Source organism: Anaerotignum lactatifermentans DSM 14214 (assembly GCF_900142265.1).
GTDB lineage: Bacteria > Bacillota > Clostridia > Lachnospirales > Anaerotignaceae > Anaerotignum > Anaerotignum lactatifermentans.
Genome location: NZ_FRAH01000005.1, coordinates 57,672 through 109,033 on the forward strand (window position 1 = coordinate 57,672; position 51,362 = coordinate 109,033).

Below are 51,362 nucleotides of genomic sequence, written 5' to 3' on the forward strand. Positions count from 1 at the left end.
ACCAGGTGTATCCAAGAAGTTGATCTTTGTATCCTGCCATTCTACAGGCAGTACGGATGTACTGATAGATACCTTACGGCGAATTTCTTCTGGATCGTAGTCACTAACGGTATTGCCTTCGTCCACTTTCCCGAATCTCTTTGTTGCTCCGGAATAGAACAGCGCTGCTTCGGCATAAGTGGTTTTCCCGGAACCGCTGTGACCCAATAGTACTACGTTTCTCACCTTATCTGCTGCGTAACTTTTCATACTGATACCTCCCTTGGTATTGAATAATCGGACAAGTCGCCCGTCAGTTTTCATGTATACAGTATTATATAGCATTTACACAATATACATATCAATATAAATACGGCACTTGTTACGATTTCCCTTTATTTTTTATAAAAAAACTTTCTCTTTGGAGGATAGCATAAAACAGCTATTGTAATTCGTGATAGACATTGTATAATTTTTCAGAAATATTTATACCTGCGGCTGACGAAAGGGCACACCGAAATAATCCGCAATGGATTTTGCCAGCGCTTTGGCAATCTGATCAATATTCTCTTTGATCCACTGCGCATCCTCTATATTATCGTGATACCCTACTTCCACCAGCACTGCCGGCGCATTGGTACGGCGCAATTCCCGCAGGGTTGCCGTTGCCACAGACTGTACTTTTTCTCCATCTGGATAAACCTGCTTCATATTTTCCGTAACAATATCCGCCATTTCTCCGCCATAAGGGCTATTGTAAAAATAATACGCATCCACCCCCTGCAATTTCCCTGCCAGACTTTCCGGCGCTGCATTGGAATGAATGGCAAAATGCAGGTCATAATTTCCTTCATTGGAAGCGGCAATGGCTTCCCCCAGACTCATTTCCGGTCGATTTCTCGTAAATTCAATGCCAGATGCCAGCAAATAAGGCTCCATGGCATCGGCAATGAGATTGGTGATCTCCTCCTCTGTTCCACCGTTTACATACAAATTATACTCCTGCAAAGAAGGACTCAGATAAACACGCGGCATTCTCATTCCGCCTTTCTTTCTGTTCTCTTTTCTTATGTATTCAGTTTTTCGTTGATTTGTGCCTGTATACATCAAAAAAGCCCTTTGCCATGTTTTCACACAGCAAAAGGCTTTTTCTCGTTTTTATTAAACAACGGGCATGATTGCTTCGTCGTGATAATTCTTTTCTACTCTGTTTTCGTTCAATACTACCTGTGCAATGTTCATTGCATGGTCGGAAACACGTTCCAGATTGCCCAGCATTTCCAGGAAATGGATACCAGAGTTTACATTACATTCCGCATTGGACAGACGGTCGATATGGCTTGCACGAAGTTTCTTTTCCAGTGCGTCCACCTGTTCTTCCAGTACAGCGGTTTTCATAGCGTAGGTAATGTCGTTGTTTTCCAATGCTTTCAGCGCATTTTCGTAACTTGCCAATGTTACCTTTGTCATTTCACTCAATTCATCCAAAGCCATGTTGGAGAATGTGATTTCTTCTCTTTCCATTTCTTCTGCCAGTTCTGCAATGTTTTCCGCATGGTCACCCACACGTTCCATATCACTGATGGTATTGAGCAAGGATGTTACTGTCTGATTGTCTTTTTCACTGATCTGCAAAGTACACAGTTTGATCAGATATTCAGAAATGCTGTCACAAACCTTATCCACAACATTTTCGCGCTGTTTTACTTCTTCGATCTTATCATGGTCTTTCTTAATCAGTGCATCAAAAGAGCTCTGCAGGTTTTCCAGTGCAATACGACCCAGACGCAGTGTTTCCAGTTTTGCGCCTTCTACTGCCAGGCTGGGTGTTTCCAGAATACGTTTGTCCAGATGAACCAGCTGACTTTCGTCTTTGCGTTCGATTTCCTGTACATGGTTGATTCTCTTTGCAATTTTGATGATGATATTAGACAAGGGAATTACCATCAGAGTTGTACCAATGTTGAAGATTGTGTGGATGGCACTGATCTGTGTCTGAGTAATGATCTCGCTGCCCATAGCAGGATTGAGAACAGTAAAGTACACGATCGCTACGATACTGAATACGATGGTACCGGTAATATTAAACATCAGGTGCATGTAACCAACACATTTTGCTGTTTTTGTAGCGCCAATACCACTGATCAGAGCGGTTACACAAGTACCGATATTCTGACCCATGATGATATATACTGCCGCATTGAAAGGCACCAGACCGGAAGCCGCCAAGGACAGCAGAATACCCTGAGATGCAGAGGAGCTCTGGATAATGGCTGTTACAAAAGTACCAGCAAAAATACCCAGCAGAGGGTTTTTGCCCAGTGTTACAAACATGGAACGGAAAGCTTCGGAATCACGCAGAGGTTCTACGGAAGATGACATGCTTTCGATACCAATAAACAACACACCAAAACCAATTACAATAGAAGCAATTTCTTTCCGGCGGGCATTTTTACCGCTCATCATCAAGATGACACCCAGCATAACCGCCAGAGGTGCAATGGTTGCGGGGCTGAACATCTTTGCCCATTCGGAACTGGATACCAGCCAGCCTGTTACAGTTGTACCAATGTTGGCACCCATGATAACACTCATGGCCTGTGTCAGGTTCATCAAACCAGCATTTACAAAACCAACGACCATAACGGTTGTTGCGGAGGAACTCTGTACAATGGCTGTTACCAATGCACCCAGAGCAATCCCCATCAATTTGTTCTGTGTCAGTGCTTCCAAAATGCTCTTCATTTTGGAGCCGGCGGCGTTCTGAAGACCCTGCGCCATGATGTTCATGCCGTAGATAAACAAAGCCAGACCGCCAATAAACGGAATAATCATTTGTGCGTAATTCATCGCTGCCTCCCTATAAATTTTTCTTATAGAACATAACCCTTGTTTATATACCATCAAACATGATACCACAAACAATGGTTCCATGCAATTACAAAATGCGACAAATAGCAGTTTTTGAAAATATATACAAAATCTTTATTCAGCTTCGTTCTTTCTTTGATGAATTGGCAGTTTTGCTCCTAAAATGGTACCGCCGCCAGCCACATATTCCCCGTCATAAAGCACCAAAGCCTGTCCCGGTGTAATGGCTCTCTGAGGCTCATCAAAGGTACATTCCAGCAAGTCCTCTCCTACCATACGTACGGTACAGTCTGCCATCTTGTGGCTGTAACGGATTTTTCCGCGGAAACGCATGCCGTCTGTAAATTCCGGCACAGACATGCAGTTAATCTGGTTTGCATATACAGTTCTGGAGAAAAGGGTTTCGTTATCACAAAGGATAACTTCGTTCTTATCCACATCCAAACCATATACATACATAGGTTTACCAAAAGCAATCCCTAAGCCTTTTCGCTGTCCAACGGTATAGTAAATCAAGCCTTTATGCTGTCCAAGTACGTTGCCTTCCATGTCTACAAAATTTCCCGGGCAATGATTTTTGCCTCTTTCCCGTTCCAAAAAGGCACCATAATCTCCGTCAGGAATGAAGCAAATATCCTGACTGTCGCTTTTCTTCGCAATGAAATCATCAATATTGGCAGCGATTTTACGGATTTCATCCTTTTCATAGAAGCCCACAGGCATCAATGTTCTTTCCAGCTGTTCCTGCGTCAGGCGATACAAGGCATAGGTCTGGTCTTTTGCCGCTGTAACAGACGCTTTGATGGAGTATCTGCCTGTAACAGGATGTTTTTCAATGCGGGCATAATGTCCTGTTGCAATATAATCTGCCCCAATTTTGTTGGCATAATCCAACAGAGCTGCCCATTTTACATGACGGTTGCAGGCAATACAAGGATTGGGGGTCATGCCTCTTTCATAGCTATTAATGAAGTAATCCACGACATTTTCACGAAATTCTTTCCGAAAGTCCAAAACATGGAATTCGATTCCCAACTTTTCCGCTACACGGGAAGCATCTTTCACAGCAGAAAGATTGCCGCAGCCTTCTGTTTCTCCCGGCTCCTGCCACATACCCATGGTGACGCCGATCACTTCATACCCTTCTTCTTTTAATAAATAAGCAGCCGTAGAACTGTCTACGCCGCCAGACATTCCGATAATTACTTTTCCTTTTGACAATGGTTTCACCGACCTTATATTATTTTCGTTTTTCGTTTCTCATGGTACCATATTCCCCATTGGGAAACAAGGCTTTCCTTCTCTTTCCAAATACAGAAAAAGTCCGATGCTCCCGAAAGAGAATCGGACTTTTTGATTTCATTTATTCTTCTGTATGATGATGGAGTTCATCAATGTCATTGACAGGTTTTTTCAGACCTTCGATGACAATGTGATTTTTTTCTGCATAATCCCAAAGTGCTGCGTGGAGCGCTTCTTCTGCCAAGCAGGAACAGTGTACCTTTACAGGAGGCAGCCCATCCAGCGCTTCCATAACCGCTTTGTTTGTTACTTCCAGCGCCTGCTGAATGGTTTTGCCTTTCACCAGTTCTGTTGCCATAGAGCTGGTAGCTACGGCTGCGCCACAGCCAAATGTTTTGAATTTTGCATCCTGAATGATGCCGTCTTCAATCTGCAAATATACCTTCATAATATCGCCGCATTTTGCGTTACCAACGGTACCAACACCGCTGGCATCTTCAATTTCGCCTACGTTTCTGGGATTCATAAAGTGATCCATTACTTTTGCGCTGTATTCCATAAATCATTCCTCCTGAGTATTCAAACAATCAATTTGTAACCTTCTCTTTGTATTTATAATTATTTTGCCTGTTTGCTGACTTCTTCATAAAGGGGAGACATTTCCCGCAGTCTTGCCACAATCTGAGGCAGTTTTTCCAAAATAAAATCAATTTCTTCCTCTGTATTGTCTGTATCCAGTGTCAGTCTTAAAGAACCATGGGCTTTTTCATGAGGCAGCCCGATGGCCAGAAGCACATGAGAAGGATCCAGAGAACCGGATGTGCAAGCGGAACCACTGGATGCCGCTACGCCCAAAGCGTCTAACAACAGCAGCATGGATTCGCCTTCAATAAATTCAAAGGAAATATTGCAGTTGCCCGGCAGACGGTCTGTAGGATGACCATTCAGTTTGCTGTAAGGAATGGCTTCCAAAATGCCGTGGATCAGTCTGTCACGCATTTTTTCCAGCGTTGCTCTTGTTTCTGGCAGTTCTGCGGCAGCCAGTTCCACTGCCTTGCCCAGACCTACAATACCGGGGATGTTTTCTGTGCCTGCACGCATTTTCTTTTCCTGTGCACCGCCGAAAATCAAAGGTGTGATGCGTACGCCTTTACGGATATAAATAGCGCCGATGCCTTTTGGTGCACCCAGTTTGTGACCACTGATAGACAGCAGGTCAATGTGCATTTCTTCCACATCAATGGGAACATGACCCATTGCCTGTACAGCGTCTGTGTGGAGGTAGATGCCTTTTTCATGTGCCAGTTTCCCGATTTCCGCGATTGGTTCGATGGTACCGATTTCATTGTTGGCAAACATCACGGAAATGAGAATGGTTTCTGGACAGATAGCCGCTTCCAGATCTTCCAATCTGACTTTGCCGTCTGCGTCTACATCCAGATATGTCACACGGAAACCATGTTTTTCCAGATATTCACAAGTATGCAAAATCGCATGATGTTCAATTTTTGTGGTAATAATATGATTGCCCTTATCTTTCAGTGCTTCTGCCACACCCCGCAGTGCCATATTGTCACTTTCGGAGCCACCTGCTGTAAAATAGATTTCAGAAGGCTGTGCATTGATGGCTGCTGCCACCTGTTCTCTTGCTTTTTCCATTGCCTTTTTACTCTCTTTGGCAATGCCGTAAATGCCGGATGCATTTCCGTAATACTCTGTAAAATAAGGAAGCATTGCTTCCAGAACTTCTTTTCTGACAGGAGTTGTTGCTGCATGATCCATATAAATTTTTGTTGCCATAGTCTTGTCCTCCTCTAAAACAAATTATCATTTTATATATCATAGTATTCTTATATGCTTTGTGTGAATTAAATGTACCATACTTTTCATAGTTTGTCAATAGGAATTAAAAAAATAGTGCAAAATCCGATACGCCATTAATTTTTTGCAATTTGCAAACATTAGTAAAAATATTTTTCTATCTGTGACAATGCCTTTTCTCGGTTCTGTATTAACCATATAATAAAATATGTATTTGCAACAGTTATAGTGAATTATGCGAAAGAAAAAATGAAAAATGAGGTGAGCAGATTGCAGGAATTTAAAGATCGACTGAAAATGCTGCGAAAAGAAAAAAAACTGACACAGGTAAAATTGGGAGAAATGTTAAACTATGGTTATACCGCCATTGCTAACTACGAATCCGGACGCAATCAGCCCTCTATCCCTGATTTGAAAAAAATCGCATCTATTTTTGATGTTTCTTTAGACTATCTTCTGGGGGTCAATGACATCCGCCATCCTTATATGGTAGATGATGATTCCATAGAATTTAACCGATTCCAGACCTATTATGCACAACTGAGTAAAAACAGCAGAGAAGAACTGCTTATGTATATGCAGTGGTTATTGGATCGCGATGCTATGCGAAAAGAAGAAAACGCAACGGAAAAATCTTCTTTGCTGCGTGTTGCACAGACTGAAAAAGAATATCGTAAAGATTAATCATGTAAAAAACCCTTTTGCTGCGGAAAGATTGCTTTCCACAGCAAAAGGGTTTTTTTATTTTTTCCCAATCATTCTTCTATCTTCATAAAACGCACGCAAATGATCCAGAACTTTGATACCAACAATAATGCAAATGAGCATCTGCACCCAACACATCCACTCCAACTCATAGCGATGCAGGAAAAGTATCATAAACAGCAGCCCTTCCCCCAGAGCCAGCCACAAATGCTTGTTTTTCATCTTCTTCCATCCTCCTTGCCATATTTCTTTATAGCATAGCAGAAAATCATTCGGTTTTTGTTATGGTTTTGTTATGATTTTCTTACAAAATTCCAACGGTTTTTCGATGGAGATACCGCAGGAAAAACAGGCAAATCACCAGAGAAACAAAGGTTGCCAAAGGGGAAGCCAACCCCATGACATACAGCGATTCTCCTGCATAACGGCTCAAAAAAGCCGTAGCCGGAATACGCACACCAAAGGTTGCCAGCATGCTGTGGGCAAAAGCAATCACCGATTTCCCATAACCGCTGAAATAGGAATTCATACAGAAAATAAAGGCAACCAAAATGCAGTCAATGGAATAGGACCGCAGGTAATCTGCCGCTGCGCTGACCACCTCTGTCTCTTTGGAAAATATCCCCGTGATGCTTTCCGGGTTCCACTGACAGTATATGCAAAACAGCACACCAAAGACCAATGCATATCCAATGCCAAACCACAGTGTTTTTCGTGCCCGGTCCGCCTTTCCTGCTCCCAGATTCTGGGCTGTCATAGCAGCAACAGCCGAAGCAAAAGACGTAGGCGGCAGCATTGCGAAAATGATAATTTTTTCCACAACACCTACTGCTGCCGAAGGAACCAGCCCTAATGTATTCACAATGGCTGTGATAACCAAAAAAGAAATATTGACCAATGCATCCTGCAATGCCAGAGGCAGCCCCACTTTCCAGATACGCAGCGCCGACTCTGGGTCTGGAATAAAGTCCTTTTTATATACAGGAAAGGAAAAACCTTTCTTTCTAATATATATCAGTGCAGCAAGAAAACTGATTGCCTGTGCAGCAACCGTCGCAATGGCAGCACCTTCGGCACCCATGCCAAAACCGCCTACCAGCAAAAAGTCCACACCAATATTGACAATGCAGGCAATCAATATAAAATACACAGGTGTTTTGGAGTCACCCAGTCCACGGAAAATACCGCTAACTGCATTATATCCAATGATAAAAGGAATCCCTGCGGAACAGGTAAAAATATATGCTTTAGCTGCCTCTGCCGCTTCCTGAGGCGTTTCCATAGCTGTTACAATGGATTCTGTCAAGAACAGCATCAGTGGCGTTAAAATCACTGCCAGAAGCAAAAAAGATGACGCAATGGTACCCACTGCTTTTGCTGCGCCTCTTGGATTTCCTTCACCAATGCATCTGCCCAGCAAAACCGTACCGCCGGTAGAAATACCCAGTATGATGCCTGTAATGGTCTGCATGACCTGACTGCCAATGGCAACAGCCGATACGCCAGCAGCCGTATCAAAACGCCCCACCACATACAAATCCGCTGCACCATATAACGCCTGCAGAAAACTGGCAAGCAAAAAGGGCACTGCAAACCGCAGCAATGTAGTACTGATCTTTCCTTCTGTCAAAGAAAATTCCTGTGTCATACGCTTCTCCTTTCATAAAAAAAGCCGGATAAGAAGCAGGACTTTCACCTGCCATCTTATCCGGCTGTAATCTCTTTTGTATTACGCACCCTCCGATGAACAAACTCATTGTAGCAATGTATGTTTTACTTGTCAAGAGGGTTTTCCTCAAGGTTTTTCCCGCCGCAGTTCTCTTGCTGCCGCCATGGTGGTTTCTGTGATTTCCTCACCGCCCATAAGCCGCGCAATTTCTCGACAGGAAGCGTTCTCATCTAATGTTTCTACGGTTGTGGTGGTTCGCCCTTCCGCCACATGTTTTTCTATGCGAAAATGATTATCTGCCATAGCCGCAATCTGAGGCAAATGGGTAATACACAGGATCTGCCGCTTTTTCCCCAGCAGACTCATTTTTTCCCCAACTTTTCTGGCAGTCTTACCGCTGACACCTGTGTCGATTTCGTCAAAAATAAAGGTTCCAATTTCGTCTGCATCCACCAGCACTGTTTTCAATGCCAGCATCACGCGGGACATTTCCCCGCCGGATGCGATTTTTGCCAGAGGCTTCAAGTCCTCCCCCGCGTTGGCAGAAATCAGAAATTCCACTTTATCCAGACCGTCTGCGGCAAAATTTTCCCGTTTTTCTACGGAAATATAGAATCTTGCCTGTGCCATTTCCATATCATGCAGTGCCTGTTCCACCTGTGTCTGCACCTGCAAAGCTGTATTTTTCCGAATAGCTGTGATTTCTCCAGCCAAGGCTGTCATATGTTCATGAACTGCCTGCAACGCCTGTTCCAGTTCCGCCGCGCGTTCCTCACTGTTTAGGAGAAAATCCAGTTCTTCCACTGCTTTCTGATAAAAATCCAGAACTGCTTCCACACTGCCGCCATATTTTCTTTTCAGACGGTAAATGGTCTGCAAACGTTCTTCGATATTTTCCAGTGCGTCCGGGTCTGCTTCCAGCAAATGGGTGTACTTCTTCCATTCCCTTGCGCCGTCTTCCAGCTGCGCATACACATTGTCCATACGCTCGCAAAGTTCTGACAGACTGTTATCCAGTGCTGCCGCTTCCTGCAAACACCGCAACGCCTCTCCCAGATTATCACAGGCAGAAGCCATACCTTCTCTGCCATCATAAAGCAATTCTACGCCTTCCACAGACAAACGCATAAGCTTTTCTACACTGCCCAGACGTTTTTTCTGCTCCAGCAGTTCTTCTTCCTCGCCGGCACGCAGAGAGGCACCTTCAATTTCTTCTTTCTGAAATTGGAGGATATCCAATCGCTGGGCACGGCTGCTTTCTTCCCCACAGAGCATTTCCAGCTGTTTTTTCAGTTCTTTTTCTCTGCTGAATTCCTTGCGGTATTCCGCCAGTTTTTCTTCCAATGCCTCGCCGCAAAAACGGTCCAGCAAATGAATATGCCGACTGGGATTCAGCAATGACTGATGTTCATGCTGTCCATAAATATCCAGCAATTCTCCTGCCAATTCCTTCAGCATACCGGCTGTGACCGTGCTGCCATTGACACGGGCAACGGTTTTTCCTGATGCCTGCATGGTGCGGGCAATGAGCAATGTACCATCTTCCTCTACTGGAATACCGTTTTCCTCCAAAAAAGCAGAAACCTTCGGGTTCTCTGCGGAAAACAAGGCTTCCACCACTGCCGACTGTTCTTCCTTTCGCAGAAAATCACGGTTTACCCGACCGCCCAGTGCAAAATGCAGGGAATCTATAATCATGGATTTCCCGGCGCCTGTTTCCCCTGTGAGGATATTCAAGCCCTTTTCAAAATGCAGTTCACTTTCTGCAATCAGTGCTACGTTTTTGATATGCAAATGTTCCAGCATTTTTACATTCCCCGTTTCTTAGGCACTATGAATGATACGATACAGCTTTTCAATAATCACCGCTGCCTGATTGTGTGTTCTGACTACGCAGAATACGGTATCATCCCCGGCAATGGTTCCCAGGATTTCCGGGTTCTGCATGTTATCCAGCGCAACTGCCACTGCCATGCCCATACCTTCCAATGTCTTGATGACAATCATATTCTGTGCATAGTCCATTTTTACAACTGCTTCTTTGAATACACGTGTCAAACGTTCTGTAATTTCCGTATCATTGCCGGTAATGACAGAATATTTCTGTTTTCCCCGCTCAGTGGCGATTTTTGTCAGCTTCATTTCCCGGATGTCCCTGGAAACAGTTGCCTGTGTAACCATAAAGCCTTCTTCACACAGTTTCTGCGCCAATTCGTCCTGGGTTTCAATATCGTATTTTTCGATCAGTTCCAATATTTTCGCATGTCTGGCAATTTTCAAACTCGTCACAACCTTTCTATTCTCTATCTGCTGAGTTTCTGACGCAATACATCATAAAAACTCTGCGGATTTGTTTTGATAATGGAAGCATATTCCTTTGCTCTTTTCACCTGCACAACTTTTTTACCTGTCAGTGTCCAAGCATCCTGCCCATCAGCACTGACGGTAAAATCCGCCTCTTCTCTGGGATTGATTTCCACTGTCACCACATCGTCAGCCGAAACCACAATGGAACGGCTAGTAAGGGTATGCGCGGAGATTGGCGTAATGGCAATAATCTGCGCATCTGCTTTCAGAACGGGACCACCAGCAGACAGATTATACGCCGTGGAGCCTGTAGGTGTGCAAATGATAACACCATCCGCCCGAAGGGTATCCACATATTCCTCATTGACGTAAATATTAAACTCCAGAATTTTGTAGAGCAAACCTCTGGTAATACAAATATCATTCAGGGCAAGAATCCCCTCGATTCGTTCCATATCTGTGGCAATGGTCGCCTGCAGCATCATGCGTTTTTCCATTTTATAATCGCCTGCCAGCACTTTATCAATGGCATACTCTGCATGATTTTTTTCTTCCGCTGTCAAAAATCCCAGCGTCCCTAAATTGATGCCCAAAATCGGCGTACCATAGGGCGCTGACTTTCTGCCGACACCGAGAAGGGTACCGTCGCCGCCCAAAGAAATCAGAAAATCCGAATCCCGATACAGTTCTTCTTCTAAGCAGCCATATTCCTCCAATCCGGCAAGCTTTGCTGCCTTCATAGATAGACATGGCTGACACTCTTTCAATTTCAAATATTGCAGCAGCCGATTGGTTACCGCAAAATCCTTATCTTTCTCCAAATTTGGAAGTATTCCTACTTTTTTCATACCTTCGCCCCCATGCAGCGTCATAAAACTTCATGTGATTTTGCTGCGATTTCTTCTACCCATGTATGAACTTCTTCTTTTGTCGCACCTGGCTGCTTTTTATCCAAGTAAATCAAGTATTCAATGTTGCCTTTAGGTCCTTTGATGGGAGAGAAATCCAGTCCCATCACACCCAGACCATTTGCCATAGCATAATCCGCAATCATGAGGATGACTTCTTTATGTACAGCAATGTCTTTGACAACACCATTCTTCCCTACTTTTTCTCTCCCCGCTTCAAACTGAGGTTTAATGAGGCAGACCAACTGTCCATCCTCTTTCATAACACCCAATACGGCAGGCAGAACTTTTGTCAGGGAAATAAAAGATACGTCAATGGACGCAAAATCCGCCGCATCAGGCACCTGTTCCTGCGTTACATAGCGCACATTGGTTTTTTCCAGACAAACGACTCTGGGGTCATTGCGCAGTTTCCAGGCAAACTGACCATAGCCAACGTCGATGGAATATACCTTTGCAGCGCCGTTTTGCAGCATACAGTCTGTGAAACCGCCGGTGGAAGCGCCAATATCCAGACAGATTTTATCTGTCAGTGTAATTGGAAAAACTTCCATGGCTTTTTCCAATTTATAGCCGCCGCGGCTGACATATTTCATGGCTGCATCCCGCACTTCGATTTCCGCAGTTACAGGAATCTTTGTGCCGGCTTTATCTTCTTTCATGCCGTCCACATAGACATTGCCTGCCATAATATATGCTTTCGCCTGATCTCTGCCCGGTGCCAGCCCACGCTGTACCAGCAGTACATCTAGCCGTTCCTTTTCCACTTTTTCTGCCATAACTTACTCTCCCAACGTTTTTTTGATGGATTGATAAATTCCTTCTGCATCCAGACCATATTTTGCAAACAGCTGCGCCTGTGTCCCCTGTTCGATGTATACATCAGGGAACGCCAAGTTTTTCACATTGGCTGCAATATCATGATCACTGTAAAATTCCAGCACTGCGGAACCAAAGCCACCATCACGGACATTATCTTCCACTGTGAAAATATGGCTGCAATCTTCTGCCACCGCCCGCAAAATTTCTCCATCCAGAGGACGGATGAAACGGATATTTACAAGAGAAGGATTCTTTCCTTCTGCCCTCAAACGTTCCACTGCGCCATAAGCTGCATCCAGCATATGACCTTCTGCCAAAATGGCAATGTCTTCGCCTTTTGCGATCCATTCCGCCTTGCCATATTCAATGGGCAGACGCTGCATTTCAAAGTTTTCTGATGCTGTCCCTCTGGGATAACGCACTGCCACAGGACCTTTGCAGACATTAACCGCATAGTCCAGCATTGCTTCCAGTTCCCATCCATTCTTGGGTGAAAGCACTGTCATATTAGGGATATGACGCAGGAAAGAAAGGTCAAATACCCCCTGATGGGTTTCCCCGTCGGCACCAACAATCCCTGCACGGTCAATGGCAAATACCACATGGAGATTTTCCATGCAAACATCATGGATGATCTGGTCATAAGCACGCTGCAGAAAAGAGGAATATACGGCAAAAACAGGAATCATCCCCTGACTTGCCAGCCCTGCCGCAAAGGTTGTCCCATGCTGCTCCGCAATGGCAACGTCAAAGAAACGCTTCGGAAATTCTTTGCGGAATTTCTGGAATCCTGTACCGCTGCACATGGCAGCTGTGATACCCACAACTTTGGGATTATGCTTTCCAATTTCCACAATTTTCTTACCAAACACAGCAGACCAACTTGGTTTATTGCTCTTGGAAAGGGGGTCCCCTGTCCGCAGATCAAAGGGGCTGACACCATGGTAATCCCATGGACGTTCTTCCGCATAAGGATATCCCCGCCCCTTTTCTGTTTTCACATGAATCAAAATAGGTCCATACATCTGCTGTACATTTTTGAACAGTTCAATCAATTCCGGCAAATCATGCCCATCTACAGGACCAATGTATTTAAAGCCCATGCCTTCAAACACAGCCCCTTCCAAGAGCAGCAACTTTGCGCTGTCTCTTACCTTTTCCAGTACGGAATAGGCAGGTTTGCCAATAACAGGCACCATATCACGGAATTGTTTGAAATTATCTTTAAACGCCTGATACCGGTTGCTGGTACGCAAGGAGTTCAAATGCTTGCTGATAGCACCAACATTGGTATCGATGGACATCTGGTTATCATTCAAAACAACAATCAGGTCCGTATTTTCTCTGCCTGCATTATTCAGCGCTTCATAAGCCAAACCGCCTGTCATGGAACCATCACCGATGACAGCAATCACATGGTTTTTTCTGCCCTGCAAATCTCTTGCCTTAGCAATCCCCAAAGCCGCTGAAATAGATGTAGAACTATGACCTGCCGCAAAAGCGTCACAAGGGCTTTCATGGGGTTTCGGAAACCCGCTGAGCCCATCCAGCTGACGCAAAGCGGAAAATCCTTCCTTACGCCCTGTCAGCATTTTATGGATATATGCCTGATGACCTACATCCCATACGATTTTATCTTGAGGCAGTCTGAAACAGTATTCCAGCGCCACCGTCAGCTCTACCACACCCAGATTGGATGCCAGGTGACCGCCGGTTTTCGAAACTGCCCTCAGAAGGAAGCGGCGCAGTTCTTTACAAAGCTGCTCCATTTCCTGTAAATTCAACTTTTTCAAGTCTTCCGGAGATTGGATACGGTCCAATATTCCGCCCACACAAATCACCTGCTCTCCTTATCTTAAAACAACAATCCTACAACAATCCCCAAAATCGCTCCCACAAATACCTCCAATGGCGTATGCCCCAGCAGTTCCTTTACTTTCTGCAGTTCCGGCAGTTTATGATGCTCAATCATATAGTTGATGATCTCCGCCTGTTTGCCGGCCGCACGCCGGATGCCTGCCGCATCGTACATGACTACAAAGGAAAAAATCAGCGAAATGGCAAACAATGCCGAATCAAAGCCGTTATACTTCCCCACACTAGTAGTCAGTGCCATAACCAGAGATGAATGGGAACTGGGCATACCGCCTGTCCCAGTCAATCTGCTGGCATCAAATCTTCGTTCCGTCACAATGGGACGGATGGTCTTGAATCCCTGTGCCAATGCCCAGGAAAGGATTGCCGCCCAAAAAGGTTTATTCCATAAAAACGATTCAAATCCCATAGAATCATCTTCTTTCTTTTGCTCAATATGTTCTTTGCAGCAAATAGTTTGTCAATGTCTGTAAGAAATCACAGGATTCGCCCAATTCTTTCCAGATTGCCACTGCTTCATCGGAAAGTTTTGCGGCGATTTTTCTGGATTCTTCAATGCCGTACAAAGTCACATAAGTTGTCTTTTCATTTTTCTCATCGCTGTGGATAGGTTTTCCCAGTTCTTCCATGGTACTGGTCACATCCAGAATATCGTCCAGAATCTGGAACGCCACCCCGATTTTTTCGCCTGCCAGACCGAATTTTTCCACCACTTCTTCAGAAGCGCCGCCAACTCTTGCGCCCGCTTCCAGTGCGCCGCGGATCATTGCCGCTGTTTTATGGATGTGGATAAAATCCAGTGTTTCTTTATCAATGGGTTTGCCTTCAAAATAAACGTCTACCACCTGACCGGTAAGCATCCCATGGATACCAGCGCCTTTGGCAATGGCAAGCATGGCGCCGGTGGTTTCCTTGCAGGGATTTTCATAGCAAGCCTGCGCCATGGTTTCCATAGCATGATGGAGCAGACCATCCCCTGCCAGAATTGCCATATCTTCGCCATATACTTTATGACTGGTCAGTCTGCCGCGACGATAATCGTCATTATCCATGGCAGGCAGGTCGTCATGAATCAAAGAATATGTATGAATCATTTCCAAAGCACAGGCAAAAGGCATTGCCATTTCTTTTTTGCCGCCTACGGCTTCACATGCTGCCAGCACCATCATGGGGCGCAGACGTTTGCCGCCAGCAAAAAGGCTGTAGCCCATTGCTTCAAAAATCACGGGAGGAAATGCCTCCTGTTTGGGTATATATGTCTGCAAAGCAGCCTCGATTTCCTGAATGCGTGCCTGCATATCACTTTTGAAGTCCATTTTCCATATCCTCCTCTGCAAAAGGTGTTTCTTCCCATAAGCCTGCTTCTTTGCGCAGCGTCACAATGCTTCCCTCTGCTGCTGCCAGTTTTTCCTTGCAGACTGCTGAAAGACTCAAGCCTTCCTGATAAAGCTTTACTGCTTCTTCCAAAGGAACTTCTTCCCTTTCCAGCCGGTCAACGATCTCTTCCAACCGTGTCATAGCTTCTTCAAAGGTGACTTTCTTCTTCGCCATGGGTAAACACCTCCTTTTCCTGAATATTCGTTTCTATTTTGCCATCCTGCAGATGCAGAGTGACTCTATCCCCCACTTCCGCCTGTTTGACGGAAGTCAGTAATTTTCCTGATGATGCGACAGCCATCACATATCCCCGTGACATGACTGCCAGCGGTGACGCAGCTTCCAGACGATTGGTCAGGTACTGCCACCGTTCTGCCCGCTGCATCAGACGATTTGTCATTTCTTTATCCAGCCGCTGCTGGGTTTCTTCCACGTCCATCATAGTGCGGTAAATCCGCTCCAAAGGTCTTTCCATGACAGGACGGGATTTCAGCAAATCCAGCCGTCTGCGGCAGGATGTCAAGAGTGCACTCACATCTCTTTCCAGACGCAGTTCCAGACGATGAAAGGCTTCCCGCCGTTCAGTCAAAGGCGTTGTCGCCAGTTCTGCCGCCGCGGAAGGTGTAGGCGCCCGCATATCCGCCACAAAATCCGTGATGGTAAAGTCCGTTTCATGACCTACAGCAGAAATCACAGGAATCTCTGACGCAAAAACGGCTCTTGCCACATTTTCGTCATTGAAGCACCACAAATCCTCCATGGAACCGCCGCCACGTCCCAAAATGATGACATCTGCCTTTCCCCATTCATTGACCAGTTTCAGAGAATGGACAATATCTACCGCTGCCTGTTCTCCCTGTACCAATGTGGGAAAAATCGCCACTTTCACATTTGGGTCTCGACGCTTGACAATTTGCAGGATATCCCGCACCGCCGCTCCCGTGGGAGAAGTAATGACTGCGATACAGGAGGGATTTTTCGGAATTTCTCTTTTGAAATCCCCATCAAATAATCCTTCTGCCGCCAGTTTTTCTTTCAACTGCTCAAAAGCAACCTGTAAGGTTCCAATGCCTAAAGGCTCCAAAAATTCCGCATAAAGCTGGTACTGTCCCGTTTTTTCATAAAGAGAAACGTGACCGTATACCACCACTTGCATGCCATTTTCTGGTTCAAAGGGCAGTCCTGCCGCATCCTGCCGGAACATGGCGCAGGACAGGGCACCGGATGCATCTTTCAACGTAAAATACAAATGCCCAGAGCTATGGGCTTTGAAATTGGAGATTTCCCCTTTCACCAAAAGGCTGCTCAATATAAAATCGTTTTCCAGTAAATTGCGAATATAACGGTTGATCTGTCCAACCGTAAAAATTTTCGGTTCAATCATACCGGTTCATTTCCCTTCAGGCAGAAGCGATTTTCCCCAGCACGCCATTGATAAAGGCAGGCGCTTCGTCAGAGCTGTATTTTTTCGCCAGTTCCACCGCTTCATTGATAACAACGCCCACAGGCGCGTCTTTGCTGTATTTCAGTTCATATACTGCCAGTCGCAGAATCGCCAGATCTACACGGTTCATTCTCTGGGTATTCCAGCCTTTTGCAAAGCTATCAATGACAGCGTCAATGGCTTCCAGATTCGCTCTGGTGCCTTCCACTGCTGCCATAGTGTAAGCCTTATCTTCTTCTGTTACCACTTCGTCCTGTTCCGCAAAAAACAGATCTGTCATCTGTTCCTGTTCTTCCGCTGCGTTGAATTCCATCTGGAACAACAGTACAAAGGCATTTTTTCTCGCATTTCTTCGGCTCATAATCTTCCTCCGCTTTTCTCATTACAATTAGGGACAAATACCACTCCCATACAGGAGTGGTATAATTCCGTTTTTTTATTCTTCTTCGTCCGCTTTTGCGGTTTTTTCCTTCACAATGCCTGCCACTGCCACATTGACAACAGGCACAGAAAGTCCTGTCATGGTTTCCACGGCATTTTTGACTCTCTTCTGCACTTCTTCAGCAACAACCTGAACTTTGGTACCAAAGTTCACGATGATTTCCATATCCAGTACCACTTCGTCGCCATCACTGTCTACTTTGGCACATTTTGTCTGGCTTTTCTTGCCAAAAAACTCTACAAACCCTTTGCCACTTCCAGCGCCTTCTGTCACGCCGTCAACTTCCAGTGCCGCTGTTACAGCAATCACGCCAATAACTTCATCTGCGATCTGAATCTGCCCGTTTGTGATTTTGTCTTCAGACATATTTCCGACCTCCTGTCTTGTCTTACAAAACAGCATCTCCACTGCGCGCAGTGGTATCAAATTCTGCAATGCTATTTCTCTGTCTTTCATATCAGTATACCAGAAAATATACCTCAATGCAAATAAATATACAACAAAACATGTATAAATTCACATTATACGTTTGCCGCCAGACATACTTTTTCCTTCTGCAAAATCTCCTGCGTCAATTCCAGCGCCCGCAGGATGGCGCCGTCCATATTGTAATAGCGGTATTCTGCCAGTCTGCCGCACAGATACAGGTTGTCCCACTGCTGTAATGCCTTCTGGTACATTTCATAAAGGCTTCTGTTCTGTTTGTTTTCAATGGGATAATAGGCTTCCTGCCCTGCATTTGCCGTAAATGCCATGGGATACTCCCGAAGGATCGTGGTAACTCCTGTCTTTTGCTGTCCTGTCAATTTTTTAAATTCCGTGATTCTGGTAAAGTCCTCGCTGTTTGGATAATTGACAACACTTGCAGACTGAAAATCATTCTGCTGCAATGTTTCAAATTCCAGACGCAAAGAACGATAAGGTAAAAATCCGAAGCAGTTTTGCAGCAAAGTATCTGGCATGCCTGTATAAATAAATATACCATCAAACACCTCTCCGTCAAAACGCATGGTGCCGTCTGGCTGCAGCGTCAGCAGGTCCATCACATCCACACCCGTTTGACAGACAATATTCTTGTGTTGCAGCAAATTTTCAAATATCTTGGTATATCCTTCTGCCGGCATCAGTTGATAACGGTCGCCAAAATAACGGTCATCCTTACCCAATACCACAGGCACGCGGCTAATAACAGAACGGTCTACCTCCAGCACCGGCATGCCCCACTGTTTTGCAGTATACCCTTTAAATACATTGTCAAACACAAATTGCCCCAGTTCTGCGATTTCCTGATCTGTATGTTCCATCAGTTCCAGAACCGTCACTCTTGTTTTTCCTAAAAAAGTCCTGTGCAGTTTTGTTTCCAGCTTCTTAGCCTGCTCCATGGGGAATAAGGCTTCCAAAGAAGTGAAATTAAAAGGAATGGGAACTTCTTTTTCTCTGATTTTGCCCTTTACCCGATGTTCATATGTATCCCATTTTCCAAATTGCCGGATGTAGCGAAAAACTCTCTCATCATTGGTATGGAAGATATGAGGACCATAAACATGGATACGGATACCCGCTTCATTTTCTTCTTCATACATATTTCCGCCAATATGGTTTCTTTTTTCCAGTACCAGCACCTGTTTTCCAGCTTCCGCCATCTCCCTTGCCGCAACAGCGCCTGCAAAGCCTGCACCTGCCACGATCACATCAGGTTTCCCCTTCCATTGTTTCATCATAGTCGCTCCCTCTTTCTATCCTTTTCCTTTCATCTCATTGATTTATGTTCTTTGACTGCGAAAATGGCAGACACACCAAACACCTAAACTTACCAGAAGCACCATATAAAAACTGATACCTCTGGAAATACACATAGACGCTGCCAGATCACTCCCCGGAAAAACAGACGCAAATACCGCTGTATAAACCAGTTCCGAAATGCCTGCCGACCCAGGGAACGGCAGCATGTCCACTGCAATATATACCGTTGCCTGCAGCACCATAATCCAAAACAGACCAACGCCTTCCAGTCCCATGGCACGATAAATGAGCCATGTCAGGAAAAACAGACTGCATCTCTGCACAAGGGTCATGATGGTTGCCATGACAATTTTTCTTGGATTTTCCTGAAAAAAACGCACCACTGCACCATATCTTGCCACTGCTTCCCGCAGATGTTCTTTCCGTTCTTCTTTGGGACGAAGCAGTCTGATCTTCACCAGCAATCCTTCCAGAAACAACGCCGTTTTTTCCGCACATACAGGCGTTACCATCACCCATACCAGTATGGCAACCAATATGGCATTCAGTACGATTCCCAGATAGAACAGCCAATAATATCCCTGAAAATAAGCACCTAACTGTTTATGCCAGAAAACTGCAATAAACAGCCCCAAAACCGCCAGTACAAATTTATACAGCACAGCCACTACCATCAGCACCGGTGTACTGTCTGCCAATGGCAGTCCTGCCTTTTTCATATAATAAAGCTGGGCAGGCTGTCCGCCTGTGGCAGAGGGCGTGATACCGGAAAAGAAAAATCCGATAAATGACCAGCTGATGCATTTCAGCAATGGCATCTTCTGCCCGATTGCCCGCAGCAGATAACAGATGATACTGCCTTCTGCTGCCACAAAAAACAACGCTGTCACAATACCAGCCAAAATCCATATATGTTCCGCTCGGGCCATTGCCCCTGCCACAGCCCGCATATCATTGTTTTCCACAAGGACGTATATGGTAATCCCAATGAGCAGGCACAAAAACAGAATACTGCCCACATATTTACGTACCATACACTTCTCCTTTCCCATAAAATAAATGACGGCTCATGACATAATCCGACAAATAACCTTCGTAAAGCACCTGTAACTGTTCCAATTCATAAAAATCCCTTGGCGTAACCATGGAAAAATGTTTCTCAAAAAGGGACAGCCCAACCTCATCCATAGCCTGTGCCAGAAAAGAAGAACAGGTGTAATGATTCTTCTGATAAAAAGGCTTTTGCAGCCAAATAAAAGGCAGTCCAATAATACAGTAATGGTACCGAAATCTATTTCTGTAACAGATATTCATTTTTTCCCGCAACAGTTCTTTCTGTTCCGCTGTGCAGGAAAGCTCACAGACACGATACCTCGCATCGGGAAATACCCGCAGTATTTTTGGTGTATTCTCCCGAATAAAACCTGCAAAAAAAGGAATGGCTGGATCACGTCTTCCAACGCTGTAAGCTTCCTGAAAATCTGCATCAAATGACAATGCCACATGACAGTATGAAATTTTTATGACATGGCGTATGATATTCGCAAAAAACCCCGGTGTATCTACCAGTGCAATATAAAGTTTTTCCATTTGTTCCGCCTTCTTTTTTACTGAAATTTCACCAGTTTCCGCGCCAGTCGGTATCCTGTCAGTGTCGCAAAATCCCCCAGTTTGCCCGGAAGATATGTCAGCCCACTGAGGCGTTTATAGCGCAGGGTCTTATACAGCCCTTTATCCATCTGACGCATGTACTCCCATAATTCTCTTCGTTTTTCCATAGCATCTGCATCACCAATGAGCAGCAGATGAATGGAAGAAATCGCCATCATGACAGAAATATTTCTGGTCATATATGTTGCCAGTTTTTTCTCTCGTACCTGATGGAGATCTGTACAAGCGGAAACCAGTTTTGTCACCAGAATCTGCTGGTCAATGCGCTTCATAAGCATTTTTTCATTGACAGACTGGTCTTCCCGTCCGATAAAGTAGTGATACAAATCCACATCCAAATAAAAAATATTTTCTACAAAAGGCAGTGGCTGATAAGCAAAAATATTATCCACATAGAATGTATGCTTCGGCAGTTCTACACCGCTTTTGCGCAGCACTTCTGTTTTGAAGATCAATGCATGCATAATCAAATACTGTGTCGGCAGAAAACGACCAATCTCATGCCAGTTGCACAGAGTTCCGGATTCAAACACATTGCGGTAATGAATCTGCTGCTGTCTGCCTTCGTACAAGTGGTCGTATATGTAATTGCAGACAAGCATATCCACGGGTGTCTGGTTGATCCGCCATTTTTCCATGCGATCCAGTACTTCCTTTAAAGCTTCCGTATCCAACCAGTCATCAGAATCCACCACTTTGTAAAATTCTCCGGTTGCATGAGCAAGACCTACGTTTACGCCCTGTCCATGCCCTTGATTTTCCTGATGAACCGCTTTGACAATGGTCGGATATTTTGCCGCATATTCATCGGCAATTTCTCCTGTGCGATCTTTGGAACCATCATTGACAATGATGATTTCCACCTTTTCTCCTCCTGTCAGCAGTGTATCAATACAACGCCGCATATAGTCCTGAGAGTTGTAACATGGCACGGCAAATGTAATCAGTTTCATGAGGCAACTTCCTTTCTTTTTTTCGTTCCATCTAAATATTTATACAAGAATATACCAAAACAATTTGAAAACTGTGCTAAGAAAATTCGAAAACTTTCTTAATTTTTTGCGAAAAAAGATTAAATTTCCCAGTATTTACCAGTTTTTCCGCTATCCCATGATCAATTTCATTGTGATACAAACAGATTTCCATGAAAAAATATTGTTCTCAAACATGCGAAAGGCATATGATTTTATGCAAATTCCTATTAAAAAGCCATGTTATGACCATAAAAAATGATAGTCCCTCTTTGAGAAACTGTCATAAAAAAGTAATTCTCATTAAGAAAACATAACAAATAAAATCTTATAAAAATAAGCAAGCTGAAATCCTCTTTATCATAAAGATTTCAGCTTGCTTTGTTTTCTTATGAAGATATCCCTAATGATGTACGTTTTTTTATTTGCTCTGTTTCCATGTGGAAATCCGAATCTGTTCTGCGGTGTATCCTGTTTTGCGTTTGACGATATCCTGAATCTGTGCCACTTCCGCGTCTGTCAGGGTATCTTTATCCACGACCACATCCACCGTATCGTCATCCATACGGACATAAGCCTGAGAGAATCCTTTTGCCTCAATCATAGCTTCTGCCGCTGTTTCCTTTTCGATACGTTCCTGCAATTCCAGCATACTGTCACTGCAAACATTCTTCTGGCTTTCACTGACATTGCTGTTGTTCAACATTTCTGTCAGGATTTCCTTCTGTTTTGCCCGAGACTGTTCTCTGTCCAATTTTGCTTCTGCAAAGTAACGGGAAGCATCGTCACTGGTATCAGCGCTGGCAAATACTGCCGCTCCATCCCCTGTGGTTGTGGATGCTTCCGCAGTCAGAGGGTCTAAAGCCCCTTCTTCTGTGGGCATATCATCCGGCAGAGCCGCATAATCATCCTCCATCAGCGCCGCCATATCCCCTTCTTCCGTCAGTTCCATGGCTGTTTTGGTGCCTTCTGCGGATCTGGTTTCCTGAAAATTCAGGTACCCTGCCGCCGCAATCATCACTGCCAATGCTGTCACTACTACTTGATTCCGTTTTACTGTAAACATACTTTTTCCCCCTTATTTCATTTTGAGTATGGCTATTTTATGTGCAGGCACTTGCAGCAATGCCTGTGCCGCACGACTTAACTCATCACATACCACCGGATCACCGGCACCCTGTGCCACAATGAGCACACCTTCCACCTGCGGCGCTGTTTCTGTCAGAATCAGCGGTGACTGTCCGCCGCTGCCGTCCTCCATGAGCACCACCGTGCTTTCTCGGCTCACGGTATTCTCACTGTTTCCATTGCTTTCCTCAATTTTCTCCTCTCTGGCAGGTGTGCTTTCCGCTGTGGTGGCATAGGTCAAAAGCACCTGCACCTGCCCTGCCCCTGCCACCTGACTGAGTACCCGCTCCAATTCTGCTTCCAGCTGCCGTTCTGCTCTCTCTCCCGTAGTTTGCTGCACATTTTCCACAGCCACTTGTTCCTTTGGTTCACCTTCCACAAAACGGCTGCACAACAGCAGCGCAATGCCAATGAGAAGCCCTGCTGCCATTTTCATCCGCACCTGCCGATTTTCCGGGCAGAACAAACGGCGCAAAAAATCGTTTTTCATCCTCTTTCCCCCTTTTGTATGTTATGGAACCAGCGTAATGGCTTCTGTTTCCATGCCATATTCTTTTGCCGCATCTTCTTTCAGGGATTCCGGCAAGTTTCTCCCGCTGATTTCCATTTCCTCTGGCAGTCCGCTTTCTTCATTCCATGCAATATGTACGTCATCCACATTTGGTTCCTGCCTTTGCAGTTCTGACAAAACCTGATTTTCCATTGTCTTTCGTGTCCAGTTTTCTCCCAGTTCCGCGTCATAAGATACCTCTTGTTCCGGCAATGCGAAAAATTGGGAAAAATCCATTTCTTCCAAATGAAACAGCCCCAGCATAGGCTTCAGCACCGCCAAAAGTACCAACAGTCCCAATATCCATCTGGTATACTGCCGAAAGTTCCCTTTTGGCATCAACAGTCCTACTGCCACCGAAAAAACGGTCAAGGCGCTTATAGTTTTTATATATGCGGTAAAAGCCTCCATCATGCCTCTCACTTCCTTTCTACAACACGCCCAGCAGCAGCACAGAAGAAAACAGGAACATCACTTCCACCAGAAAAACAACGCCCAGCAAAAGAGCTGTATAATCCCCTGCAATACCAATACACTCCACCAGACGGGCTTCACAGACAGATTCCACCGCTGCCGCTGTCAGTTTGAAAATCAATGTCATTGCCACCAGCTTTATCACCAGAGGAATACAAAGCAGCAGCAAAAAAATCACTGCCGCCGCCAATGTGCCACTGCGGATGGTACCTGCCACTGCTGCCGCCGTATCCACAGCGCCGCCCATGACATCCCCCACCACAGGCACCGCATTAACAGCAATCTTCGCTGTCCGCACTGCCAGTCCGTTTACTGCTCCACCGCCAATCTTCTGTAAAGACAAAAGCAGCATAAATCCCCCTGCCAGTCCTTTTAGCCCCCAAGATACGCCCTGCCGCAGCAATGCCGCAAATCTAGCCGTGAGGGGTTGTTCCGAAAGGCGGTCTACCAATTCCAGAGCCACCGCCGCCAACAACACAGGAACAACAACACTTTTTAATATCAATACAATGAGGGTGCACCCTCCCATCATGGTAGGTCCCATCAGTGCCGTTTGAGTTAAGTTCCCCGAAGATGCCGCCAATGCCAGAAAAACAGGCAGCATTGCTCCAAAAATATCTGCTGTCTGTTCCACTCGCTCCACCACCATAGCTGTGATATCGTAAAAGGTGGTGATGATGACCACAATCAGCACCATATAGCAGACGTAAAACCCCATTTCTCCCACTTCTCTGCCGCAAAAAGAACCACTCACCTGCCGCAGTACCGCAGCCAGTATGGATACGGCAATAAGCTGCATAATCAATCCTGTCTGTGTCCGTAATTCTCCAAAAGCAACCTCTCCCAACTTTTCCCAAAGATCTTCCATGGAAAAAGAGAAATCACCTGTCAGCACATCTTCCACCAGTTCAGAAAATGTCACATCCTCCACAGCATTTTCCGCTGCTGCGTCAATCTGTTCCATGTCCAAATCTTCCAGATAGGGTGCCAGTTCCGTGGAAGCCCCCCATGCAGGCACTGGCATAGCAAGGAGGAAAAGACTAAATAACACCATCATTCCGATTTTTTTCATGAATCTCCCCCTTTTCACACCAGCGTCAAAACCACATGGAGGACTTCCGTCAACACAGGAATGGAAACCGCCATAATCAGCACTTTCCCAGCCAATTCTATTTTCGCAGCCACAGCCCCTTCTCCTGCATCCGCACAAAGCTGGGATGCAAACTGAGAAAGATAAGCAATGCCAATGACTTTCAGCACAATGCCGAAATATCCTTCTGCGACACCTGCCTGCTCTGCCATGTCCTGCAGCAAATCCAGCAGTTCTCCTAAGGGACTGCAAATCTGCAAAAAAAGTAGGACTCCTGTTGCCAGAGCTGTCAAAAGGGCAAACTGAGGATTTTCTTTTTTCAGTACCAACGCCAAAAAAGTTCCTGTCAATCCAAAAGCTGCCAATCCTGCCATTTCCACCTTTATCCCCTCCTAAAAACGAAACATGGTTTCCATGGTTTCAAACAATGTACTGACATACTGTATCACCCAAAATAACACTACCACCAATCCTGCCAGCGTTGTGAGCATAGCCTGTTCTTCCCGTCCTGCCCGCAGCAAAACCTGATTGAGCACTGCCACCAGCACCCCCACTGCGGCAATGCGAAACACAATACTGATATCCATTTTCTTCCCCTCCATTCTTTACAGCAGCACAATAACCAGCATCAAACCACCTAAAAATCCCATACTATAGTAAAGCCGTCCGTTTTTCTCCAGCCTGCGCTCAATCTGTCTGCATTTCTGCCGCAATTCCGTCAAAAATAATTCTGTGCTGTTTTTCTGCTGTTCCTGATCCAGATATCCCAGCGTTTTACCAAAACGCAGGATACTCTGATAATCATCCACAGACAAATAAGTATGGGATATATGCCGCATCCAGACCGTTTCCCAAATCTGTTCCGCCGTTTCTCCTGTTCTTTCCGCCATAGCTTTTGCCGTTTCCTGCATTAACATCCCTACTTGTCCTTTGGTCTGGTAACTGATATTTTCCAACACTTCCGACAGGGGCACAGACAAAAAACGAATCTGACTTTCCATCATGACCATGGCTCTTTCCAGTTCCCGCAAATCCTGCAAACGGTACTTTTCCCGCAGACAAAAATAAGCCCCTGTCAGTGTAGTCACTGCCAGAATCATGCAAATCCCGATGCTTTGTACCATGATGCCCCTCCTTTTTTATAAATTGCCCGTCCTGTGCTATCCAAAATTGCTTCCACAGTACCGACACCTTGGGATGCCGATAAGATCACAAATCGTTCCACCACCTGATGAGCCAACAATCTCCCCAGAAAAGCTCGTTTTTCCAGTTCTTCCAAAGAGCTGCCATGAACAGTGCAAAGAAGTTTCACACCAGCGTGAATCAGATCGGAAGCTGCCAGAAAATCGCTTTCCCGTCCCAGCTCGTCCACAGCGATGATCTGGGGGGACATGCTACGCAGCAAAAGCAGCATACCTTCCGCCTTCGGGCAGCCGCTGATCACATCCGTGCATTCCCCCAAATCCATTTGGGCAATGCCGCCGCACATGCCGGCAATCTCTCCTCTTTCATCCACCACACCGACGGCATATCCCCCTTCTGCTCTGCTCAGATTTCGGATCAATTCCCGCAGCAATGTGGTTTTGCCGCATCCTGGCGGAGATAGAATCAAAGTATGACAGAAGCGCCCGTTGTCAAAGAGATAAGGAAAGATATGATCCGCACACCCTTTTACCTCCCGTGCGATACGGATATTCAAAGAACTGATGGGATGCAATGTTTTGATTTTGCCATCTTCCATAACCGCTTTTCCACAAAATCCAATGCGGTGCCCCCCTTCTATGGTCAGAAACCCCTGCCGGATTTCTTCTGCAAAAGCATATAAAGAATAGGCACTTAATAAAGAAACACAAGCCTTCATGTCACAATTTGAAAAAACATGTCTTTTCTTGTCGTTTTTTGCCATACAAGGAATCCATCCGCCTTTTTCTTTCAGCAGTATAGGCTGTCCCAAGCGCAGGCGAATTTCTTCCAGACGTTCCAAAGAACAACAACTCTCCTGTATGATTTTCCCCAATGCCGGCGGCAACGATTTCCACAGGCTTTCCAAATCTGCCATACATGTCCACCTCCTTTTTCCAATATATTCTCCAGAATTAAAATTATGATACGCCTTTCATTTTTTCACATTGTGTGATAAGATAAATTTGACTTCAGAAAAATTATGGGAGGAATGAGTATGTTTCACCTATTATTGGTCAACTTTAGCAAAGTTACCTCCGAAAAGGTGCAGAACATTTGCAGCCAGAGCGCGGATTTTGTGCTGTATGAAAGCAATTCCCTTGAAAAAGCGGTTTCTTTTTGCAAACAAATCAAAATCCATTGTGTATTGCTTATGCCTGATCCGGATTTTATATACGCAAAACGTTTTATGACGTTCCTTCGAAAATTCCCAACCAGCATACATACGCCGGTCATCCTGCTTTCATCCCAAATTGCCCATATTTTGCAGGTGATTCCCCAGTGGAATTTTATTGAAATTTTTATGCTTCCTCTTTCCAAAGAAAAGGAACAGGAATTGGCACATCTGGTGAATTTTTATCACACCCTTTTCCAGCAGACAAAGGATTTCACGTCGCGGTTATGCCAGATTTCCACAGCAAAAGGAATCTACAGCTTCCCTTACGAGGATATTCTGTTTATTGAAATCGTCATGAAAAAAGCCATTTTTCATCTGCGCACGAAGGAAGTGGTATTCACCATGCCCCTTTACAAAATTCGGGAAACCATGCAGTCTTCCTATATGGTGCAGACACACCGTTCCTTTATCGTCAATCTGAGTAATATTTCTTATTTAGATAAGACAAAAAATCCATGGGAACTCTCTTTTTTCAACAGTGATCAGCATGCCTACGTGAGCCGCGGATACAAAAAACAGTTCCTTTCTGCTATTTCCAGTCTTTTTTCCAACGATTGACAAACACTGCCCAAACCTTTACAATCAAGGCAAAAAGATTGGACGGGAGTGAAAACATGGCAAATACAGAAATGAAAATCGTCTGCTTTGGTGACAGTCTGACCTATGGTTATGGCGTATTGGAACACATTGCTTATCCTTATTACCTTTCCAAAGAACTGCCAAAAGCATATCCCCAATATACTTGGGAAATACGCAACAGCGGCATCAATGGGCATACCACCCGTGAAGCTCTGGCACGGCTCAAAGGCAGTGTTTTGCAGCATAAACCACAAATTGTCTTTATCTGGTTTGGCTCCAATGACAGCGCACTCAACGAAGGACAATATCGAACACCTTATGAATTCGAAAATAACCTGCGGCAGATTATCACGCAGATTTTATCTTTATCTACCGGAAGCGAATTCCATAACGGCGTTCCACTCATCGTCCTGATGACACCGCCTTCCATGGTGGATACAGATTTTTACCCCTTCACCACCAACGACCGTTTGGAATATTACGGTGAAATGGTGAAAAAACTGGCTGCGGAATACAATTTGCCTGTGATGGATCTCTTTTCCGTCTATCAAAGCATAAAAAATAAAGCAGACTATGAAGCCTGCTTCCAATATGACGGTGAACATCTGAGCAACCGTGGATATGAAGTTTTATATGATGAATTGATGAAAACCATCCATGAAATCATGGAAAAATACGCATAAAAAAATAAGAACGCTGGAATCAAAATTCCAGCGTTCTTTATTTTCTGTTTAGTTGCCGCATTCAATACTGATGGAAGTAAATACATCCAGAATATCGTCGATATTTGTATTTTTCTTTTCTTCATCGGCTTTGTCCATAACAATGCCGCCTTTGTCCATCATAATCAGACGGCTGCCATATTCTACCGCATAGCGCAGGTTATGGGTAACCATCATGGCTGTCAGTTTCTTTTCTTCCACAACCTTATGGGTCAATTCCATAATGATTTCCGCTGTTTTCGGGTCCAGCGCTGCTGTATGTTCATCCAGAATCAGAAATTCAATGGGTGTCAATGTGGACATAATCAGGGATGCTGCCTGACGCTGACCACCGGACAATGCACCAAGTTTTACATGCATTTTATCTTCCAGACCCAGTCCCAGAATGGAAAGCTGTTCTCTGTAATAATTTTCCCTTGCTTTATTGATGCCAAAGCCCAGACCAAAATGTTTGCCTTTATGATCTGCCAAAGACATATTTTCCAGCATAGTCAGATTAGGGCATGTACCCATGGAAGGATTCTGATACACACGACCGATGGTACGATATCTCTGGAAGTCCTTCATTTTGGAAATATCCTTGCCGCCAATGAGAACCTGTCCCCCTTCGATGGGGATGGTGCCGCAGATAATGTTCAGCATAGAAGTTTTGCCGCTACCGTTACTGCCAACGATAGAAACAAATTCCCCGTCTTTTACAGTCAGATTAAAATCGTCAAACAGGCACATTTCTGTAACTGTGCCCGGATTATATACTTTTTTGATATGTTTCAGTTCAAGCACGATCTTCGCCGCCTTTCTGTTTGTTGCCCAGCACCAGAACTACCAGGAACAATACTGCTGTTGCCAGTTTCAGCAGGTTTGCGGGCAGCCCCAAACTGATGGCAACCTGAATACAAGCCTTATAGAACACACTGCCGATGAGCACTGCTGTTGTTGCCTTAAAGAAGCTGAGTTTGCGGAACAGTGTTGTACCGATGATAACTGCTGCCAGACCGAATACCACCTGACCAGTACCCATGGTGCTGGAGAATGCACGCTGTTCCTGACAAACAACTGCACCGGAAAGGGCAACCAATGCGTTGGCAATGACCAGACCAAGGAGTTTTACATTGCCTTTATCTTTTGCCAATGTTGTAACCAGTGTTGCGTTATCCCCAACGGCACGAAGCAAAAGACCACTTTTTGTTTTCAAATACCAATCCAGAATCAGTTTCACTACCACTGCCAGAACCAGAGCCACCACAAATTTCCGATAAATCAGGGAGCTATTGCCCATGATTGCCATAATGGGACCGGAAGTGAAAATAGTATCAATACTCCGTTCAATTGCCAGGTTAGAACCTGCAATCTGAAGGTTGATGGAGAACAATGCTGTCATGGTGATGATACCTGCCAGCAGATCTCTTACGCCCAGTTTTACATGGATAAAGCCTGTCACAAACCCTGCCACAGCACCAATGAAAAGAGCTGCCAGCAGTGTTACAAAAGGATTCACACCTTTGACCAGCATAATGGCTGTTACCGCTGCCCCCAGAGGAAAGCTGCCGTCTACAGTCAGGTCGGGAAAATCCAAAATTTTATAGGTGATATATACGCCGTAGGACAACAGGGCATAGATAAAGCCCTGTGTCAACGTGCTGATACATAATTCCATCATTGCATTCATAACAGAAAACCCTCTCTCTTGCTATTTCTTATTCAGCGGTTACGTCAATAGCTTCCGCTGCGATATCTTCGGGTAATGTCAGACCCATAGCTGTCAGTACATCAGGATTGTAGTAGATTTCAGAATCAGTAATGGTTTCGTAAGGCATTTCTTCTGCTGTTGCTTCGCCTTTCAGAATTTTCGCTGCCATTTCGCCTGTTCTCTTGCCCAGCGCTACATATTCAATACCTGCGGATGCGATACAGCCAATTTTTACCTGTTCGATTTCACTGCCATATACAGGGATGCCTGCATCATTTGTTTTTTCCAGAATGGAGGGCAGAACGCCTACCACGTTGTTATCTGTCAGGTTTGTCATGCAGTCAACGCCTTTAGAAATCATAGTATCTGCTGCCTGCAGAACTTCGGACTGCTGCATAACGCCAATGGCTTCGATGGTAAAACCATATTCAGGAGCTTTTGCCTGATATTCTTCCACTGCGGAAACAGAGTTGGGTTCGCTTGTGGTGTAAAGAATACCGATTGTTTTTGCATCGGGCTGCAGGGCACGGATCAGTTTCAGCTGTTCTTCGATGGGAAGTTTATCGCTGGTGCCTGTGATATTGCCGCTGTCCAGTTTTGCTTTCACAGGGTCTGTAATTGCTGTGAAAATAACGGGAATGTTTTTATCTTCTGCCGCTGCATAGCAAGCTGTTGCGGAGTTTGTTGCGATACCGCACATCAGCGCTACGTTGTTTGCAGAGAAGTTCTGAGCGATCTGCTGTGCGATGGTATCATCGAAACCTGCGTTCTGATAATCAATCACATAGTCTACACCTTCTACCAAACCGCTTTCTTCCAGACCAAGCAGGAAGCCTTCACGGCAGTTATCCAAAGAAGCATGCTGCCCATACTGAGAAATACCGATTACAGGTACATCGCCGTTTGCGCTGTCACCGCTGCCACTGCCGCCGCAGCCTGTGAGCGCTGCCATTGTCATTACTGCTGCCATTGCCAAAGCCATCATTTTTTTCATAAGTAATCTCTCCTTTAATCAAATCAAAATATTGGGTTATCTTTTTATCTTTGTACCTTGTCAATGGCTGCGCCATCGTCTTCCTGTCTGATTCATATCAATCCCTCCCGGCAATAAAAAAAGTCCTGTCGCCATATTTCTATGGGACAAGACTGGTTATCCTGCGGTACCACCCAAATTGATGAGATTCCATCCACTTTGCCTGCACATTCATGCAGTCCGCCAGGGTAACGGGCGCGGTTCCCGTCGGTTACTACTCGCTTGCGCTTTCGTCCGCCCTCATAAGTCCATTCATTTTACGCTGACTGTCGTTTTCCCACCATCCACGACTCTCTGAAAGTGCAGTCTGTAAAACTACTCCTCTTAATCACAGGTTTTCCTTTTTTCGATAGTGTTATTATAACACTCCAACCCTATTTGTCAATACCTTTTCCAGATTAAAATTTCAGCTCCTCCGCATCCACATAAGCCGTTGTTCCATCTTTTCGCACAATGCGGTAATCCTTGAAATCCGGCAAATCTGCCAGCAAATAAGGTGAAGACGCTAAATTTTCAATAATGGCTACAGGCTGACCTGTGGCTACTTCCACTGCTTCATCCAAAATAAAACGGTTCCATTCATCTGACCAGAAAAAGCGTTCTACCACGACGCGGCTGTCTTTTTCTTGGAACGTATCATCTGCCGGCACTTCCCCTTCTCCTTTGTCATCAGATTCCAGATAACTCTGGTAACGGGTGATGGTAAGGGACGGTTCCTCTCCGCCCGTCCATTTGCTTTCTGTTTCTTCCGTCACACGCCGCCACAGACTTGGCTCCTGCAACTCCCCTTTGTTCCACAGGTTATTCCAGCTGGATTCGATTTTCTGGGGTGTATTCAGCACATCCTGATACTCTTTCCCATCGAAAACATAGCCTCGAAGAATATCCGACTGTTCAAAAGACCCCAAGGACTGGTTCACCTGTTCCCGTACAATGACAATCTCTTTTTTCAGTTCCGGCACAGGGACAAAGCGGATATTCTGCACACCGTAAAAATCCCCCAAATCGCCTGTATACTCATAAACATTTCCATCCGCAGTATATGCGGCCACAACAGTGTTTTTTGGACCAAAACTTACGGTAACGATGGCATCCTGTGGATTTCCCGTCACATCACTACCCAGATACACCGTTACATCTCCCAGATCCCGCAAGTCATACTGTCTGCTGCGCCCTGTGGATTCCAGCACGCTTCTGGCAATTTCTTCTTTATTTTCCAATGTATTGGGATTATCTATCTGTTTCTGGGTCAAATCCCCTTCTGTCTGTCCAAAAATACCTACGGTATATCCGCCCAAAAGTACCGCGGCAGAAACTGCCAACACCAGTTTTTTTCGTTTCATATCCATCCCTCCCCCTTCACCTTATGCCAGAAGGAGGTAAAAAAAGACCATTCTATTTCCATGAAAAAAGGGATACACCTCTTTCAGGTCTATCCCTTTTCTTTTTATCCAATTTTCAGTTGGCTGACCAAGTGTCCATTTTTCATAACCTGACGGAAGATCACATATCCCACACAGGATACTGCCAGAAATTCACCCAGCGCAATGGTGCCTGCTGTCAAGAACAGCGGTGCGTTTTGCAGCAGATAGTATTCCACGCCCAGAAAAGCGTTGCAGAATACAGGCCAAAGGCTTGCAATAAACAAGTTTTTGCTGAAATGGGTGATACCATAGAGCGCTGCTGCGGTACAACAAGTACCGAAGACTGCATCCACCATGCCCAGCGGGCTGAAGCAGTTTGCAATGAAACAGCCCAAAATCAAGCCAGGTGCATACCGTTTGTCCACAAAAGCCAACAGCACCAGTATTTCGGAAAAACGAATCTGAATCATACCGTAGCTTAAGGGCGCAACCCCTACTGTCAACACCGCATACACTGCCGCTACCAGCGCCGTATATGCCAACATTCTTGTTTTACTTCCATTTTTTTGCATAAAAAAACCCCCTGTTTTTTATTTTTGAGATGGTGGGACTTTCGTCCTTCGCAAGGAACATCTCATCACACTATGTTTTTCTCTGCCAAAGCAGCTTATATATTATACACGAAATCCCGCAGGATTGCAATAAAAACGCAGCACCTGTGTATTCCACAAGTGCTGCTTTCTATAAGTTCTCAAATGCTCTTTTGTAGAATCAATAATAATGAAATAATTCCGAATTAAGATAATGCTGCTGCCAATTCGTTTACAGCTGCTTCTTCGTCACTGCCTTCTGCCAGGATATTTGCGCGCTGACCTTCTGCCATTTCCAGAGCAATGATGCCCATAATGCTTTTTGCACTTACTTTTTTGTTGTCAATGGCAATTTTGATATCGCTCTGAAATTTACCTGCTGTCTGTACGAAGAAAGCTACTTGTCTTGCATCCAGTGCTGATTTGATGATAACTGTCTTTTCTGTCATTTTCCTTCACCTTTACCCTCTCTCAAAGTTTCTGCGATGGCGCTGATCTTACGCAGCCGGTGATTTACGCCGGATTTTCCTAACGGCTCCGACAAACAACTTCCCAGTTCTTTCAGACTTTTCTCTGGATATTGCAAACGCGCCTCTGCCAGTTCTGCCAGCTGCGGCGGTAATTTTTGCAGCCCCATGGTACTCTGAATGAACATAATGTCCTCCAGCTGCTTTACTGCGGCTCCTACAACTTTATTCAAGTTGGCTGTTTCGCAGTTTACTTTACGATTGATATCATTGCGCATTTCCTTCACGATGCGGACATTTTCCAGTTCCATCAGTGCCAGATGCGCTTCCATCACATTCAAAAGGTCAACAATCTGTTCGCCTTCTTTCAGATATATCACTTCATGATCCTTACGCGTAACGGTCTTGGCTTCCAAACCGAATGAATTGACCATTTCCTGCAGATCAGCTGCAAGAAGCAGACTGTTTACAACAAATTCCAGATGATAATTCTTTTCAGGATTATTCACGGAACCTGATGCAAGAAACGCACCGCGCAGGTATGCCCGTCGGCAACAGACTGCTGCTGTCACAGGCGGATAAATCCGATCAAAAGTCACTGTCTGTTCTCTGTCCTTATGTAAAATGCCCGTTGCCATAAGCACACGTGCCGCATCGAAAGCATTGCGAATCAGGAGCAGATAAATCCGTCGTCTTTTACCGCCCGAACGTACAGATATATCAACTCTAATATTAAAAGTATTTTGTAATAATGTAAAGCACTTTTTCGCGACGAGAAAATTCTCTGTTTGTATTTTTAAACAAAAAGTTTTGCCAAAACTGGCAATCCCTCCACATATATTTACAATGGCAGACAATTCCGCAATTTGGCAATGGCGGGCATTCCCAAAATGTGCGGACAACTCCTCTTTTACCTTATAGGAAAATGACAAATTTGTAGTTTCCGTCATGGTTTTCTCTCCACATTCACTCTTCTTGATTTAACCTTTTCTCTTTGCGTCTTTTTCCACGTCGTTATGCTTCAGGAGCACCGTGTGTTCCTTCTGGCACAACGCTGTGAAAAGGGCATTTGCCAGTGTTACAGAACGATGTTTGCCGCCGGTACAGCCGATGCTGATAACCAGACTGTTCTTACCTTCTTTGATATAATGGGGGATCAGAAATTCCAGCATATCCACCAGCTTGTCCAGAAATTCGCGGCTTTCCGCAAAGCTCATGACATAGTCGCTGACAGGGCTGTCATTGCCAGACAACTCCTTCAATTCCGGGATGTAGTAAGGATTTGGCAGGAACCGCACATCAAATACCAGATCGCTGTCCGCAGGAATACCATATTTGAAGCCAAAAGAACAAACGGTAATCACAAGGCTTTCAAATTTCTCATTATCCTGGAAAATACGGTTGATCTGTTCTTTCAGTTCTCTCGTCAAAACATTGCTGGTATCGATGATATAAGTTGCCTTCGCCTTCACTTCCCGCAGCATTTCCCGTTCTTTGGAAATACCTTCTTCAATAGAACCTCTTCTGGACAAAGGATGACTTCTTCTGGTTTCCTTATACCGCTTGATGAGTACGCTGTCCGATGCATCCAAAAACAGAATTTCATAATCATAACCATTTTCCTGCATCTCAAACAGCACAGAAAACAGGTCATAGAACAACTTGCCGCCGCGGATATCAATCCCAATGGCAACCCTCTCAAAACCGCCGTCCTGTTCATAACAAAGCTCCGCAAACTTCGGCAAAAGTGCAGGAGGCATGTTATCTACGCAAAAATAGTTGATATCTTCCAAAAATTTCAGTGCGGAGGTTTTCCCTGCCCCCGACATACCTGTTACAATTACAAACCGCATACAAGATACACCTCTCTTTCGTATCTCTTACCGTTCCCCAACAATCTTCACTTCTGTTTCCAGTGTTACGCCAAACTGTTCCTGCACTGTTTTCTGGCAGAAAGCAATCAAATCCAGAATATCTTTTGTGGTGGCACCACCGATATTGACAATAAAACCGGCATGTTTTTCAGAAACCTGCGCACCGCCGATGGTTTTGCCTTTCAATCCTGCATCACTGATGAGTTTTCCTGCAAAATATCCTTCGGGGCGTTTGAAGGTACTGCCTGCGCTGGGATACTGCAAGGGCTGTTTTTCCCGACGCTGCTGTGCCAGTTCTGCCATCCGCTCCCGGATTTCCTGTTCATTTCCTTTTTTCAGCTGCAATTTACCGCCCAGCACGATGTATCCTTTTTCTGGTACAATGCTGTGACGATAAGACAAATCCAGTTCTTCCACAGGGATTGTTTTTACTTCCAAATCTTCTGTCAGCACATCTGCGGAAAGAAGCACGTCCTTCATTTCTCCGCCGTAAGCGCCTGCGTTCATAACGACAGCACCGCCGAAAGTACCGGGAATGCCGGAAGCAAATGCCAATCCTTCCAGAGAAGCGTCTGCCGCCTGTGCCGCCGCCGCTGACAGCAATGCACCGCAGTCCAATGTCATTTCTGTACCATCTACGGAAATATGCTGCATCCGCTGATAAAGCTGGATGACTGCACCGCGGATGCCGCCGTCACCTATCAGCAGATTGCTGCCATTACCAATGACCATATAAGGCACATTGTGTTCCCGTAGCAGCGCAATGCTTTCTTTTAGTTCTGTACGATTCTGGGGCATCAAAAACAAATCTGCCGGACCGCCAGTTCTGAAGGTCGTATGTTTCGCCATGGATTCCTCTGTGCGAAAACCTTCTTCTCCCAATAAATCCAACAGCTTTTTCTTCAATTCTTCCATCATGGTTTATTCCTCCGATTTTTGCATACTTGCCAAAATCCGCTGTTCCAGTTCCTTGGCAGTGTTGGTTCCCATCTTCTTCTGACGGTTGGTGATGGCTGCCGATTCACAAATGACAGCGACATTTCTGCCGGGACGAATGGGAATGGTGTTACAAAGCACTTTATTCCCCAAAATGTCAATGTATTCCTCGTCCAGACCAATGCGGTCATAAGTCCCCGGTGTACCGTCCCACATTTCCAAACGGATCACAAGGTCAATGGTCTTTTTCAGTTTTACTGCACCGACACCAAAGAGTTCTTTTACGTTGATGATGCCGATACCTCTCAGTTCAATGAGATAACGAATCAATTCTGGACAGGTACCTACCAGTGTCCGATCAGCAATCTTTTTGATTTCCACCGCATCATCGGCAATCAAACGGTGACCACGTTTAATAAGCTCCAGGGCTGTTTCACTTTTGCCGATACCGCTGTCGCCAGTAATCAGAACCCCTTCCCCGTAAATATCCAGCAGCACACCATGGATGGTTTCCCGCTCTGCCAACTCATTATGGAGCCACGCAATCAGTTCTGCCACAAAATTGGTTGTGGTGTCTTTGCTGCGGAAAATGGGAATTCCGTATTTTCTGCCATAGTACAGCATTTCCGGAAAGACTTCCAGATTCTTGCAGATAATCAGGCAGGGAATGTGATATTCAAACAGATGGCAAATGGCCTGTCTGCGCTGTTCCGGGTCAAGGGTCAGCAGATAACTGTGTTCTACCCGACCGATGATCTGCACCCGGTCATTATCAAACCGTTCATAAAATCCTGTCAGCTGCAGAGCAGGACGATTGACTTCTTTACGATTGATGACTCTGCCATCCAAATTGATTTCCGGCAGGATATTTTCCAAATTAAAATGTTCCAAAAATTTCTTGATTGATGCCGAATACATATCCGCACTCCTTTCACTCTGACTGAACCGCCGATTTTTCTTTCTCTATGTCGATTCCACGGAAGAAAGCGTAAACCGCTTCCGCCGCAGGGATAGTCATTTCTTCCACTTCCAGCAAATCTGCCACTTCCGCCTCTGCGATTTTTTCCACAGAGCCAAAGTGACGCATCAAAGCTTTTCTTCTTACCTGACCAATGCCTTTGATTTCATCCAATGCAGAATGCAAAGACTGCTGCTGGTGCAGTTTGCGATGATAGGCGATGGCAAAGCGATGGACTTCATCCTGAATTCTTGTCACCAAACGAAATCCTTCTGATGTGAGGGGCATGGAAATTTCTTTTTCCTGAAAAAACAGCCCTCTGGTACGGTGTTTGTCATCCTTTACCATACCACAAACAGGGATTTCCATACCAAATTCTGCTAAAATTTCCTCTGCTGCATGGACTTGTGTTCTGCCGCCGTCCATGAGGATCAAATCCGGTAAACGGGTGAAACTGCTGCTTTTGCCCTCTGACTTTTCTCTGATGGCATGGTTCAGACGACGAGTAATGACCTCCTGCATGGATGCAAAGTCATTAGGACCTACCACCGTTTTAATCTTAAACTTGCGATAATCGCTGTATTTTGCTTTGCCATCCTCAAAAACAACCATAGAGCCAACGGAAGCAAATCCCTGTGTATTAGAAATATCATATGCTTCCACACGATGGAGCATCTGGGGCAGACCAAGCGCCTGGCGGATTTCTTCCATTGCACCTTTGGTGCGCTGTTCTTCCCGTTTCATTTTCTCACCAAACTGTTCAAAGACGATATTGGCATTTTTGTAAGCCAGTTCCACCAGCTTCTGTTTTTCCCCTTTGATAGGCACGGTAATGGTAACTTTACTGCCTCTGCGTTCTGCCAGATAAGCTTCCAAAAGGGGGGCTTCTTCTGGCGTCAAAGGCTCCTGTAATATGATTTCTTTGGGAATATGAGCGGTACCGCTGTAAAACTGCTCCACAAAAGCCGTCATAACTTCACTGCGGCTCTGTTCTTCCGGTGCGGACAAATTGAAGTTTTCTCTGCCAGTCATTTGACCATCCCGAATGAAAAACACCTGTACCAGACACTGCGAAAATGCCCGTACAAAGGCAATGACATCTGCTTCCTGCAAGGACATATTCGCCATTTTCTGTTTCTGCGCCACACTTTGGATAGCCATAATCTTATCCCGGAGGGCTGCGGCTTTTTCAAACTCCATTTTTTCTGCCGCTTCCATCATTTTCGCTTCCATACGCTTGCGGATATCATCATGTCTGCCTTCCAGAAAATCCATGGCATCTTTTACATAAGCGCCATATTCCTCTTTGGTCACATTTCCACTGCATGGTGCCAAACATTGACCAATATGGTAATTCAGACAAGGACGCTCCTTCCCAATATCTCTGGGAAAGACCTTTTTGCATTTGCGAATGGGAAAGAGTTTATGGAGGGTTTCCACAGTTTCTTTCATTGCCAGTACATCCGTAAAGGGTCCATAGTATTTCGCTTTATCCTTTTCCCGTCTGCGTGTGGCAAAAATCCTCGGAAAATCCTCCTGTACCGTCACTTTGATATAAGGATAGGTCTTATCATCCTTCAGCATAATATTATAATGGGGGCTATGCTTTTTGATGAGGGTACACTCCAGAATCAAAGCCTCCATTTCTGAATCGGTGACAATATATTCGAATTCTTTGATATGAGGCACCATGGTACGGGTCTTTGCCGTATGATTCCGGCTGCTTTGGAAATACTGCCGCACGCGGTTCCGCAGATTGATGGCTTTTCCCACATAGATAATCTCTCCGGCTTCGTTTTTCATCAGGTATACACCAGGTTTCTGTGGAAGTTTTTTCAATTCCTCTGCAATATCGAACATATTCTCACCTCTTTTTTCGTAAATTTTTTCTTGATATTTTTCTTTCTTTCGTTTTTTCTGACAAAAACAATTACTTTTATTATAGCACAAAACCCATATACAAAAAAGCCCTTTTGCCTTACGGCAAAAGAGCCATTGTTTACATCAAATGCAATTTTTTGCTCAGACGAATCAGTCTGCCGCCCATAGGAATGGACTGCAAATCTTCTTCCTGAATACCGCCAATAATCAGCATAATCAAGCCATAAACCACGATTGCCAATACAATGGCAACCAATGTGCAAAGGGTATTGCTAGGTACAAAGTGATACAGACCGAAGTATACACCCAATGCGGCAATACCCATGACAATAGAGCCAAGGATAGGTTTTAACAAAATACGTTTGAAGTCAAAACGTACTTTCGTAATCCGTGACAGCATATAAACATCAAAGGTAGATGCCACCAGATAACAGCCTGTAGTGGACAGTACGGCGCCGATGATATTCAACGCAGGAATGGGGATTAAAATTGCGTTGAGGATTACTTTCATCACTGCGCCCAACAGTGCACCTACTACAGGTATTCGGATGTGTCCAATACCCTGCAAAATCCCGGTTGCTGTCTGGCACAAAGCCAGGAAAATAATAGAAATCGCACCAACTGTCAGCAAAACGCCGCCATCGGAAGCCTTCGGGAACAGCATGGCAATGATCTGAGGTCCCAACACACCGATACCCACTGCCGCAGGCACAGAAATGATCATGGAAATACGCATAGTCAGATTCATTTTCCGGTTCACCTGTTTCCGCTCACCCAAACGATTAGATGCCGCAATGCTGGGCAGTACCGCAGTTGCAATGGATGAGGAAATGGCAACAGGCAGTGTTGTCAGTGTTACATATTTCCCGGAAAGCTGACCATATAAAACGGTGGCTTCTGTTTCGGAGTAACCGGAAGCTGTCAAAATCCGCATAACCATACCAATGTCGATGAGGTTGGTCATACTGAATACAGCGGTACCAACGATGATAGGCCAAGCTGTACCCATCAGCCGTTTTACCAGTTCTGTTCTGGTTTCTTCATAAGGCTGACGACAGATTTTCGCTCGGCGCAGCAGATAAGGACGAATCATCATATAGCTGATGAACACGATGACCAGACCTGCCAATGCGCCAATACCGGTACCCATGGTACCGCCGGCTGCACCCAATGCGATATTTTCCGTTTCACCTTCTGGAATAAACATACCTAAGAAGATATATGCCAGATATACGCTGAAAAAGGCGTTAAAAATCTGTTCCACAATCTGAGAAATGGCTGTGGGCACCATGGTATTCATACCTTGGAAATAACCACGGTAAACAGACATGATGGCAACGATAATCAGCGTCGGACAGAGGGACAAAATACAGTAATAACTGTCTGGTGTTTTTACCAATGCCGCTGTCTGTCTAGCTGTCAGCGCCATCAAAATGGCAAAGATCGTGCCAAGAGAAGCAGAAACAATCAAAGAGGTCTGGAATACCCGATGGGCATTGCGGTACTGCCGCAGTGCCAAACGCTCGGAAACCAGTTTGGAAATGGCTGCAGGCAGACCCGCAGAGGACAAAATCAGCAAAAAGGTATAGATATAATACCCCATACCATAGATGCCGTTTCCTTCGTCCCCCAGCATATTGGTCAGGGGCAGACGATAGACAAAGCCCAGGAAACGCACCAGCATCCCTGCCGATGCCAGAATCGCCGCCTGTTTTACAAATGAACTTTTTCCTTTCGTTCTTGCCGCCATATTGCACCTCTTATCCCATTACAACAAGTTTATTTCCCGTGAATTCTGAATTTTCTGCGCTGGTTGCAGTCCAGGATTCTTTTCCGCATACGCAGGCTCACAGGTGTTACTTCCAGCAATTCATCATCGCTGATGAATTCCATGCACTGTTCCAAAGACATCTGGATAGGCGGTGTCAGACGCAGCGCCTCATCGGAACCAGAGGAACGTGTATTTGTCAGCTGTTTTTTCTTACATACGTTGATATCCATGTCATCTGCTCTTGCGTTTCTGCCGACGATCATACCTTCGTAAACTTTTACGCCGGCGCCGATGAACAGATCGCCTCTTTCCTGGGCGTTATACAGACCATAAGTGATAGCTTCGCCACTTTCAAAAGCAACCAGAGAACCCTGAGAACGAGTAGGAATTTCACCTTTATAAGGTTCATAACCATCAAATACGGAATTCAGGATACCATTACCTTTTGTATCTGTCATAAATTCACTGCGGTAGCCAATAAGACCACGAGCAGGAATGGAAAATTCCAGACGAGTGTATCCACCTTTTGCAGGATACATGTTTGTCATTTCGCCTTTTCTGCCGCCCAGTTTTTCGATGACATTACCTACAAATTCTTCAGGTACGTCAATGGTAACGGCTTCCATAGGTTCACATTTTTTACCGTCGATTTCCTGGAACAAAACTTCAGGTTTGGAAACCTGGAATTCATAGCCTTCTCTGCGCAGTGTTTCAATCAGAATAGACAGATGCAGTTCCCCACGACCAGATACTTTCAGCGCATCCATGGAATCTGTATCTTCTACACGCAGGCTGACGTCTGTATTCAGTTCTTTATACAGTCTGTCACGCAGATGACGGGATGTGACGAATTTTCCTTCTGTCCCCGCAAATGGACTGTCATTTACGGAGAATGTCATGGAAATGGTGGGTTCGGAAATTTTTACGAAAGGCAGCGCTTCCGGTTTCAAAGGAGAGCAGATGGTGTCGCCGATCATAATATCTTCGATACCGCTGAGTGCAACAATGCTGCCCACACTTGCTTCTTTCACTTCCACACGCTGCAGACCGTCAAATTCATACAGCTTTGTGATACGAACCTTTTTCTGTGTTTCTGTATTATGCATGTTCAATACCACCACTTCATCATTGACATGGATGGTACCGTTTTCGATTTTACCAACACCGATTCTGCCTACATATTCACTGTAGTCGATGGTGGAGATCAAAGCCTGCAGAGGCGCTTCTACATCGCCTTCGGGAGCAGGAATATGGTTGATGATTGCTTCAAACAGGGGTTTCATATCCCCTTCTCTTGCTTCGGGATCTTCAGAAGCATAACCGCCTCTTGCAGATGCGAAAACAAAAGGAGAATCCAGCTGGTCGTCATTTGCATCCAGTTCCATAAACAGTTCCAGAACTTCGTCCACAACATCTGCGGGACGCGCTTCCGGTCTGTCCACTTTATTTACACAAACCACAACGGGGTGATTCAGTTCCAATGCTTTGCGCAGTACAAATTTTGTCTGGGGCATAGGACCTTCAAAAGCGTCTACCACCAGTACAACACCGTCTACCATTTTCAGTACACGTTCTACTTCGCCGCCGAAGTCCGCGTGGCCCGGTGTATCGATGATATTGATTTTTGTATCGCCGTAATGAACGGCAGTATTCTTAGACAAAATGGTAATGCCGCGTTCTCTTTCGATATCGCCGCTGTCCATAACACGTTCCTGTACCACCTGATTGGAACGGAAAATACCGCTCTGGCGCAGCATCTGGTCTACCAGTGTGGTTTTGCCATGGTCTACGTGAGCAATAATCGCAACATTTCTGATGTTTTCAATTCTCTGTTTCATAAGTTAATTTCTCCATCTCCATTCACTTTTCATACGTACATCATAGTATTCTATCACAGCAGTTGTTTTGATGCAATCAATGTACGGAAAAAAATGTCTATTTTCCGCGATTTTTCGCACAAAAAAGCCCTGCGGCATACCGCGGGGCTCTTGTGACTAACCGATGTTATATTATATTTCTCAATGCAAAACTGCATCAACGGACTATAAATAAGATTGATTAAGCCTTTACTACGTTTGCAGCCTGAGGGCCTTTTGCGCCCTGTACTACTTCGAATTCTACTTCCTGACCTTCTTCCAGAGTTTTGTAACCATCAGCCTGGATTGCGGAGAAATGTACGAATACATCATCTTCGCCGGGAACGGAAATAAAACCGAAACCTTTTTCTGCGTTAAACCATTTTACTGTACCTTTTTTCATTGATGAAATCCTCCTACTTGGAAAAAAAATAAAAATTTGTTACATCCCGATACTACCATATATTTCTAAGAGTGTCAATCTATATTTCCCCTTCAGAGTTTTCATTTATATTACATTGTACGACAAGAAAAGCCAGTATTTTAGGGCATTTGATAATTTTCGTCTTCCAGCAGGTTGCCTGCGGCGATAGCGCCTCTTGCCAGCTCGTCACAGCGCTCATTTCCGGGGTTATCTGCATGACCTTTCACCCATTGGAATGTGACCTGATGGCGCTCCAGCTGCACCAGCAAACGTTCCCACAAATCCACATTGGAAGCTCTTTCCTTCTTATTGCGGTACCAGCCATTGGCTTTCCATTTTGTCACCCAGCCCTTTTGGATAGCATCCACCACATACTTGGAATCGCTGTAAAGAGTTACCTGACAGGGTTCTTTCAAGGCTTCTAATCCTTTGATGACCGCCAATACCTCCATGCGGTTATTGGTCGTCAGGCGATACCCTTCCGATAGCTCTCTCTTGGTACCACCATAAATAAGTACCACGCCATATCCTCCTGCGCCTGGATTCCCAGAGCAAGCACCATCTGTATAAATCACGACTTTCTTCTGATCTTTGCTTTCTGCCTTTCTTTCGTGACTTTCCTTTTTCACTGAATTTCCCTTTTCTGCTGGAGCAGTCTGTTCTTTCTTATTTTCCTTCAGACTTTCCTCCTTCAAAAATGCTTCTGCAATGACCAGATCTTCTTTGGTAGTGATTTTAATATTGCGATAGCTGCCCATAACTACCTTTACCTGATGCCCCGCAAATTCTGCCACAGAAGCATCGTCTGTTCCCAAAAAACCATCTTTTTCCGCTTTCTCATAAGCATCGACGATAAGTGACCGCTGAAAGGTTTGGGGAGTCTGAATCTGCCACAATGTGCTTCTGTCCGGCGTTTCCACAGCCATACCATCAGCAGAGCAAACTTTAATGGTATCTTTTGCAGGCACACCAATGACAGCGCCGCCATATGCCTGTGCCGCTGCAATACTATCTGCAATCATTTCTTCTGTGACAAAAGGACGCACACCGTCATGAATCAGCACAATATCCGTATCTTCTCCCACAGCTGCCAATCCATTTGCCACAGAATTCTGCCGCTCCTTGCCGCCTTCCAATACAGCGGCAACTTTCTTCCAGCCGTAGTTATCCCAAAGATGCTGCACATCTTCCTTACCGTCTGCACTTGCCATCAGCAGGATGTTATCTACCAGCGGACTTTTTTCAAAAACATCCACTGTCCATGCCAGAATTTCTTTTCCGCAAACGGGCAAAAACTGCTTGCTGACTGCTGTCTGCATTCGTTTTCCTTTTCCTGCTGCCATAATAATGGCTGTGCAGCGAAGTTTTTCCCCCATGGTCATTCTCCTTCCAAAAAACAGGAGGCGCAAATCTTCTTACGCCTCCCTTCTCTTTTTTAAGCCGCTGTTACCATTTTTGTAAAGATCATTCTGCCTGCGGCAGTCTGCAATACACTGGTCACCATAACATTCTTGGTTTCCCCAATGAATTTATTGCCGCCATCTACAACGATCATAGTACCGTCATTCAAATACGCAACACCCTGTCCAGGTTCTTTGCCTGCTTTGATGATAGTCACCTGCATTTCTTCCCCTGGAAGCACCACAGGCTTGATGGCATTTGCCAATTCGTTGATGTTCAGGACACGAACCCCCTGAAATTCCGCTACTTTATTCAAGTTAAAATCATTGGTTACTACAAAAGCATCCAAACTTTCTGCCATTTTCAGCAGCATGGAATCCACTTCCATAGGCTGAGATGTGGTAAATTCCTGAATTTCTACAGGAACCATCAGCTGTTTTTGAATTTCATTCAAAATATCCAGACCCCTGCGTCCTCTGTTTCGTTTCAGACCATCAGCAGAGTCAGCGATGTGGCGCAGCTCTTCCAGCACAAAATCAGGAATGATGATTTTTCCTTCAATAAAACCAGTCTGGAGCAAGTCCATGATTCTGCCATCAATGATCACACTGGTGTCCAGAATCTTTGGTCTGCCGTAGATTTCACTTTCCTGCTTCATGGGATTCTGCTGCATCAAAATACGCTGCAGATTTGTCACGTTGACCTCATCTTTTTTCTTTCTTGCCACGCGGAACCCCAGCACACCAAGCAGGATATTCAGCAGAACCACAATGAATGTGCCCATAGGACCAAAGCCGCTGAATGCCAAACCAATCAGATTGGCAATAACCAAACCGATCAGGCAGCCAAAAACAGAAAAGACCAGTTCCTTTACATTCATTCTGGAAAGTTTTTCCTCTGTCTGGGATAAACGCTTCATCAGCAGATCTGTCACTGACGACGAGATAATAAAATAAAATATGAGTCCGAATAAAATTGCCACTCCTGCCGGCAAATACGCCACAAAACGGTTCGGGCTGCTGAAATGGAAAACATTCAGCTGCAGCACCAAGTGTACAATGGCAAACATTGCCGCCGTAACCAACAAGCTGATAATGATTTTTAACAGTCGTTTCATCTCTCTCACCTCCTATTGCACCAAATTCGGCAGCCTATGATAAAAATACAGAGGGCACGTTCCTGATCCGTTCAAAGAAAATTCCCTCTGTCGCACGTTTTGCCTATGGCATCATTTGAAATTTTCATCATCGCTTTACCGTAATCAAAGTTTATCAACTTTTTTATGGTTTGACAAGGTATCCCTTGGTATTTTTATGAAATTATTATATGAATCATCTTTCCTCGCTCGACAAAAAATACATCGCTGTACGAAAAATCCCAGATTTTCCGCTGTTTTCCATCAATCTAGTTTTTTATACTAGATTATCCGTTATTGTCTATTGCACTTCCTGTTTTCTTCTGCTATAGTAATAACAGCTAGTATTGATATCCATACAAGGAAAGGACGGACTTCATGCATTCATTTCAAATTTTTAGTGACGGTGCCTGCGATTTGACTCTCGAGGCACAAAACGCTTATCAAATTTCCACTGTCCCCTTCTATGTCTCTTTTGACGGAAAAACATATTTAAAGGAATTAAAAGAACTGACTTTGGACCATTTTTATCACCATTTGATAGAGGAAAAAGGATTTCCGAAAACTTCTCTGCCTTCTGTCCACGACTTTGCGGAGGCTTTTACACCTGCACTTGAAGCGGGAAAAGACATCCTCAGCCTGCATATTACCCATACCCTCAGCGGTTCCATGCAGTCTGCACTGACGGCAAAGCTCATGTTGGAGGAAGAATTTCCTAATGCCAAAATACATATTGTAGACAGTCACAATGCCACCGGCTCTCAGGCATTGCTTCTAATGGAAGCAGCACGAATGCAGCAGGAGGGAAAATCCCTAGAAGAAGTCGTTTCCTATTTGGAACAAGCAAAAAAAGATACCCGTATCATATTTATGATTGGTGGTCTTACCCATTTGCAGCATGGCGGCAGAATCGGCAAAATTGCCGCATTATCCAGTAATATTTTGAAAATCAAGCCTATCATCGTATTGCGGGATGGAGAAATCCACGTGGGCGGTGCTACCCGCAGCCGTAAAAAAGGCATTGCAGAACTGGTAAAACTGACAGCTGAGCATTTCCAGAAATCCGGTGAAAATCCAGCTGATTACATTGCCATGGTTGGTACCACAGATGAAACGGAAGAAATTGCTCCTACAGAAGCATTGCTCAAAGCAGAACTGCCGCAATTGGAGCTGGTATTCCCCCTTCAGATTGGCGCTACCATCGCCTCTCACACAGGTCCTGGCACCACAGGTATTTGTATTGCAAAACGATATGAATGCTATTCTTTATAAATTGCACAACAAAATCCCCCTTTTGATTCTATGAAAAAGGGGGATTTTTTGTATGTTTCTAGGAAAGAATCGATGATTTTTTTTACACAATTCCCAGCATCTTTAATTTTTCTTAATTGTTTTTTCGATCACAGTATAAATACACCAAAAACACAAAGTGTTTTGCTAGGAAATACGGTAATTTTGTATAGAGTTGCAAAGTTTACGAAAAAATACATCAGAATAATTTTCCTTATTTTTCGTAAAATTTCTTAAGTTTTTACCTATTTTCAAAACCTGTTTACCATTGTAATATAATATTAGTACAGAATTTGAATTGCTTACATATGAGGTGAATTTTATGGAAAAAGAAAAATTTGTTGTAAAAGTGAAAAAGAACTATGGCGAAACATCCGTTGTTTCTGCAAGACTTCCCATGGAAATCGTGAAAAAACTGGATCATGCAGCAAACAACACTGGACGCACCAGAAACGAACTGATTCTTTTATGTATCGAATATGCCTTAACGAAATTAGAGGTAGAGGAATAATATATTTCTCTGCCTCTTTTTGTTTTCGTAAATCTCATTAGGAAATATTTTAGTAAATTATTTTCTATTTTTTCTATTATATATGCACTAAAAGTCAATTTTTTCCAATTTTGCCCGGATAGAAATGCTTCTGAAGGTTTGCATCTTATCAAAACGGATCAAATATGCCCCTCGTTCCATATCCACCTCTAGTATCGTCCCTTTTCCGAAAATAGGATGTTGTATCCGATCTCCTGAAATGAAACTTGCACCTTTTTCCTGTTCCTCCAAGTATTTCTCTTTTCCATCTATATAACGACGTGCCTCAGCATACCTATCTTTCGCCAGAGGTTCCGTATGGGTCAGATATTTTTCGTCAATATCCAACAAAAAACGGGAAGGATACCGCATAGAACCATCAAAGTTCCGTCCCTCTGCTTCTGACAGGAACAGTCCCTTTTTTGCTCTGGTAACTGCTACAAAAGCCAGACGCCGTTCTTCTTCCATTGCCTGTTTTGTGTTTGTTTTTCTGGAAGGGAAAATCCCTTCATTCATGCCACACAAAAAGACATAGGGAAACTCCAGACCTTTTGCAGAATGCACCGTCATCATACGTACCTGATCTTTTCCGCTTTCTACATCGTTGTTAGTAAACAATGCCACATGGGTCAAATAATGCTCCAATGTGGCTTCCTCTCCGCAAGTGGTTTCATATTCATAAACAGACTGCTTTAATTCTGCCAGGTTGTCCAAACGCTCCTGACTGCCTTCTGTACGCAGCATTTTTTCATATCCACTTAAGTCCAGAATCTCCGATAAAACTTCTGAAACAGGTCTTTCCGCCGCATTGGATGCCAGGTTTTCAATCAAAGAAACAAAGCTCGCTGCCTTCGTCCCTTTCATCATTTCATGATCCAGATTCTTCTGCAAAGCATCGTATAAACTGCATTGGTTCTGCTCCGCATATTCCCGCAAAAACGCCATACGCCGTTCCCCTAAATTCCGTTTGGGGACATTGGCAACCCTTGCAAAGGACAAATCATCCTTATAAGCCAGCATACGCAGATAGGAAAGGGCATCTTTGATTTCCATCCGCCCAAAAAACTGGATGCCGCTGTAAATGGTATAGGGAATTTTTTCCTTGAGAAAGACCTCCTCAACGGTTCTCGTCAGATAATGGGCACGATATAAAATGGTAATATCTCTGTAAGGAACGCCATCCTCATGCAATTCCTCTATTTTCTTCGCCATCCACACCGCTTCTTCTTCCGCTGTTTTTCCATGATGACAAAAGACAGGCTTTCCGCCGGGAAGGGTCGGCAGTAAATCTTTCTGCATACGGTTTTTATTTTTAGCTATGAGCGAATTTGCCACAGAAAGGATTTCCGGCGTAGAACGGTAATTTTCCATCATCATAATGGTTTTTACACTGGGAAAATGCTTGTCAAAATCCAATAAAAACTTCACATCGGCGCCGCGCCATGTATAAATGGTCTGATCTGGATCTCCTACAATAAATAAGTTTTTATGATACCCACAAAGCACTTCCATCAAACGATATTGCAGTTTGTCAATATCCTGGAACTCATCAATCATAATGTATTCCAGCCGTTTCTGCCATTTTTCTCGTATTTCCTCATTCTGTTCAAAGATATAAAGCGTAAAAATAATCAGATCATCATAATCCAGTCCAAAACATTTTTTCTGCTGATAAAGATAGCCATAAAAAATAATATCATTGGTTTCTACAGCTGTTCTATATTTTTCCTGCAACTCTTCCAAAGACATCTGAATCAAATCCAGATAATACAACGGTTCCTTTGTCAACTTTCGCATCTCAATCATATCTCTGGCTTTACTGAACGTCATATTGCGCAGGGTCAAACCGCGTTCTTCATAAATGATTTTCAGCATAGCATCAATATCTGCATGGTCCAGCACCAGAAAACTCTTGGGATATTGCACCGCATAACTGTCCTCCTGCAATACAGAAACACAGAAGCCATGGAACGTATTGATATATCCTGTATCATTGTCCCCTGTCAGCAGATGGATTCTCTGACGCATTTCATTGGCGGATTTATTGGTAAAGGTCACACAGAGGATATTCCCCGGCAAAATTCCAATATCATTGACCAGATAGGCAAAACGCCGAGATAAGGCACGGGTTTTCCCGGAACCAGCTCCGGCTATGACACGTACCATTCCCTCCGTTGTGGTAACTGCCTCATATTGTGCTACATTGAGCCCCTGTAAAACGTCCTCCATATTGGTCTCCCCTTTCCAATGATTTCTTCTAGTATACAGTCTGCCTATAAATTCTTCAATGTTTTGACCATAAAAAAAGAACTGTAAGATTCTCTTCTTACAGCCCTGTATTTTCTTTTTTAGTTCTTCCAATATCTTTAACAGAAAAAATCGCAATAATCACCGCAATCACAATCACAGACCGCAATGTAGCAGAAACACTTTCCATAAAATAGTCTACCAAAATCATAGATACCATTGTCGACAACACATCTAAAATGAAAAATATCCCTCTGGCAAAACCAGTAGAAATCTTGTTAAATGCCAAAAGTGCCTTGGGTACTCCTTTGGCGAGCAATTCCAAAGGCAGCCCAACCAATCCAGACAAGATAAAAAAGAGCATCAGTTTCCAAACGGATTCGTAATAAAATCCGAAAAAGTGCATGATCACGCCGCCAAAACAGGCTAACACAAATACAATCAGCAAAACAATTCCAAAAAGGAAACCATATCCAAGCATAGACCCCAAAAGGGATTTCATTTTCTTCATAAACGCATCTTCTTTCTTTTTAACAAATTGAGTCGATGCGCACAATTCTATCACAAATGGATTTTTCCGTCAAATAAAATATAAAAAAAGGACTTCAAATCACTTTGAAGTCCTTTACTGGATTCCGGCGACCATCTACTCTCCCAGGCAGCTTCCCACCAAGTACCATCGACCGCTCAGGTCTTAACCGTCGTGTTCGGAATGGGAACGGGTGTGTCCCCTGAGCGCATCATCACCGGAAATATTTTATTGAAGATCTACACCTTCAAAACCGAATACAATCCGTTAACGAGTCACCTGATGCTTACAAATCTTCGACCTAACACCGTAGGTGTCAGAGATGATTTGTATCAGGTGAGGTTAGTGGTCTTTTCCGTAGGAAAAGAAACAACCTCATTTCATAAAATCTTTTTATTAGGTCAAGCCCTCGATCTATTAGTATTGGTCAGCTGAACACGTTACCGTGCTTACACCTCCAACCTATCTACCTCATTATCTTTAAGGGATCTTACTTCCGAAGAATGGGAAATCTTATCTTGAGGGCGGCTTCACGCTTAGATGCCTTCAGCGTTTATCCGTTCCATACATAGCTACCCGGCTGTGCAGTTGGTCTGCAACCGGTACACCAGAGGTACGTCCATCCCGGTCCTCTCGTA

At 44.6% G+C, this 51,362-nt stretch carries 54 protein-coding genes, 2 rRNA genes, 1 pseudogene and 1 other annotated feature (1 of these 58 only partly in view); of the genes and pseudogenes, 5 read left to right on the plus strand and 52 right to left on the minus strand.

Annotation, left to right across the window (positions count from 1 at the left end):
* The 6 genes from fusA to nifS all read right to left on the minus strand — a co-directional run.
* Positions 1 to 249, minus strand: partial view of an elongation factor G gene (fusA, locus tag BUB35_RS02175; RefSeq protein ID WP_072848658.1) — the beginning only. 1,824 nt of this gene lie to the left of the window's left edge; 249 of the gene's 2,073 nt are visible here — the first part of the coding sequence; it begins with the start codon at positions 247 to 249; its stop codon lies off the left edge, out of view.
* A 216-nt stretch (positions 250 to 465) separates the two neighbouring features.
* Complete coding sequence (locus BUB35_RS02180; RefSeq protein WP_072848761.1) at positions 466 to 1,014, minus strand: N-acetylmuramoyl-L-alanine amidase family protein; 549 nt, start codon at positions 1,012 to 1,014, stop codon at positions 466 to 468.
* Positions 1,015 to 1,140: 126 nt separating this feature from the next.
* Positions 1,141 to 2,829: a Na/Pi cotransporter family protein gene (locus BUB35_RS02185; protein ID WP_072848659.1), complete on the minus strand. Its 1,689-nt coding sequence runs from the start codon at positions 2,827 to 2,829 to the stop codon at positions 1,141 to 1,143.
* A gap of 135 nt (positions 2,830 to 2,964) precedes the next feature.
* Positions 2,965 to 4,071, minus strand: coding sequence for a tRNA 2-thiouridine(34) synthase MnmA (gene mnmA / locus BUB35_RS02190; protein ID WP_072848660.1), 1,107 nt, complete (start codon positions 4,069 to 4,071; stop codon positions 2,965 to 2,967).
* 142 nt (positions 4,072 to 4,213) lie between these two features.
* Positions 4,214 to 4,651, minus strand: coding sequence for a Fe-S cluster assembly scaffold protein NifU (gene nifU / locus BUB35_RS02195; RefSeq protein WP_022253652.1), 438 nt, complete (start codon positions 4,649 to 4,651; stop codon positions 4,214 to 4,216).
* 59 nt (positions 4,652 to 4,710) lie between these two features.
* Positions 4,711 to 5,892, minus strand: a complete 1,182-nt coding sequence (gene nifS / locus BUB35_RS02200) for a cysteine desulfurase NifS (protein WP_072848661.1) — start codon at positions 5,890 to 5,892, stop codon at positions 4,711 to 4,713.
* Between the two features lie 291 nt (positions 5,893 to 6,183).
* On the opposite strand from nifS, the gene BUB35_RS02205 reads away from it, so the two are divergent.
* Positions 6,184 to 6,597: a helix-turn-helix domain-containing protein gene (locus BUB35_RS02205; RefSeq protein WP_072848663.1), complete on the plus strand. Its 414-nt coding sequence runs from the start codon at positions 6,184 to 6,186 to the stop codon at positions 6,595 to 6,597.
* A gap of 57 nt (positions 6,598 to 6,654) precedes the next feature.
* Here BUB35_RS02205 and BUB35_RS02210 read toward each other — a convergent pair whose 3' ends face one another.
* The 25 genes from BUB35_RS02210 to spoIIIAA all read right to left on the minus strand — a co-directional run bounded on the left by BUB35_RS02210 (position 6,655) and on the right by spoIIIAA (position 27,148).
* Positions 6,655 to 6,840: a hypothetical protein gene (locus BUB35_RS02210; RefSeq protein WP_072848665.1), complete on the minus strand. Its 186-nt coding sequence runs from the start codon at positions 6,838 to 6,840 to the stop codon at positions 6,655 to 6,657.
* 82 nt (positions 6,841 to 6,922) lie between these two features.
* Entirely contained in the window at positions 6,923 to 8,266 is a 1,344-nt protein-coding gene (locus BUB35_RS02215; RefSeq protein WP_072848667.1) for an MATE family efflux transporter, read from the minus strand.
* 147 nt (positions 8,267 to 8,413) lie between these two features.
* Complete coding sequence (recN, locus tag BUB35_RS02220) at positions 8,414 to 10,093, minus strand: DNA repair protein RecN (protein ID WP_072848669.1); 1,680 nt, start codon at positions 10,091 to 10,093, stop codon at positions 8,414 to 8,416.
* 18 nt (positions 10,094 to 10,111) lie between these two features.
* Positions 10,112 to 10,567, minus strand: a complete 456-nt coding sequence (gene argR / locus BUB35_RS02225; RefSeq protein ID WP_022364359.1) for an arginine repressor — start codon at positions 10,565 to 10,567, stop codon at positions 10,112 to 10,114.
* Between the two features lie 23 nt (positions 10,568 to 10,590).
* On the minus strand, positions 10,591 to 11,442 hold the full coding sequence (locus tag BUB35_RS02230; protein ID WP_072848763.1) for an NAD(+)/NADH kinase: 852 nt from the start codon (positions 11,440 to 11,442) through the stop codon (positions 10,591 to 10,593).
* Positions 11,443 to 11,462: 20 nt separating this feature from the next.
* Positions 11,463 to 12,269, minus strand: a complete 807-nt coding sequence (locus tag BUB35_RS02235; protein ID WP_072848765.1) for a TlyA family RNA methyltransferase — start codon at positions 12,267 to 12,269, stop codon at positions 11,463 to 11,465.
* Positions 12,270 to 12,284: 15 nt separating this feature from the next.
* Complete coding sequence (dxs, locus tag BUB35_RS02240; protein ID WP_072848767.1) at positions 12,285 to 14,147, minus strand: 1-deoxy-D-xylulose-5-phosphate synthase; 1,863 nt, start codon at positions 14,145 to 14,147, stop codon at positions 12,285 to 12,287.
* A 32-nt stretch (positions 14,148 to 14,179) separates the two neighbouring features.
* Positions 14,180 to 14,608 carry a divergent PAP2 family protein gene (locus BUB35_RS02245; protein WP_072848671.1) on the minus strand — a complete coding sequence of 143 codons (429 nt, stop codon included), beginning with the start codon at positions 14,606 to 14,608 and terminating at the stop codon, positions 14,180 to 14,182.
* A gap of 22 nt (positions 14,609 to 14,630) precedes the next feature.
* Positions 14,631 to 15,515: a polyprenyl synthetase family protein gene (locus tag BUB35_RS02250; protein WP_072848673.1), complete on the minus strand. Its 885-nt coding sequence runs from the start codon at positions 15,513 to 15,515 to the stop codon at positions 14,631 to 14,633.
* Positions 15,499 to 15,750, minus strand: a complete 252-nt coding sequence (gene xseB, locus BUB35_RS02255; protein WP_072848674.1) for an exodeoxyribonuclease VII small subunit — start codon at positions 15,748 to 15,750, stop codon at positions 15,499 to 15,501. The genes BUB35_RS02250 and xseB overlap by 17 nt, the downstream gene beginning before the upstream one ends.
* A complete protein-coding gene (gene xseA / locus BUB35_RS02260) occupies positions 15,725 to 16,960 on the minus strand; it encodes an exodeoxyribonuclease VII large subunit (protein WP_072848676.1) in 1,236 nt (411 codons plus the stop codon). The genes xseB and xseA overlap by 26 nt, the downstream gene beginning before the upstream one ends.
* Positions 16,961 to 16,976: 16 nt before the next feature.
* Complete coding sequence (gene nusB, locus BUB35_RS02265; protein WP_022365228.1) at positions 16,977 to 17,381, minus strand: transcription antitermination factor NusB; 405 nt, start codon at positions 17,379 to 17,381, stop codon at positions 16,977 to 16,979.
* A gap of 75 nt (positions 17,382 to 17,456) precedes the next feature.
* Entirely contained in the window at positions 17,457 to 17,828 is a 372-nt protein-coding gene (locus BUB35_RS02270) for an Asp23/Gls24 family envelope stress response protein (RefSeq protein ID WP_072848677.1), read from the minus strand.
* Between the two features lie 155 nt (positions 17,829 to 17,983).
* Positions 17,984 to 19,183: a UDP-galactopyranose mutase gene (glf, locus tag BUB35_RS02275; RefSeq protein ID WP_143158924.1), complete on the minus strand. Its 1,200-nt coding sequence runs from the start codon at positions 19,181 to 19,183 to the stop codon at positions 17,984 to 17,986.
* Positions 19,184 to 19,225: 42 nt separating this feature from the next.
* Positions 19,226 to 20,239 (minus strand): lysylphosphatidylglycerol synthase transmembrane domain-containing protein, encoded by a 1,014-nt coding sequence (locus BUB35_RS02280; protein ID WP_072848679.1) that lies wholly within the window; start codon positions 20,237 to 20,239, stop codon positions 19,226 to 19,228.
* Positions 20,229 to 20,795, minus strand: coding sequence for a hypothetical protein (locus tag BUB35_RS02285; RefSeq protein WP_072848681.1), 567 nt, complete (start codon positions 20,793 to 20,795; stop codon positions 20,229 to 20,231). The genes BUB35_RS02280 and BUB35_RS02285 overlap by 11 nt, the downstream gene beginning before the upstream one ends.
* Before the next feature lie 17 nt (positions 20,796 to 20,812).
* Entirely contained in the window at positions 20,813 to 21,829 is a 1,017-nt protein-coding gene (locus BUB35_RS02290) for a glycosyltransferase family 2 protein (RefSeq protein WP_072848683.1), read from the minus strand.
* Positions 21,830 to 22,268: 439 nt separating this feature from the next.
* Positions 22,269 to 22,913 (minus strand): SpoIIIAH-like family protein, encoded by a 645-nt coding sequence (locus BUB35_RS02300; RefSeq protein ID WP_072848687.1) that lies wholly within the window; start codon positions 22,911 to 22,913, stop codon positions 22,269 to 22,271.
* A 12-nt stretch (positions 22,914 to 22,925) separates the two neighbouring features.
* On the minus strand, positions 22,926 to 23,465 hold the full coding sequence (locus tag BUB35_RS02305) for a hypothetical protein (RefSeq protein ID WP_072848689.1): 540 nt from the start codon (positions 23,463 to 23,465) through the stop codon (positions 22,926 to 22,928).
* Positions 23,466 to 23,486: 21 nt separating this feature from the next.
* Positions 23,487 to 23,939 carry a stage III sporulation protein AF gene (locus BUB35_RS02310; RefSeq protein ID WP_072848691.1) on the minus strand — a complete coding sequence of 151 codons (453 nt, stop codon included), beginning with the start codon at positions 23,937 to 23,939 and terminating at the stop codon, positions 23,487 to 23,489.
* A gap of 16 nt (positions 23,940 to 23,955) precedes the next feature.
* On the minus strand, positions 23,956 to 25,071 hold the full coding sequence (locus BUB35_RS02315) for a stage III sporulation protein AE (RefSeq protein ID WP_072848693.1): 1,116 nt from the start codon (positions 25,069 to 25,071) through the stop codon (positions 23,956 to 23,958).
* Between the two features lie 14 nt (positions 25,072 to 25,085).
* Entirely contained in the window at positions 25,086 to 25,463 is a 378-nt protein-coding gene (gene spoIIIAD / locus BUB35_RS02320) for a stage III sporulation protein AD (RefSeq protein WP_242949179.1), read from the minus strand.
* An 18-nt stretch (positions 25,464 to 25,481) separates the two neighbouring features.
* Complete coding sequence (gene spoIIIAC, locus BUB35_RS02325; protein WP_022253991.1) at positions 25,482 to 25,676, minus strand: stage III sporulation protein AC; 195 nt, start codon at positions 25,674 to 25,676, stop codon at positions 25,482 to 25,484.
* A gap of 18 nt (positions 25,677 to 25,694) precedes the next feature.
* On the minus strand, positions 25,695 to 26,213 hold the full coding sequence (locus BUB35_RS02330) for a stage III sporulation protein AB (RefSeq protein WP_072848697.1): 519 nt from the start codon (positions 26,211 to 26,213) through the stop codon (positions 25,695 to 25,697).
* Positions 26,186 to 27,148, minus strand: coding sequence for a stage III sporulation protein AA (gene spoIIIAA, locus BUB35_RS02335; protein ID WP_072848698.1), 963 nt, complete (start codon positions 27,146 to 27,148; stop codon positions 26,186 to 26,188). Before spoIIIAA ends, BUB35_RS02330 begins: the two co-directional genes overlap by 28 nt.
* Positions 27,149 to 27,268: 120 nt before the next feature.
* Here spoIIIAA and BUB35_RS02340 point away from each other — a divergent pair, with 120 nt between their 5' ends.
* Positions 27,269 to 28,006 (plus strand): LytR/AlgR family response regulator transcription factor, encoded by a 738-nt coding sequence (locus tag BUB35_RS02340; RefSeq protein WP_072848700.1) that lies wholly within the window; start codon positions 27,269 to 27,271, stop codon positions 28,004 to 28,006.
* A 56-nt stretch (positions 28,007 to 28,062) separates the two neighbouring features.
* Positions 28,063 to 28,710 (plus strand): SGNH/GDSL hydrolase family protein, encoded by a 648-nt coding sequence (locus BUB35_RS02345; RefSeq protein ID WP_072848701.1) that lies wholly within the window; start codon positions 28,063 to 28,065, stop codon positions 28,708 to 28,710.
* A gap of 48 nt (positions 28,711 to 28,758) precedes the next feature.
* Here BUB35_RS02345 and BUB35_RS02350 read toward each other — a convergent pair whose 3' ends face one another.
* The 17 genes and pseudogenes from BUB35_RS02350 to BUB35_RS02425 all read right to left on the minus strand — a co-directional run bounded on the left by BUB35_RS02350 (position 28,759) and on the right by BUB35_RS02425 (position 46,111).
* Positions 28,759 to 29,532, minus strand: coding sequence for an ABC transporter ATP-binding protein (locus BUB35_RS02350; RefSeq protein WP_072848703.1), 774 nt, complete (start codon positions 29,530 to 29,532; stop codon positions 28,759 to 28,761).
* Positions 29,525 to 30,406, minus strand: a complete 882-nt coding sequence (locus BUB35_RS02355) for an ABC transporter permease (protein WP_072848772.1) — start codon at positions 30,404 to 30,406, stop codon at positions 29,525 to 29,527. The genes BUB35_RS02350 and BUB35_RS02355 overlap by 8 nt, the downstream gene beginning before the upstream one ends.
* 40 nt (positions 30,407 to 30,446) lie before the next feature.
* Positions 30,447 to 31,433, minus strand: a complete 987-nt coding sequence (locus BUB35_RS02360; protein WP_072848705.1) for an ABC transporter substrate-binding protein — start codon at positions 31,431 to 31,433, stop codon at positions 30,447 to 30,449.
* A gap of 139 nt (positions 31,434 to 31,572) precedes the next feature.
* Positions 31,573 to 31,813, minus strand: a binding site (T-box leader).
* A gap of 57 nt (positions 31,814 to 31,870) precedes the next feature.
* Entirely contained in the window at positions 31,871 to 32,815 is a 945-nt protein-coding gene (locus BUB35_RS02365; protein ID WP_072848707.1) for a hypothetical protein, read from the minus strand.
* A gap of 104 nt (positions 32,816 to 32,919) precedes the next feature.
* Positions 32,920 to 33,408, minus strand: coding sequence for a QueT transporter family protein (locus BUB35_RS02370; RefSeq protein WP_084730522.1), 489 nt, complete (start codon positions 33,406 to 33,408; stop codon positions 32,920 to 32,922).
* Positions 33,409 to 33,632: 224 nt separating this feature from the next.
* Positions 33,633 to 33,875, minus strand: a complete 243-nt coding sequence (locus BUB35_RS02375) for an HPr family phosphocarrier protein (protein ID WP_072848709.1) — start codon at positions 33,873 to 33,875, stop codon at positions 33,633 to 33,635.
* Positions 33,872 to 34,825: a DNA-binding protein WhiA gene (whiA, locus tag BUB35_RS02380; RefSeq protein WP_072848776.1), complete on the minus strand. Its 954-nt coding sequence runs from the start codon at positions 34,823 to 34,825 to the stop codon at positions 33,872 to 33,874. Before whiA ends, BUB35_RS02375 begins: the two co-directional genes overlap by 4 nt.
* Before the next feature lie 48 nt (positions 34,826 to 34,873).
* Positions 34,874 to 35,746 carry an RNase adapter RapZ gene (gene rapZ, locus BUB35_RS02385; protein ID WP_072848712.1) on the minus strand — a complete coding sequence of 291 codons (873 nt, stop codon included), beginning with the start codon at positions 35,744 to 35,746 and terminating at the stop codon, positions 34,874 to 34,876.
* A 27-nt stretch (positions 35,747 to 35,773) separates the two neighbouring features.
* Complete coding sequence (gene murB, locus BUB35_RS18655) at positions 35,774 to 36,685, minus strand: UDP-N-acetylmuramate dehydrogenase (protein ID WP_087989062.1); 912 nt, start codon at positions 36,683 to 36,685, stop codon at positions 35,774 to 35,776.
* Positions 36,686 to 36,688: 3 nt separating this feature from the next.
* On the minus strand, positions 36,689 to 37,621 hold the full coding sequence (gene hprK, locus BUB35_RS18660; protein WP_087989063.1) for an HPr(Ser) kinase/phosphatase: 933 nt from the start codon (positions 37,619 to 37,621) through the stop codon (positions 36,689 to 36,691).
* 13 nt (positions 37,622 to 37,634) lie between these two features.
* Positions 37,635 to 39,521, minus strand: a complete 1,887-nt coding sequence (gene uvrC / locus BUB35_RS02395) for an excinuclease ABC subunit UvrC (protein WP_072848714.1) — start codon at positions 39,519 to 39,521, stop codon at positions 37,635 to 37,637.
* A gap of 139 nt (positions 39,522 to 39,660) precedes the next feature.
* Positions 39,661 to 41,292, minus strand: a complete 1,632-nt coding sequence (locus tag BUB35_RS02400; RefSeq protein WP_072848734.1) for a putative polysaccharide biosynthesis protein — start codon at positions 41,290 to 41,292, stop codon at positions 39,661 to 39,663.
* Between the two features lie 29 nt (positions 41,293 to 41,321).
* Positions 41,322 to 43,151, minus strand: coding sequence for a translational GTPase TypA (typA, locus tag BUB35_RS02405; RefSeq protein ID WP_072848736.1), 1,830 nt, complete (start codon positions 43,149 to 43,151; stop codon positions 41,322 to 41,324).
* A 220-nt stretch (positions 43,152 to 43,371) separates the two neighbouring features.
* On the minus strand, positions 43,372 to 43,572 hold the full coding sequence (locus BUB35_RS02410) for a cold-shock protein (RefSeq protein ID WP_022253973.1): 201 nt from the start codon (positions 43,570 to 43,572) through the stop codon (positions 43,372 to 43,374).
* Positions 43,573 to 43,712: 140 nt separating this feature from the next.
* On the minus strand, positions 43,713 to 44,222 hold the full coding sequence (gene rnhA, locus BUB35_RS20325) for a ribonuclease HI (RefSeq protein ID WP_072848778.1): 510 nt from the start codon (positions 44,220 to 44,222) through the stop codon (positions 43,713 to 43,715).
* Between the two features lie 72 nt (positions 44,223 to 44,294).
* Positions 44,295 to 44,975: pseudogene (ispD, locus tag BUB35_RS20330) on the minus strand (2-C-methyl-D-erythritol 4-phosphate cytidylyltransferase); the annotation flags it as partial.
* A gap of 53 nt (positions 44,976 to 45,028) precedes the next feature.
* The gene (locus tag BUB35_RS02425; protein WP_072848738.1) at positions 45,029 to 46,111 is read right to left on the minus strand and encodes a PIN/TRAM domain-containing protein; all 1,083 of its coding nucleotides are present in this window, start codon (positions 46,109 to 46,111) and stop codon (positions 45,029 to 45,031) included.
* 396 nt (positions 46,112 to 46,507) lie between these two features.
* Between BUB35_RS02425 and BUB35_RS02430 the strand changes: the two genes are divergently transcribed.
* Positions 46,508 to 47,401: a DegV family protein gene (locus BUB35_RS02430; protein ID WP_072848740.1), complete on the plus strand. Its 894-nt coding sequence runs from the start codon at positions 46,508 to 46,510 to the stop codon at positions 47,399 to 47,401.
* A 340-nt stretch (positions 47,402 to 47,741) separates the two neighbouring features.
* Positions 47,742 to 47,930 (plus strand): ribbon-helix-helix domain-containing protein, encoded by a 189-nt coding sequence (locus BUB35_RS02435; RefSeq protein ID WP_022253968.1) that lies wholly within the window; start codon positions 47,742 to 47,744, stop codon positions 47,928 to 47,930.
* Positions 47,931 to 48,017: 87 nt separating this feature from the next.
* On the opposite strand, the gene BUB35_RS02440 is transcribed toward BUB35_RS02435, so the two are convergent.
* The 4 genes from BUB35_RS02440 to BUB35_RS02455 all read right to left on the minus strand — a co-directional run.
* Positions 48,018 to 50,177 carry an ATP-dependent helicase gene (locus tag BUB35_RS02440; RefSeq protein WP_072848742.1) on the minus strand — a complete coding sequence of 720 codons (2,160 nt, stop codon included), beginning with the start codon at positions 50,175 to 50,177 and terminating at the stop codon, positions 48,018 to 48,020.
* 97 nt (positions 50,178 to 50,274) lie between these two features.
* A complete protein-coding gene (locus tag BUB35_RS02445; RefSeq protein WP_084730523.1) occupies positions 50,275 to 50,706 on the minus strand; it encodes a YrvL family regulatory protein in 432 nt (143 codons plus the stop codon).
* Positions 50,707 to 50,828: 122 nt separating this feature from the next.
* Positions 50,829 to 50,946, minus strand: a 5S ribosomal RNA gene (gene rrf / locus BUB35_RS02450).
* A gap of 175 nt (positions 50,947 to 51,121) precedes the next feature.
* Positions 51,122 to 51,362: ribosomal RNA gene (locus BUB35_RS02455) — 23S ribosomal RNA — on the minus strand; the annotation flags it as partial.

Excerpts from the sequence above, each read along its gene's own strand:
- BUB35_RS02180 (WP_072848761.1), bottom strand. The coding sequence starts at position 1,014 with ATGCCGCGTGTTTATCTGAGTCCTTCTTTGCAGGAGTATAATTTGTAT.
- BUB35_RS02185 (WP_072848659.1), bottom strand. The coding sequence starts at position 2,829 with ATGAATTACGCACAAATGATTATTCCGTTTATTGGCGGTCTGGCTTTG.
- nifU (WP_022253652.1), bottom strand. The coding sequence starts at position 4,651 with ATGGAATACAGCGCAAAAGTAATGGATCACTTTATGAATCCCAGAAAC.
- nifS (WP_072848661.1), bottom strand. The coding sequence starts at position 5,892 with ATGGCAACAAAAATTTATATGGATCATGCAGCAACAACTCCTGTCAGA.
- BUB35_RS02210 (WP_072848665.1), bottom strand. The coding sequence starts at position 6,840 with ATGAAAAACAAGCATTTGTGGCTGGCTCTGGGGGAAGGGCTGCTGTTT.
- BUB35_RS02215 (WP_072848667.1), bottom strand. The coding sequence starts at position 8,266 with ATGACACAGGAATTTTCTTTGACAGAAGGAAAGATCAGTACTACATTG.
- recN (WP_072848669.1), bottom strand. The coding sequence starts at position 10,093 with ATGCTGGAACATTTGCATATCAAAAACGTAGCACTGATTGCAGAAAGT.
- BUB35_RS02230 (WP_072848763.1), bottom strand. The coding sequence starts at position 11,442 with ATGAAAAAAGTAGGAATACTTCCAAATTTGGAGAAAGATAAGGATTTT.
- BUB35_RS02245 (WP_072848671.1), bottom strand. The coding sequence starts at position 14,608 with ATGGGATTTGAATCGTTTTTATGGAATAAACCTTTTTGGGCGGCAATC.
- BUB35_RS02250 (WP_072848673.1), bottom strand. The coding sequence starts at position 15,515 with ATGGACTTCAAAAGTGATATGCAGGCACGCATTCAGGAAATCGAGGCT.
- xseB (WP_072848674.1), bottom strand. The coding sequence starts at position 15,750 with ATGGCGAAGAAGAAAGTCACCTTTGAAGAAGCTATGACACGGTTGGAA.
- xseA (WP_072848676.1), bottom strand. The coding sequence starts at position 16,960 with ATGATTGAACCGAAAATTTTTACGGTTGGACAGATCAACCGTTATATT.
- nusB (WP_022365228.1), bottom strand. The coding sequence starts at position 17,381 with ATGAGCCGAAGAAATGCGAGAAAAAATGCCTTTGTACTGTTGTTCCAG.
- BUB35_RS02270 (WP_072848677.1), bottom strand. The coding sequence starts at position 17,828 with ATGTCTGAAGACAAAATCACAAACGGGCAGATTCAGATCGCAGATGAA.
- glf (WP_143158924.1), bottom strand. The coding sequence starts at position 19,183 with ATGATGAAACAATGGAAGGGGAAACCTGATGTGATCGTGGCAGGTGCA.
- BUB35_RS02280 (WP_072848679.1), bottom strand. The coding sequence starts at position 20,239 with ATGGTACGTAAATATGTGGGCAGTATTCTGTTTTTGTGCCTGCTCATT.
- BUB35_RS02285 (WP_072848681.1), bottom strand. The coding sequence starts at position 20,795 with ATGGAAAAACTTTATATTGCACTGGTAGATACACCGGGGTTTTTTGCG.
- BUB35_RS02290 (WP_072848683.1), bottom strand. The coding sequence starts at position 21,829 with ATGAAACTGATTACATTTGCCGTGCCATGTTACAACTCTCAGGACTAT.
- BUB35_RS02300 (WP_072848687.1), bottom strand. The coding sequence starts at position 22,913 with ATGTTTACAGTAAAACGGAATCAAGTAGTAGTGACAGCATTGGCAGTG.
- BUB35_RS02305 (WP_072848689.1), bottom strand. The coding sequence starts at position 23,465 with ATGAAAAACGATTTTTTGCGCCGTTTGTTCTGCCCGGAAAATCGGCAG.
- BUB35_RS02310 (WP_072848691.1), bottom strand. The coding sequence starts at position 23,939 with ATGATGGAGGCTTTTACCGCATATATAAAAACTATAAGCGCCTTGACC.
- BUB35_RS02315 (WP_072848693.1), bottom strand. The coding sequence starts at position 25,071 with ATGAAAAAAATCGGAATGATGGTGTTATTTAGTCTTTTCCTCCTTGCT.
- spoIIIAD (WP_242949179.1), bottom strand. The coding sequence starts at position 25,463 with ATGGCAGGATTGGCAGCTTTTGGATTGACAGGAACTTTTTTGGCGTTG.
- spoIIIAC (WP_022253991.1), bottom strand. The coding sequence starts at position 25,676 with ATGGATATCAGTATTGTGTTTCGCATTGCCGCAGTGGGGGTGCTGGTG.
- BUB35_RS02330 (WP_072848697.1), bottom strand. The coding sequence starts at position 26,213 with ATGGTACAAAGCATCGGGATTTGCATGATTCTGGCAGTGACTACACTG.
- spoIIIAA (WP_072848698.1), bottom strand. The coding sequence starts at position 27,148 with ATGGCAGATTTGGAAAGCCTGTGGAAATCGTTGCCGCCGGCATTGGGG.
- BUB35_RS02340 (WP_072848700.1), top strand. The coding sequence starts at position 27,269 with ATGTTTCACCTATTATTGGTCAACTTTAGCAAAGTTACCTCCGAAAAG.
- BUB35_RS02345 (WP_072848701.1), top strand. The coding sequence starts at position 28,063 with ATGGCAAATACAGAAATGAAAATCGTCTGCTTTGGTGACAGTCTGACC.
- BUB35_RS02355 (WP_072848772.1), bottom strand. The coding sequence starts at position 30,406 with ATGGAATTATGTATCAGCACGTTGACACAGGGCTTTATCTATGCCCTG.
- BUB35_RS02360 (WP_072848705.1), bottom strand. The coding sequence starts at position 31,433 with ATGAAAAAAATGATGGCTTTGGCAATGGCAGCAGTAATGACAATGGCA.
- BUB35_RS02365 (WP_072848707.1), bottom strand. The coding sequence starts at position 32,815 with ATGAAACGAAAAAAACTGGTGTTGGCAGTTTCTGCCGCGGTACTTTTG.
- BUB35_RS02370 (WP_084730522.1), bottom strand. The coding sequence starts at position 33,408 with ATGCAAAAAAATGGAAGTAAAACAAGAATGTTGGCATATACGGCGCTG.
- BUB35_RS02375 (WP_072848709.1), bottom strand. The coding sequence starts at position 33,875 with ATGACAGAAAAGACAGTTATCATCAAATCAGCACTGGATGCAAGACAA.
- rapZ (WP_072848712.1), bottom strand. The coding sequence starts at position 35,746 with ATGCGGTTTGTAATTGTAACAGGTATGTCGGGGGCAGGGAAAACCTCC.
- murB (WP_087989062.1), bottom strand. The coding sequence starts at position 36,685 with ATGATGGAAGAATTGAAGAAAAAGCTGTTGGATTTATTGGGAGAAGAA.
- hprK (WP_087989063.1), bottom strand. The coding sequence starts at position 37,621 with ATGTATTCGGCATCAATCAAGAAATTTTTGGAACATTTTAATTTGGAA.
- uvrC (WP_072848714.1), bottom strand. The coding sequence starts at position 39,521 with ATGTTCGATATTGCAGAGGAATTGAAAAAACTTCCACAGAAACCTGGT.
- BUB35_RS02400 (WP_072848734.1), bottom strand. The coding sequence starts at position 41,292 with ATGGCGGCAAGAACGAAAGGAAAAAGTTCATTTGTAAAACAGGCGGCG.
- typA (WP_072848736.1), bottom strand. The coding sequence starts at position 43,151 with ATGAAACAGAGAATTGAAAACATCAGAAATGTTGCGATTATTGCTCAC.
- BUB35_RS02410 (WP_022253973.1), bottom strand. The coding sequence starts at position 43,572 with ATGAAAAAAGGTACAGTAAAATGGTTTAACGCAGAAAAAGGTTTCGGT.
- BUB35_RS02425 (WP_072848738.1), bottom strand. The coding sequence starts at position 46,111 with ATGAAACGACTGTTAAAAATCATTATCAGCTTGTTGGTTACGGCGGCA.
- BUB35_RS02430 (WP_072848740.1), top strand. The coding sequence starts at position 46,508 with ATGCATTCATTTCAAATTTTTAGTGACGGTGCCTGCGATTTGACTCTC.
- BUB35_RS02435 (WP_022253968.1), top strand. The coding sequence starts at position 47,742 with ATGGAAAAAGAAAAATTTGTTGTAAAAGTGAAAAAGAACTATGGCGAA.
- BUB35_RS02440 (WP_072848742.1), bottom strand. The coding sequence starts at position 50,177 with ATGGAGGACGTTTTACAGGGGCTCAATGTAGCACAATATGAGGCAGTT.
- BUB35_RS02445 (WP_084730523.1), bottom strand. The coding sequence starts at position 50,706 with ATGAAGAAAATGAAATCCCTTTTGGGGTCTATGCTTGGATATGGTTTC.